The sequence below is a fragment of the Vibrio mediterranei genome (assembly GCF_900088415.1).
Lineage (GTDB): Bacteria > Pseudomonadota > Gammaproteobacteria > Enterobacterales > Vibrionaceae > Vibrio > Vibrio mediterranei.
Genome location: NZ_FLLQ01000006.1, coordinates 115,344 through 173,014, shown reverse-complemented (window position 1 = coordinate 173,014; position 57,671 = coordinate 115,344). Strand labels below are relative to the sequence as shown.

Here is a 57,671-nt window from a genome sequence, read left to right as displayed (position 1 = left end):
TATTTACTGTGTGAAATGAGCCGTTTTCTCTGCAAAAACAACAAAAGAGTACTTTGGGTTTTTGAGACAACCCAAAATTAAAAAGGCAGTGCTTTTACGCACTGCCTTAAACGGGATACTGTTTGTTGCTTACCCCACAACACCAACAGCAGCTTGCATGATGATGCCGCAGATGTAAGCTCCGTACGTCCCTAGCGCATAACCAAGTACTGCCATCAAAATACCTACTGGTGCTAGTGATGGGTGGAAAGCCGCGGCGACAACAGGCGCTGATGCTGCACCACCAACGTTGGCTTGGCTACCTACAGCCATGAAGAATAGCGGTGCACGAATCAGCTTAGCCACAAATATCATCAACAATGCGTGAATCGTCAGCCATGTGATACCGATAAAGAAGTAGCCCGGATTATCTAGAATCGCAGTCACGTCCATTTGCATACCGATAGTCGCCACTAGAATATAGATAAATGCTGAACCGATTTTAGAGGCTCCAGCATGTTCTAGTGTGCGCGCGGGTTTGAACATAGAAGCAATCAATGCAAATGTCGTAACAAGAACGATGAGCCAGAAGAATCCTGACGTCAGACTGTATTTCTCTAACCCTGGCGCATTGGTTGCGATCCAAGGAGCAATCAAATCAGAGCCAAAATGTGCAAGACCCGTTAAGCCAAAGGCGATCGCCACGACTTTCATCATATCTGTCGTTGTGATTGGACGAGAGTTTTCCTCTTCATATTTCGCAACAGTTTCTTTTAGTTCATCAATAGAAGAGGTGTCAGCTTTAAGCCATGCATCCATTTTCTTTTGACGACCAGCCATGATAAGCAAGATAGCCATCCAAATGTTGGCACAAATAACATCAACCGTAATCATCGCAGAAAATAGTTGGTCGCCTACACCGAACACTTCTTTCATCGCAGCTTGGTTAGCACCGCCACCAATCCACGAACCTGCAACTGTTGTTAGGCCACGCCATACATCACCAGAAACGAGGTCTGGATTGATAAAATCTAAAATTACTATTGCGGCTGGTCCACCAATGATGATGCCCAATGTACCCGTTAAGAACATAATTACCGCTTTCGAACCTAAGCCGAAGATCTTCTTCAAATCTGCAGAAACGATCAACAGAACCAAAGCGCCCGGCAGTAAGTATCGGCTAGCAACAAAATATAGTTTAGAGTCAGAACCGTCGATAATGCCCGTTGTATTAAGTAAAGACGGGAGGAAATAGCACAGCAACAGACCAGGGACAAAAGAGTAGAACTTTCTCCAGAAAGGGTTTTTACTACTCTCGGTGATAAATACTCCACCAAGAATGGCAGCGAGTAAGCCCATTATGACTGCGTCATTCGTGATCATTATTGTTAGTCTCCTTAACTTGCATCCATTGAAACATTTAGACACATTTGGTCAGTGGCCAGAGACTATACATACATCTCTTTATTGTCACAAATTTTAACAATTTTTACTCAATCGAAATGAATAAATAGAAATTCATCTTTGCCAAAAATCGATTAGCCTACACGTTTCTAGTCTGTCGATTGCGTATAGCCATTCACTAGAATTAAGTAAAAACACAATATTATCAGCAAGTTGTAATACGTATTTCATGTTGTTCAGCAATCATTTTGACAACAATTCCTTCACCATTAATCATCAATCTCGCAATACAACCAGGCGCATAAAAATTGTTAAATCGTACAAATATCAAACAAGCATCGATTGATTGTTATTTGATGTAAATCACATTTGAGAACATAAAAGTGTTGAGTTTTAACGGTGATTTTCACGAAACTTGCCACCATGTATCACATTTTCAACACTATTTACCGCAACTGAACCAAAAAAAGAGGAGCAAAGCTCCTCTTTCGGTTACTCGATAACATTGAGTATAGGTCACTCCATCGTCGGCATTGAGAAAGAGCTTGTATGCTGTTCTAATCGAACACTCGCAGGCCAACGACTAGTCACGGTTTTCATCTTGGTATAGAAACGTACGCCATCATTTCCATGAACGTTTAAAGGTCCAAAGATAGAACGCTTCCACCCTCCAAAGCTATGAAATGCCATTGGAACAGGAATTGGCACATTCACACCTACCATGCCAGCTTGAACATCCTCACTAAACTGACGTGCGGTTTCCCCATCACGAGTGAAAATAGCGGTCCCGTTACCATATTCATGTTGATTGATTAATGATAACGCCGTTTCGTAGTCACTAACACGAACCACGGCTAACACCGGTCCAAAAATCTCTTCCTTATACACTGTCATTTCTGGCGTGACGTTATCAATCAGAGTTGGGCCAACAAAGTACCCTGTTTCATTTCCCGTCACGGTAAAGTCGCGGCCATCAACAACAATTTCGGCACCTTGCTCTTCGCCGCTAGTGATATAGTCGCAGATGGTTTGTTTGTGAAGCGCAGATATCACCGGGCCCATATCGTTTTCAGTACCCTCCACAATACCTGGGCCTACTTTCATTTGTGAAATTTGCTGTGTGAGCTTCTCAATCAAACGGTTTGCGGTCTCATCGCCGACTGCCACTGCGACGGACAGTGCCATACAACGCTCACCTGCAGCACCATATGCCGCCCCCATAATGGCGTTGGTCGCCATATCCATATCGGCATCTGGCATCAAGATGCAGTGGTTCTTCGCCCCGCCAAGGGCTTGGCAGCGTTTCCCATGAGCAGAGGCTGTGGCATAAATGTATTCAGCGATTGGCGTAGAACCAACAAAACTAACCGCCTCTACTTTAGGTGACGTAAGCAAGGCGTCTACAACTTCTTTATCACCATTAACTACATTAAAGACACCATCAGGTAATCCCGCTTGTTTTAACAATTCAGCAAGAATCAAAGCCGTTGACGGATCTTTCTCAGACGGTTTCAACACAAAAGTATTACCCGTCGCTATGGCAACTGGAAACATCCACATTGGAACCATGGCTGGGAAATTAAACGGAGTAATACCAACACAAACACCGAGAGGTTGCATTAAAGAGTGACTGTCAACGCCAGTACCGACATTAGCTGAGTGCTCACCTTTCTGTAAGTGAGGGATACCACAGGCAAACTCCACCACTTCTAACCCACGAGTCACCTCCCCTATCGCATCGGAGTATACCTTGCCATGCTCATTTGAAATGGTGCGTGCTATCCGATCCATATTTGCTTCAAGTAACGCCTTGAATTGAAACATCACTCGCGCACGTTTGAGCGGTGACGTCTTAGACCAAGCTTTAAAGGCTGTACTCGCCGCTTCAACCGCTTGCTCAGCTTCATGAGCGTAACTCAATACCACTTGTTTTGTTTGTTCTCCGGTTGCAGGGTTATAGACCGCACCAAAGCGCTCACTTTCACTGTTAACAATCGCCCCTGCGACATAGTTTTGAATGGTTTCCATAGTATCTCCACAATTCTAATAAATACTCAGGCATCAAATATCACTGCGATGTACTCGGCCTGAGTGCATGTAGTTACATTCGATTTTTCCACGCTGAAACAAGCGTTAGATAGTTCGCCTTTATATTCGCTTTGAATGTGTCGTCATCTAATTGGTTAGCAAGCCACGCTTTCGAAGGCTCACCAAAGATAGTCCGCCCTACGGCAAACCCTTTAACAAGCTTACTGGCTTGAGCGTGTTTAAACCCTTCAGCCAGCGCTTCTTTCGAGGCATCTAATCCAAGTAAGACAACGCCATAGCAATGGCTGTCATTGCTTGACACTAGATCTTCAACCGCTCTCCAGCCTTCAGGTAATAGAGGAGGCAACTTCCACCAATCCGGTTTGATTCCTAACTGATAGAGTCGCTGTATCGTTTCGATATAATAGTTATCACCTTGAGGCATCGAGCTTGGCAGAATGACTTCAATCAGTAATTCATGCCCTGATTGGCAGCATGCAAGATAAACATCACTTAGTAGGCGCTCTTGTTGCTTTTTGAGTTCAAGAGCATCGTCAGGATGATAGAAGACTAAGCACTTCACAATGTGTTCTTTAGGCCAAGACACAAGTTGCGAACCAATATTCCCATGTTCAAGCTCCAAAGGACGAGAGCCTGGCAGCTCGATTGGTCTTCCAATCCACCAACCTTTACCTGTAGCTTCATTGAGTGCAGCTTGTCCATAAGTACTATCACATAACAAACCGGCTCCGCCTTGTAACCCCTGCTCACGCACTGTTTCTGAATACGCTTCTAGTATCAGCTTCTTGAGCTTGGGCAACTGACTCAATGACGCACCGACATCTTGAGCCATTTGCTCCAATTGAATTCGATGGTCAAAGGCAAGTATGCAAAGGTCGTCCCACTGTTTATCTCGAGTAGTCACACGATGTAAGTGATTCAATCTTGTATCTAAGTCTGGCCTTGGGACTTGCTCTGCACGTGATAAGTAATCGTCCAACTCCTCTTTCGAAGGCATCGCCGGAGCGCAACCGTGACGAGAGACAACTAGTGCTCCACAAGCATTCGCATAATCACACGCTTGTTGCCAGCTTTCATCATTGAGGTAGCCTCGCAATAGTCCAGACATAAAGGCATCGCCAGCGCCGAGCACATTAAGCACATCAACTCGTACACCCGTTGCGTTAATTGCACCATCAAGGTGGTCTGGAATTTGCGAATCGTAGACCGAGCAACCTAAAGCACCTCGTTTGCAAACCAATGTCGCATCAGTGACTTTGCGCACCCCATTAAGTGCTTGTAACGTCTCGGTTGAACCACCTGCAATATGGAACTCCTCTTCTGTCCCGACGATCAAATCGAACAGGCCGAGCACCTCTTGTAATTGTTCAGTGACAGCTCCTGATTCAATAAAGCGAGTCTCACCATCACCCAGTGAAGTTAGTCCCCAAAGCACCGGACGATAATCGATATCCAACGCCGTTCTTACGCCGTGCTTTCTTGCATAGCGAAGTGCAGTAAGCACGGCATCTCGGGTCTTAGGATTCGACAAATGCGTGCCCGTGATAGCGAGGCAGCGTGCTGACGCAATATAGTCTTCGTCTATATCGTCAGACGTAATGGCCATATCGGCACAGTTGTCACGGTAGAAGATCAGCGGGAAAGTATCTTCATCTTTGATACCCAATATGACTAAGGCAGTTAGACGTTCTTTATCAGTAATTAAGAAACTGGTGTCTACACCAAGTCTTTCAAGCTCTTCACGAAGAAATCGCCCCATATGTTCATCGCCCACACGAGCCAGCATTGACGACTTTAACCCTTGTCTCGCTGTGCCATACGCGACATTACCAGATGAGCCACCTAGGTATTTCGAAAAGCTGCTCATGTCTTCTAGCCGTGAACCAATTTGCTGACCATAAAAATCGACGGCCACCCTGCCCATGCAAATCACATCAAACTTCTTATCCTTCTGCCTCATTACCTCATCTCCTCCAAGACTAATGAAATGTTTATTTCATTTTATTATAAATTGGAATTATCGATAAAAACCGTGATCGGCCGCCAGTTTTTATGTCCAATCTAATCAACAAACCTAAAAAACGATCGAAATCGAAAATTATTTTTCATTTAACCGAGATCGTTTATCAAATCACCCTACCATGCCTCGATCCATTTATAACTTTTAAAAAACACACGTTACAGATTATTTATTCCGTTTTAAAACATACATTTAAAAAGAAAAACACCAATAAACAAGAAAATCAAGTGAGATCGAGATAACACTTTTAACAATTACGACACATTAACAGTGGTGATATTTTGAACATCACCTTATAGTTAAAAACCAACGGATAGTAGAAAATATTTTTCAATCAAGTTTGCTACCACCGTTAGTAAAAAGTCAGAGTGAATACTGAATAAATGCTCTACAGATTTCATCTAATAACGAAATGAAATATTCATATTTGTCGATAGATAAGTGTGATGGACACCAAGGAGGCATTTATGCCAACTAAGAAACAAGGGATTACTATGTTGCTGGACAGAATGTTAATACTCGCATCAAACACCAAAGCACTGCTTAAAGGGACGCTATTAGTTCTTGGACTTATTGTTCTTACCGCTTGTGGTCAGGAAGAGAAAAAAGACGATGTAACACGCATTGGAGTAGCGATACCAAACTTCGATGACACCTTCATGGTTTATATGAAAGATGCCATGGATAAATACGCTAAGCAGTTTGATGGCAAAGTCGAACTCACATTTGTGGATGCCAAAGAAGACGCAGCCAAGCAATTAGGCCAAGTAGAGAACTTCATCGTTCAGCAAATGGACGCCATTATTTTGGTTCCAGTTAACACCGATGCCACGCAACCTCTTACAGACCGAATCATCAAGGCAGGGATTCAGCTTGTTTATCTGAACCGTCGACCTGACTATCTGCCCGATAATGTGTTCTACGTTGGTTCTGAAGAGCTGAAATTTGGCGAAACACAAGCTCAATACATCACAGATTCAGTGGACGGCGGTAATGTTGCCATTCTTATGGGCATGCTGACTCATGAAGCCGCAATCATGCGCACTAAAGGTGTCGAAGACTACTTGTCTAAAAATCCAAACTTCCACGTTGTTAGAAAACAAACTGGTCTATGGCAGCGCTCACAAGGCATGACGGTTATGGAAAACTGGCTCAATTCAGGAGATAAGCTTGATGTCATCGTCGCAAACAATGACGACATGGCTCTAGGAGCAATTCAAGCATTGCGCGCAGCAGGCAAGCTTGATGACACCTTAGTTGTTGGCGTTGACGCAACACCTGATGGTTTGGTTGCGGTAAAAGATGGAGCCTTAAGCGCTACTGTATTCCAAGATGGCGCGGGCCAAGCACGAGGTGCTATCGATGCTGCGGTAGATGCTGTTAAAGGCAAACAACATCAACAGGTCACTTGGATCCCCGCTGAGCTTGTGACTCAAAGTAATTTAGCAGCATTCGAAGCGAAACAAAAAGGTTAACCACCCACGCTCCGTGTTCTCCCCCTCTTTAGAATACGGAGCTTTTTTCGGAGTAGTAATAGTATGAGCCAAGTCTTACTAGAAATGCGTGGAATCACCAAAACCTTTCCTGGTGTAAAAGCGCTCGATAATGTGCAGCTCACTTTGAAACAAGGCCGAGTTATGGCGTTGATGGGTGAAAATGGTGCGGGTAAATCAACCCTAATGAAAGTGATGTTTGGTATTTACCAAAGAGACAGCGGTACCATTCGCTACAAGGGAGAAAATGTTGAGTTTCAAGGCGCCAAAGAAGCGTTAGAAGCGGGTATTTCAATGATACACCAAGAGCTATCTCCTATCCTGCATCGAAGCATCGCAGAAAATATCTGGCTGGGTAGAGAACCGCTAAAAGGGCCACTACGTCTTGTAGACCACGCTAAGATGTACAGCGATACCACAGAGTTATTGAGTAAATTGGACTTAAAACTCGATCCCAAAACTCCAATGAGTGAACTGACCGTCGCAACTATGCAAATGGTGGAGATTGCGAAAGCTATCTCCTATCAATCAGAGATCATCATTATGGATGAACCAACTTCCGCACTCACAGATAAAGAAGTTGACCATCTATTCGAAATCATCGAAATGCTGAAGTCTCGTGGTTGTGCGATTGTTTACATCAGTCACAAGATGGATGAGATATTCAGGATCTGTGACGATATTACTGTCTTTCGTGACGGCTGTTTTGTTGGCGAGCGCGAAGCGAAGCTTACTAACAATGACGAATTGGTACAGATGATGGTAGGCCGAGATTTAGGAGAAGTATTCCCTCCCCCTACTGCCAAACCTGGTAAAACTCGCTTGGAGGTGGAAAACCTCACCGTTGAAGGCGCATTTAGCGATATCAACTTCAAATTACACGAAGGAGAAATCCTTGGTATCGCGGGTCTAGTCGGCGCAGGTAGAACTGAGTTAATTGAAACGCTTTTCGGCGTTAGGCAAAAAGACGCAGGCACCATTCGAATCAATGGTGATTACGTCGAAATTAACACACCACAAGATGCTATCCGACACAAAATGGCATTCCTAACCGAAGATCGACGACATTCAGGGCTTTATCTGATGCTCGATATTTTCGCCAATACCTCCATTGCTCATTTGGACGCCTACCGAAATAAAGTCGTCAATGTGCTCGATGTGAGAAAGATGAAGCAAGACAGCCAAACCCACTGTGAAAAGCTAAAAGTAAAAACGCCGGGAATGTACGAAATGATCGACAACCTGAGCGGCGGTAATCAACAAAAAGTCTTGTTGGCCCGCTGGATGCTGACCAAACCTGACATCTTATTCCTAGACGAACCCACCAGAGGAATCGACGTTGGAGCGAAGTCAGAAATCTACAAGCTAATGCGTCTGCTAACTGGCATGGGTAAAAGCTTGGTCATGATCTCATCAGAACTTCCAGAAGTCATGGGAATGAGCGACCGCATCTTAGTTATGCATGAAGGCAAACTCAAAGGTCTTATCGACGGCCCTGATGCAACGCAACAAAAAATCATGTCGATGGCACTCAATTAAACATTGAGACACCCCCAATTTAAAACACCGCGAGTCTTTCAAATTAGGACTTGAGGCCAGAGTAGTAACTCAAGGAATGCAGTTATGATTGCTAAACTGATTAAAGCGACCTCATCAGAAGGTCAAGCTCAAACCAATTTCAAACGATTGATATCCAAGTACGCGATATACGTCGTCTTCGTCTTTATGTGCGTAGTGATGTCCATCCTCTCACCCGTTTTCTTATCAGTCGCTAACTTATTGAATGTAATGACTCAAATGGCAAGTATTGGTCTTCTTGCTCTTGGCGTTACAATCATCATTATTACCCGAGGCATTGACTTATCTTCCGGTTCAGTGCTTGCGGTAGCGGCAGTGGTCTCAGCTAGTATGGCGCAAACCATCGACTGGTCAATGCGTATGTACCCTGCTATGCCAGAGCTACCTATCATCGTTCCTATTCTAGCGGCATTAGCTGTTGGCGCATTATGCGGTTATATCAATGGAGCACTCATTGCTTACACTGGTATTCCTCCATTCATTGCGACTCTAGGTATGATGATCGTTGCCCGTGGCGCTGCCCTGCTTTACTCAGATGGCCGCCCTGTAAGTAGCCTCATTGATTCTTATCAATGGATTGGCCAAGGCAGCATCGTGGGTATTCCTGTTCCTGTTATCATTTTCGCTGTGATGGCATTCGTCTCATATGTACTACTGAACTACACCCGATTTGGTAAATACGCTTATGCCATCGGTGGTAACGAAACCGCCGCGTACGTCTCTGGCATCAATGTAAAGCGCTATAAGATCTTGGTTTATACCTACGCTGGTTTGTTAGCGGGTATATCTGCGCTGATTTTGGCGGCTCGAATCAACTCTGGTCAACCGGGTCTGGGGATCATGTACGAGCTAGATGCAATCGCAGCAGCGACTGTCGGCGGCGTATCGCACGCTGGAGGCATTGGTACGATACAAGGAACTATTATCGGTACCATGATTATGGGTGTACTTCAAAATGGTCTCGACCTTCTCAACGTTTCGGCCTACTGGCAGCAAGTAGTAAAAGGCTTAGTCATTATCTTTGCCGTTATGTTTGATATGAAGCGCCATAAGAAGAGTAAATAGTGCAACTACAGAATAACTTTGAGTAGGGTACGAGGCGGCTCTTATCTAGGATACCTTGGATGCCTCGGTATAGTCGCTCTCGGTTTGGCTCATCGCGCCTTTTTACAAGGCGCGTTTTTCTTCCTCGTTACACACTCAATGAAACAAATATTTCAAACCACTATAAAATGAGGTATTTTGTACGTCTATCCTTTGATTTTGGCTTTCGGAGAACTCTATGATAGCGGCTGCTACATTAAGTGAACTACAAGAACAAATACGTTTAGAATATTCCGGCTTAAGTAAACGACTTCAACAAGTAGCAAAATATGTGCTTGATAACCCAAATGATATCGCACTGGAAACTGTTGCTATCATTGCGCAGAAAGCCGAAGTTCCACCTTCCACCTTAATTCGATTTGCCAGCGCCTTTGGTTTTAGTGGCTTCAATGAGATGAAACAGTTATTTCGTAACAAAATCGTTGAAGAGACCTCAAGCTATACCGATCGAGCAAGAATCCACAAGCAACTACACACTGAACCATTAGCACCTGAAAGCCCAAAACAGATACTTCAAGAGTTTGCCAACGCCAACTCACAAGCCATGAATTTCCTAGCAAACCAAACCTCAGAGCACGATCTTAATAGTGCTATCGATATTCTACAGAGCTGTGAAAACATCTATCTAATTGGCTTACGCCGCTCTTTTAGCGTGGCTTCCTACTTCACTTATGCACTACGTCATTTAAACAAACGTGCATTTCTGATTGATGGCCTCGGGGGAATGTATGAAGAACAACTGAGCATGATTGGTCCAAACGATGCCATTGTTGCCATCAGCTTTAGTCCTTATGCCAATGAAACCGTCGCCCTAAGTGAAGTGGCTTCCAAAGCAGGTGCGAAGCAGATAGTGATAACAGATAGTCAGGTAAGCCCCCTCGCTGCTTTTAGCGATGTCAGTTTCGTCATCAAAGAAGCCAAAGTGGACGCCTTTCGCTCTCAATCCGCTTCGTTATGTTTGGTTCAGAGTATTGCCGTTGCCATGGCGATTAATAATGAACACGAATAAAAACAGCGCCCTAAATTGGGCGCTGTTTTTATGACATCGTCAAGAGCTAGATAAAGACCGTTCGCTTGCTATTCATTGACTCAATTGCGGCGTCTGCTAAACGCAGTGCAAACTCGCCATCGATACCGGAACAATTAGGCTTACCACCATTAAGAATGTCTACGAAGTGTTGCCACTCCGCAATGTACGCATCTTTATATCTCTCTAAGAAGAAGTGTAGTGGTTTCGCACATTCTACTCCTTGATCAGAAGTCATACTTATCAGGTTCTCACGGACGTTTTCCGCTTGAAGCATGCCTTTCTCGCCGTGCAGTTCAATACGCTGATCGTAGCCGTAACCAGACTTACGACTATTCTGAATCGTAGCGATTGCACCAGACGCAAAGTTCAATACAATCACTCCGGTATCAATGTCACCTGCCTTTCCGATCTCAGGGTCTATTTTACAACTGCCATGAGCAGTGACCGAGACTGGATCTTCACCCAAAATGAATCTCGCCATATCAAGATCATGGATAGTCATATCACGGAACATGCCACCAGATACTTTACTGTATTCTGCAGGTGGCGGCTCTGGGTCGCGAGAGGTAATCGTCAATGTCGCAGGCTCACCTACTTCACCTTCTACCACACGTTGTTTCAGGTTCGAAAAGTGAGGGTCAAAACGGCGATTAAAACCGACAAGTAAAGGAACCTTATATTGTTCAACAACACCCAAGCAATCACGAACTCGGCTTGAATCGAGATCGATCGGCTTTTCGCAGAAGATCGTTTTACCAGCTTTCGCGCCCAGTTCAATCAAATCAGCGTGAGTATCGGTAGCGGAGCAAATACATACCGCATCAACACTTGTGTCGGCCATTGCGTCTTCAATAGATTGACGTTTAGCACCATATTGGTCGCATAAAAGATTGGCATTGACATCATAAGGGTCAATCACCGAATACAAGTTAGTTTCAGGGTGATTGGCAATGTTCACAGCATGAACTTGCCCAATGCGCCCAGCTCCAAACAGCGCGATATTATACATTCTGCACTCCTTCCTTTGCTTGTCGTTAGTCCAACTCGATGGTGAGTCAAACCAAAATAAGTTGCTCATGAGCGGCATGGTTTCGGGAGGTAGCCATATAACACTCATCGCGATTACATGTAGTCCTCAGAATTAATCCATGCATGAGGACCCTCCCAACTGAACAACCATTTGCGCTTAGGTCCGGCCATTACATTCAGGTAATAGCTGTCATAGCCTGCAATGGTAGCTACAGGGTGGTAACCTTTTGGCACCATGACCACGTCTTTGTCATACACCGCCATGCACTCATCTAATTCCCTATCATCGGTGTACACGCGCTGCATACAAAAGCCTTGAGACGGGTCTAAGCGATGATAATAAGTTTCTTCTAAATAGGTTTCTTGGCCGTCGATATCTTGGTCGTGTTTATGGCTAGGATAAGAACTCGTACAGCCCTCTTCAGTAAAGACCTCGACAACGAGTAGGCTGTCCGCGAGTTTGTTATCTGGGAGAATATTATGTACGTACCTTTGGTTCTGTCGCTTACCTCGGTGTTCAGCATCAACATCTTGAGGGGCGATATGACGAGTCGAAAAAGTACCTTCACTTGGCGCTTCGCAAACCGCCAGTTCCAAATCCGTTTCGGCCAGTACGTGGACACTTTGTTGGGGCGCGACATACACTGAGTGTGGCTTAATACGCTGTTGGTTTTTATCTTTTTCGAATGGCGACATACGTTCACCAATATTACTAAATACCTGATTATTGACCGTCACAGTTGCTCTTCCCGACACCAAGACTAAGCACTTCTCGGTAGCCGTTTGATCAAGTATTAACACTTCCCCTTTTGCGATCTCATAGACTGAAAAGCCAACGTATTGCCAATTTGCACTCTCGGGCGTAATCGATTGAACACGAGAATCAAGAGATGGTTGAGAATACTTAGAAAGTAGATAAGACATTGGGAGCGCTCCGTTGCCAATGATGCTTTATGAAATATTTAATTCAATTATATTTATATGGAATATTTATTTCGTGACATAGACAACAAAGTCCACTTAATACGGAGAATATTTAACCGTTAAGTGGACATATCATTTGCTTAGAACAGGGCTTTCATACCTTTAAGCATCTTAGTAGCGACATCGTAATAATCTTGCTCCCACATTTGATCATTTAGATATTCTCCCGAATAGAAGCCTTGGTAACCCGTAGACTGGATGGCATCAACCCACTCAGATAAAGGAATATCGCCTTGCCCAATAAAGTGACCACGCAACTCTCTTTCATCTGGCCAAGCTGCTCCTTCTTCAGGGCGAGTACCATCTGAAATATGGACGTTGTAGATAAGGGAGGGATCAATGTTGGCGATTTGCTTGAGACTTGCGCCTCGGCATGCCCAAAAATGCCAGGTATCGAGAACAAAACCAAAGTTGTCGCGCCCTACAGCATCTAACAAACGATAGTAATCGTCGAGCGAAGCAATAGGAGTCCATGCTGCACCCTCATATTGAAAGCGAATGCCATAATCTTGACCTATATCCGCAATCGAACGTACATTTTGAGCTGTCAGCTCAATATTTTGCTCTAAAGTGAGTCCGTTCAATGCTTCAAAGGCATTAAGTTGAATGGTAGGTGCACCTATTTGCTGAGCGAACTGACATAACACTTCCGCATCTTGAAACAATTGAGCTTTCGACGCTTTATCCGTCACTTCGATGGCGCCAATAATATCAATCGCTGTAGGCTCTATGTTGAAATGATCTAAACGCTGTTTAAATTGCTCTGCGGATAGGCCGGCTTTAATGTAGCGCCAGAGTTTTTCGGTGTGGATTTCTAACCCTTGATACCCAGTATCATGAGCTAAACGAATGTCTGAAATAACATTGCTGTGGAGTGAACACATTCCATGTAAAGCATAACGCATAGTGGATCTCCTTGAATTTTGGCAACAAGAAGCTAAGCCTTGATGCATTTGCTTTACAAGGCTTACTCTTTAATAGTCTGGATGTTCATTAATTGTGATTAATTTACTTCGCGGCACATTAAGCTAACCGCTAATGTCTGAGCTAGGTACATTGAACTACTCAACGAACGGAACCCCATTACCTCGCCTTCTTGCACTTCAAAACACACTTCCATCTTACTGCCTTGAGGTGTCATCTGATTGTCGGTGATGGCGATAATAGGCATGTTCTTTTTGTGTGCTTCGTCAATTAGATCACTGGTTTCTTGCGCGTAAGGGTTGAATGTCACCGTGAACAGCACATCGTTTTCGTTCATACGACGCGTCATGGGTGACAACATGCCACCGTGATCATCTAAGAGCACAACGTTGTTATCCGATTTCATTAACGCATACCAGAGGTAGAACGCCACAGGGTAAGCTCGGCGCATCCCTTGAATGTAGATGGTTTCCGCCCCTTCAAGCATGGCCACAGCACGTTCCAATTTCTGTGGCGACACCATAACTTGAAGTTGTTCAAGCGCCTCAATATTAGCATCACCAAAATCTTGAAAGATGGCCTGTGGCGAATCGTGTGGAACATCTTCCATCTCACGTGCTTTACGAACACGTTCTTTGTAGTCTCTAGGACGATTCAAATACTGATCTCTAAACAGTATCTGCATAGACGTGAAGCCATCAAAGCCCATCGCATTGGAGAATCGACTTAGTGTCGACAACGGTACATTGGCTTGTTGGGCGATGGTTGCCATGGTTTCTACGGCGACCAGCATTGGCTGTTCCATGACAAAGTCGGCTACCTGCTGCAGCCTGCTGCTCAGGCCGTCATAGCGTTTCACGATAAGTTCGCGTAACGAATCTAAATCAGCGGGTACTTTTACTTCTACATCCATAGTGATAACGCTCTCCTATTCGAACGCAATAAACAGTCAACCGGTCCCCTTCCCAAATTAGGTTGGGGACTCTATTTTATGATAATAATTCAAAGTTGCGAATCGCTTCTTGCTTAACATACGGCATTGCTTTCTGCATAAAGTAGATTCGATCAAATTTCTGCGGTTCATCATTCATATAACCGCGCAAGTTGTGACCAAGAGCTTGACGCAAACAGGTACCAATATTGAATTTTGATACGCGACTCTGTTTCAACTTAAGCATGTCTTCATCGCGAATACCGCTCGTTCCGTGAATGACTAAAGGTACCGTGACCTCATTGGCAATACGATCTAAGCGCCCAAAGTCGATAGTACAGGTTGGCTCGGTCAAACGATGAATATTACCTACCGAGATTGCTACACAGTCAACGCCACTTTCTTGGGCAAATCTAGCAGCATCCTCGGGCTCAGTATAGATAGATTTGATATGGTCACGTCCCTCTTCGTAAGGTACTGAGCCAATCTCACCTTCTACAGAAGCACCCAGTGCGTGAGCCACTTCGACTACTTTTTTTGTGCGAGCGATGTTTTCGTCCAGAGTCAGTTGAGAGCCATCAAACATAACCGAGCTGAAACCCGCTTTAAGCGCACGATAGACAATGTCTTCTTCATAAGTATGGTCCAAATGTAGGCAAACCGGTACGCTGCTCTTGTGAGCGAGGTTGAGGAACATCGCCGCAGCGGTTTCCACACCATAAAAATCAACAACGTCTTTATTACAAGCCAGAATGACAGGCTTACCAACTTCTTCCGCCGCTTCTACCACTGCTCTTGCGTCTTCGAAACCGAAAATATTAAAGCAAGGTACTGAATAATCAGAAGCCGCCGCATCAGGTAATAGGTCATTAAGATTCACTAACATGCTTTGTCTCCTATTTGAACTTCGCAATCATATCTTTGATACCTGGAATGGTATTCACTTGATATTCATGGTGAGGGTCAAAGTGTTGAACCAGAGACTTGTCAGTCTTCCCAACAATAATGGTGAAGTAATACATCTCATAGCCCGGCGCCGCCACACTTGGGTGGTAACCTTTGTCGATAGCGATTACTGAGCCGGTTTTAACGTGATAAACCGGACCATGGTCATCTTCATGTTCATACAAGAACTGAGCACCAAAGCCGAAATCAGGGTTAAAACGGAACTGATACACTTCTTCGTATAGTGTTTCTCGGCTGCCATCTTCTTTCACACGATCTTCATCATGCTTATGTGGAGGGAAACCTGACCAACCACCAGCGCCAACCGTAAACAATTCGCTCACTAACAAACGACCGCGTTTGTCAGCATTTGATTGACCTAGAACATGTTTGATTTTACGGTGCGTTTTAGTGTCGTCTGAGCCGTATTGAACGATATCGACATTCTCTTCACGAACGCAGAACGGTTCTAGTGACGCTTCAAACTTACCGCCAGCAATCATGATGTCGGCATTCTCGCTGACACACTCTATTTGCGCTGTGTAACCAAGTGCTACATAAACCGCTTCTGGATTGCCGTCCCACACTGACGCACGTTTACCAATGTTGTCGAACACTTGGGTGTCTTGCCCATTAGTCACTGAAACACTACAAGTGCCACCAGCTAACACGATAACAGACTCATACCCTTCAACCTCATGGTTGAATGTGCCGCCTTGAGTCAAACAAACTTGGTTGAAATAACACAAAGGTGTGACTTCATCATTAATACCTACAATGGGTTCATTTTTATTATCGTAGGGTGGTATGTGTTTACCCATATTCTTTCTCCTCACTGCTCTTTTCTTTGAGCGCAGTTTCAATTCCCTAAACTTGTTCATTAATAAAAAAACCGGGCCACGATGGTGTGTATTTTCGCGAGTATCTGAGGTCGAAATACCGGCCCGGGAGACTAAATACTGTCTTCAATCACATCAGTCGATGCCACTAAACACCTTGGTTTCTTGTCTCAATAAAATCAAAAAGCTGCTCTTTCGTTGGCATAGCTTCGGTACAGCTATCACCACTGACATTAATCGCAGCCGCAGCGGATCCATTTCGCACGCCTTCTTGCAGTGTGCCACCATTCACTAAGGTCCAAATCAAACCACCAGCAAAGGAGTCACCAGAGCCAAATGGCTTATTCACTTCAACTCGGAAGATGCCTTGTTGGAACTTAGAGCCATCACGGCAATACACTTTCGAACCAAACTCACCAGCCTTAATCACCACAATCTGGGTGTTGTCGCGCATAAAGCGCTCTGCCGTGGCATCGTCATCCTTATTGCCCGGTGCAATCACCGTTTCCATCATGTCGAACTCTTCACGATTACCGATCACGATATCGGACAGGCTAGAGGCAATCCCGTAGTAGATAGAAGCATCAGTATCGGTGCGCCATGAATAAGGACGGTAGTCCACATCCAAGACAACCAAAGTGTTACTGCGACGCGCATGTTGCATCGCGATCAGCGTAGCTTCACGACTTGGGCTCTCAGAAAGTGCCGTGCCTGTCACCACCAAAACCTTTGAACTTGCGATATATTCAGGGTCGATTTGCTCTGGCTTTATCGTCAGATCAGAAGCATTATTTCGATAGATAAGGACCGTACAGTCACTTGGTTTCATCTCAGTGAAAGCGACCGAAGTGCGAGAGCCAGAGTTGTCAGTCATCATGCCGTCTAGGTTGATCCCCTGTCCTGACATGTAACCTTTTACATAGCCACCAAACGCATCATCGGCAACACAACCAATGAAACCCACTTTCCCACCTAGTTTGCTCACAGCGACCGCAATATTGGCCGCTGAACCACCAACAAACTTGTTGAAGCCCGACAAATCCGCCATATCGGTTTTTGATTCGCGGGCGTATAGATCCACACCCGCGCGTCCTAAAACGATGGCATCCAACGGTCTGTCATGTTGAAATGCAATTTTCGTCATCGTCTTTCCTATTATTTGTAGCTAACCCAAGCCGCGCCTTGGTCTGCAGACTCAACGCACTTCTCACACAAACGAACCCCTTCAATGCCCGCATCAATACCAGGGAACCAAATACCCGCAAGGGCTTCTTGGTCATCTCGGTCAGCTGCATCAAATGCCATAGCGAAACGGTGATATAGGTTAGCCCAAGACTCAAAGTAACCTTCGGCATGACCTCCACCAACACGGTTAGAGGCAACACCTTCTGCGTCTTGATACAAGTACCCCATGCCACGCTCTAGTACGCGAGGTGCTTCACCTTGTACTTCGTAACGAAGTTGGTTTGGATACTCATCCCACCATTCGATCGATGCTTTAGAGCCGACAATACGGATCTTCTGTTGATGCATCGAACCAGAGTTCACAGCCGATGCCCAAAGCGTACCAACTGCGCCGCCTTTGAACTTGATCATCACATGTGCGTTATCTTCAAGTGGCGCACGAGATTCGATAAAGCTTTGGCGCATACATGCCAAGCTATCAACTTCTAGTCCGGTCATTACCTCGTTGAGATAAAACGCATGGGTACCAATGTCACCTAACACATAAGTTGGACCTGATACTTCAGGGCTCACACGCCATTTCAAACCTGGGTCATTTTTCTCGTATTCTTCATTATGGAAGCCGTGAGCGAACTGCATATTGATGACACGAACCTCACCAAGGTCACCACGTTGCACCATTTCACGCGCCTGCTGGACCATAGGGAAACCTGTATAACCATACATCACACCAATAACACGATTGTTTTGCGCCGCGATAGTTTTTAGCTCTTGCGCTTCTTCAGTCGTAAAGGTGATTGGCTTTTCGCACACCACATGAAGCTTGGCTTCTAGTGCCGCTTTACAGATTTCGTAGTGAGTAGAGTTTGGCGTTGCAATAGAGACAGCTTGAATGCCATCTTCACGCTGTGCTTCTTGAGCAAACAACTCTTTATAGCTTGAGTAACAACGCTCTGGATCTAGGCCAAGATTGACGCCAAAATCGCGGCAACGATCAGCATCTAGGTCAAACGCACCCGCAACCAACTTAAACAATCCATCACGCTGTGCTGCATTGCGGTGAGAGTAACCAATTTGGCTACCACGACCACCACCTACCATTGCCCAACGAATTGGCTGTTCAAAATGACGCTCTTCATTAAACATGCTTGACTCCTTGTGTGGCTCCTAGTGTCTAGGAGCCGAGATTAAGTGTTAGAAAATTAAATAGAAATCTGAACTAGACACCGCGGCGCTGTGTGGCGCGGCCTTCTTCCCAACTCACCACTTTCTCTGCGACGTGGTCGTTGCGTGTTACCTCTGGTAGACCGACTTCCCACCAGCAATCGCACTTAGACCATGCTGCTGGCGATACTGGGTCAATATCAACCACGATAACGTAAGTACGGTCGGCTTCTTTAGCGCGTTGGAATGCTGCATCGAACTCATCTACCGACGTCAGCTTCTCACTGATCGCCCCTTGCGCTTCAGCGTGTTTAGCGAAGTCGACACGAGCCACTTCACCATCAGGACGACGACAGTCTTCAAGTAGGTTGTTAAAAGAGTCGTTACCCGTGTTGTTCTGAAGCTTGTTGATAACAGCAAAGCCACCGTTATCGCACACTACGACTATCATCTTGTGACCAGTAAGGACGGATGAGTAAATGTCTGAGTTTTGAATCAGGTAGGAGCCGTCACCGACAAGCACAACCACATCGTTGTCTGGGTTCGCCACTTTAGCGCCCCAACCGCCGGCAATTTCATAGCCCATGCATGAGAAACCAAACTCGATATCAAACTTGCCGATTTGGTAGTTTTGCCAGTTCATTGCTAATTCAGCAGGCAGGCCACCTGCGGCTGTCAGCACGGTATCACCCGGCTGCATGGATTTGTTCAGCTTACCAATCACTTCTGCGTATGAAGACAGTCCAGGTAACAGGTCGCCCTCTTGAGGGTTGGTACGACGATGAACGACCGCTTTCCACTCATCGGCCTGCTCTTTCGCAGTTTGAGCCCAGGCATTATCACCCTGCCAATCACCAAGTAACTTCGATAACTCAACCAAGCCACGTTTGGCATCACATTTGACTGGCAGCGCGCGGTGTTTTATCGCATCAAAACGGCCAACGTTAATAGTGATAAGCTTCATGTCTGGGTTCTTGAATACACTCCACGAACCTGTAGTAAAGTCTTGCAAACGAGTACCAATTGCGACGACAACATCCGCATGCGCCGCCATGTAGTTGGCCGAATCAGAGCCTGTCACACCAATAGGTCCTGCATTGAGCGGGTTGTCTTGCAACATCGTGGCACGACCCGCGATAGTCTCTACAACCGGAATATTGTGCTGTTTTGCGAATGCCGCGAGCTCATCAGTTGCAAGTGAGTAATGCACGCCACCACCAGATACAATCAGTGGTTTTTCCGCTTTCATCAGTACTGCTTTTGCGTCCTCAAGGTCAGCAATTTCTGGCTCTGGTCGACGAATACGGTGAACTTTTTCTTCGAAGAACACTTCAGGGAAATCGTAAGCAACGCCTTGAATATCTTGAGGAAGGCCGATAAATGCAGGTCCACAGGTCTCTGGATCAAGCATGGTGTCTATCGCTTGAGGCAATGAGTGCATCAGCTGTGAAGGCGAGATAATACGATCCCAGTAACGAGTTAGTGGTTTGAAAGCATCGTTACAAGTAATAGATGGGTCGTAGAAATTCTCCGGCTGTTGTAATACTGGGTCAGGTAAACGGCTTACGTATGCGTCCCCTGAAATCAATAGCACAGGAAGTCGGTTAGTGTGAGCAATACCCGCTGCGGTCACCATATTGGTTGCACCCGGACCAATTGAACTGGTCGCGATACCAATACGTCTGCGTTGGTTTGCTTTTGCATAAGCAATCGCCGCCGTCGCCATCGACTGTTCATTTTGACCACGCCAAGTCGGAATTTTGTCTTCAATGTTCTTAAGTTGCTGTCCAAAGCACGTCACGTTGCCGTGACCGAATATGGCAAAAGCGGTGCCGAAAAGTTGCTCTTTTTTTCCATCTATTTCGATAATTTGAGCAGCTAAGTATTGTGCAAGCGCTTCTGCGACAGTTAGGCGTACAGTTTTCATTCTATTCCTCGGTAGTCTCAACTTTGTCCATTCCATGAGTAAGCTACGTTTTGCATCCCTAACCCCGTAGCTTTGTGATGGGGAGCGCGGCTCCCCATCATCCAGAGCTCAATTACAAGCCGTATTTCTTCGCGTAACCTGTGATGTTCTCGTAAGCAGTTTTTGCGTAAGTTAGTGGGTGAGCTTTTGCTGGGTCTTGTTCAGCTTCAACCAATAACCAACCTTGATAGTTACGAGCTTTAAGCGCAGCAAACACGTCGTCATAGTCCACATCGCCCGTACCAGGGACAGTGAATACACCGTCAAGAACAGCATTTAAGAAGGATTTATCAGCTTCGCGAGCCGCTTTCATGACATCAAGACGAAGGTCTTTGAAATGCATGTGACCGATGCGATGACCCCAACGCTCAATCATAGTCACTGGGTTACCGCCACCGTATGTGATGTGGCCAGTGTCCAATGTTAGGAATACAGACTCACCCGTGAATTCCATCATAAGGTTGATGTCATCTTCTGTTTCACAGATAGTGCCAACATGATGGTGGAAAGAGAGCTTAATATCGTGTTCATTTAGTAGATAGTCAGCGACTTTGGTCAACTTCTCGCAGTACATTTTCCACTCATCCATTGATAAGATGACGCGCTGTGAAAGTGGTGTGTTGATGTCGCCATGGACAGTGTTGCTCACTTCACCATATACCATTGCTTTACAGCCTGCTGCCTTAAGAAGCTTGATGTGGTCTTGCATCGCTGCAATCTCTTCATCAGCAGTCATCGTCATTAGGTTGCCGCTATACCAACCTGACGCGAGTACAAGGCCGTGTTCTTTAAGTAGTGGTACTAATACTTCTGGCTCACGTGGATACTTGGTGCCTAGCTCTGTGCCTGTGAATCCAGCTTCAGCCATTTCACTTAAACACGTTTCCAAAGGGATCTCGCCACCAAGCTCTGGCATATCATCGTTGGTCCAAGTCAGTGGGCTAATTCCATATTGCACGTTGCTCATTTTTATTCTCCGACAATGTTTTAAAGATTTTCCAAGTGATTCAAAGCGCTCATGTTGATTAATTCATCGCCTTAGCAAACTTTGAATATCTCCTGTTGTTTCACTGAGGACTACTTTAGCCAAAAAAAACACCAATGAAAAATATTTTTCATAGCATCCAGTGAGATTTTCAAAACAAGATGAAATTGGAAAAAACCTATATAGCACGCGGCTTACCACTGTTTTTGATCTAGATCTCACTTTTGTTAATGTGTTATTTTTCAAGTATTTATAATATTTGTAGGATTTGAAAAAGATTTTTCATAGTTTGATGAAGATAACATTTTTGGACAAAATGACAGTTTTGCGGTAGTCGAAACAGGAAAGAGTCAATATGATTAAAACACCAGCAAAATGAAAAATAATTTTCAAACCACACAACTATAACATCTGCTGGACTTATAGAATGCCAATACTCGTACCCTACAAACCGAAGTATTGGGCGTTACCCAACTGGAACTGGTTCGATGGTAAAGGGACAGCTTTGGGGAATCTCAATAAGGAAAATAAAATGGAAGCAACATCCAAGGCAGAAGCACGAAAACACAATATTGCCTATATTGTTCGAATCTGCTGTATTGCAGCACTAGGCGGGATACTACTAGGATATGATACCGCGGTAATTTCAGGCGCCATTGGCCCTATTAGAGAACACTTTGGTTTAACCCCAGCACAAACTGGCTGGGCCGTATCCAGTGTTGTACTAGGCAGTATTATCGGCGCAGTCAGTGCCGGTTGGGCTGCTCTTAAATATGGCCGTCGCAACACCCTATTCATCGCAGCCGTGCTCTTTATGATATCGGCCATTGGTTCAGCGTTAGCCGCCACATTTAGCTTCTATGTCATCTTAAGAATTGTCGGTGGTGTTGCCGTTGGTCTGGCATGTGTTGTTTCCCCAATGTATATGTCTGAAGTCGCTCCTAAAGACTTTCGAGGGCGCGCCGTCAGTATGTTCCAACAGTCTGCCGTTATTGGTCAAACAGGTGTTTTCTACGTCAATTATCTTATCGCTAAAGGTATGTCAGAAGCTTGGTTAGTGGATCTAGGTTGGCGATGGATGCTGGGCTCCGAAGTGATTCCGGCGGCACTGTTTGCAGCGTTACTGTTTATTATTCCAGAGTCCCCTCGTTGGTTGGTACTCAAAGGGAGAATCGATGAAGCAAAAACCACACTGTCTAAAATCTCTAACCCAAAACATGCAGAACAACTTATTCTAGAAATCCAAGACTCCCTTAAAGACAGTTTAAGCACTGCTAAGAACAAAGTGAGTTTACGCTCTCCTCTCTTATTCGCTATTCTTGTCATCGGTACCTTTGTTGCTGCGGCGCAACAGTTAACGGGTATCAACGTCATCATGTATTACACCCCTGAGATCCTGAAACCGATTACGGGCTCTACAGAAAACGCTCTATTCCAAACTACCTTCGTTGGCGTGGTATTCATTCTAGGTAATGCGCTTGGCATGTATCTTATCGACAAAGTCGGACGTCTACCGCTAATGAAATACGGTACCTTCGGCTGTGCACTTGGTATGTTTGTTGTGGGCTATGTTTTGTATCAACAAACGGAAGGTTATGCCGCCTTGTTCGCGCTATGTCTATACGTTGTTTCCTATGCCACTTCATGGGGCTGCGCATGTTGGACCATGATTTCTGAGATTTTCCCGAACAGCATCCGCTCTAGAGCGATGGCGATCGCCGTTGGTGCTCAATGGTTTACTGGCTTTATCGTCACTCAATCTTTCCCTATGCTCAACGAAAATGCCTATCTAAAAGAGAACTTTAATGGTGCATTTGCGTTCTGGTTATTTGCGATTCTTTCTATCATCTGTATGTACGTTGTTGTTAAGTATGTGCCTGAAACCAAAGGCGTCAGTCTGGAAAAAATGGAAGAAGCCATGGCGAAAAAATTGGGCAAAAAAGTGCCACAGTCCACATCTGAAGCACGTGCTTAATCAATAAGACTCCACAACAAAACGGGAACAGGCTAACTTAAGGTCTGTTCCTTTTTTGTTTTTAACCTGGCCAACACAATGAGGCGTTTATGCTCGATAAAATGGCGTTTTTTGTTTACGTGATTCGCTCTGGCTCCATTTCTTCTGCGGCACGACGATTCAATATTTCAGTTTCGGCTGGCAGCCGCTGGTTACAGGAACTTGAAAACCACTTTGGAACCACTTTGTGTCGTCGTTCAAATCGACTTTTGGAAGCCACTCAGGCCGGTCAAACTCTATTCGAAGAATTCTCCCCCCTAGTCGATAGCGCAGAACGCATCAGCAGAAAGCTAGAAGATTACCAGTCACAAGAAAAAGGCCATATCGACATCGTCTGCACGCCTGTCTATGCCAATCATTATTTGATGGATATGATTGCCCAATACTCCAAGGCTCACCCAGACGTGACATTTAATATCAACGTCACGCCTTGGGCGTTAGACCATGCAAGTACCTCTGACTTAATGATCAGCGCCAATGCCAGCTTCCAAGGTTATCGCGAAAAAGATTTACTGCTGGTGAAGCGAGAATTGATGCAATGTCCGTTTATTGTCGTCGCCTCTCCACAATATCTTGAATCGCACAACCTACCTTCTCACCCTAGTGACTTGGCTCAACACCCTTGTTTGATCGCCACCACGCTCACCGGAAGTAACGATTGGATCTTTCGTCAGCAAGCGGAAAATATCATTTTAAAAGTACCGAAAACCGTTGAGGTTAATGATAGTGATTTGTTGCTAAGAGGGGCTTTGAATGGAATTGGAATTGCGTACCTGCCAGAGTTTGTCGCGAGAAGTTACATTGATAATGGTAAGCTAATCGCACTACTGCCCGACTATCAAACCAGTATTTGGAGTTTAAATCTGTATTATCATTCGCCGCAGACCGCCTCTCCCACGGCGACAAAATTTAAGGATTTTTTGCTTGTCAGCAAAGAAGAAGGGCATAGCTGACTTATACCATCACGAAGCTTTGTATCGCGTCGTAACATAGCTTCGCACCAGATAAAAATAAGAACGCGTAGCAAAGCTGATAGATTCGCTCCTGACTAACTTTATGAAGTAGCATTACACCAAGTTTCACTCCCACGGGAGCGAACGGAATAAGTAACAATGCAGTGAATAAATTAGTTTCATCAAACTCCCCCAGCGCCACATATGGGACTACTTTTACCACATTGATAATGGCAAACAGCACCGCCATAGTTGCGATAAGTGTGACTTTCTCTAAGCGCAGTGGCAGCAAGTAAATACTTGCTGGGCCACCGCCTGCATGAATAGCCGTACTGGAAAACCCGCCCAATGCACTCCAAAACCACGCGCTCAATTTGCCTGGAGCCGATGACGACTGTTTACCGCCAAACCAGTGCTGAAAACAAAAAGCCAAAGACAGCAAACCTATGGTGAGTTTTAGGCCAATTTCAGGTGTCACACTTAAGAATAACCCCGCGAGCACCACACCTAGAATCGAGCCGGGAAGCATTTGCTTTAAGATCTGATAATCAGCGTTCTTGTAATGATGACGAACGGCGAACGCATCCATAACAATAAGAATGGGCAGTAAAATAGCCGCTGCCTGAGTAGGAGAGATGATGAGTGCCATTAACGGAACCGCGATGATCCCCAATGCCCCTCCTAGCCCACCTTTACCTATGCCATAAATCAACACAGCAGGTATTGCCATTATGTAAAACCAAGGATCGCTGACTATCGGCATGGTTAGACTCCTAACGAAGCGAGGTAGTTGCGGCTGCGCTGAAGGTCAACTTTTACCTGTTGCGACTGTTTAACGTTGTGCTCGTGTTCCACAACTAACCACCCTTGATAGTCAATTGATTTTAAACTAGCAATGACTTGATTGAGTTTGATATCGCCGTCTCCAAGTGGAGTAACAAGCCCGTCAGAATAGGCATCAAACCACGGCTGTTTGTCTCTAATTGCTACACGTAACTTGTCGATAGATACATCTTTCAAATGAACATGCTCGATTCTATCCGCATACTGTCTGATTAGGCTCAAAGGGTCCATTCCATCTAAAAACGTATGACCAATATCGAGACATAATCCAAGTTCGGAATCGGAAAATTGATGCAATACAAACTCTATCTCATCTTTAAACCCGATATACCCACCAACACCGGGATGCAGTAAACAACGCAATCCATGCTTCTGAGCTAGGCTAATGATTTGTCTCATGTTGTTGATGAGGTGATGTTTCTGTTCTGAGGTTAATCGCGGTGCTGTCGCACTTTGACCAAGACTACCAAAGCGCTCAGGATGATTGCCTTCCATAAGCAGTAACGTACCCACTCCTAGCGCCTTTAAACGAGCGCACGTTTTCTCAGTTTGGTTGAGAATTGCTGGCATTTTTTCGCTGTCACTAAAGGGTTGTTGCAGCTTACCAGCACATATTTCTAGTCCTCGCGTTCGGCACGCACTTTTGGTCAGCATCGACTCCTCTGGAAAGTAGCCGTCTGGCCCCAGTTCAATACCACGATATCCGCAGTCACTTGCCTCCATTAGCACTTTACCCCAACTTGGGTTTAGCCCATTGTCTGGCTCTTCGATACCCCAACAGCAAGGGGCGCAAGCTATTCGATTATGCATAACGTTTTCTCCAATTATCCTGATACCAAGATAAAAGTGTTAATAATGAAAAGACGTGATCAACCACCAATTTGGTATTTGCATTTATGCAAAGCCGCTTTGAATTCTTGTCTATAACACTTTGCCGCCTCTCCCTTTTAGACTGAAACAAAGCGCTCAAACAGACGCATTATTTAAGGTATTGGGAGACAGAGATGGAACGAATTTTTATTGTCGCAGCAAAACGCACCCCTATAGGGAGCTTCAATGGTTCACTTAGCTCATTATCCGCAGTTGAGCTTGGTGCACACGCGATTCAAGCCACAATCGAGCAGGCTGATATTGCGCCAGACCTGATCGATGAAGTGATCGTAGGCAATGTGTTAACCGGAGGTTCTGGTATGGGTCCTGCCCGCCAAGCGGCTATTAAAGCGGGGATCCCAGATTCCGTTCCTGCCTACACCCTTAACATGATCTGTGGCAGTGGAATGAAAGTCGTAATGGATGGCGCAAGCCACATTCGAGCAGGCGATGCCGACATCGTCATGGCTTGTGGAATGGAAAGTATGTCCAACGCGCCCTTTATCGCCAACGGTCAAATCCGACGCGGATATAAAATGGGCCATCAAAACCTTGAAGACAGCATCATTAAGGATGGGCTGACTGATGCGTTCCACCAATACCATATGGGTATCACGGCAGAAAACATCGCCAAGAAATTTGAACTAACACGTGAAGAGCAAGATGCTTTTGCACTGGCGAGTCAAAAGAAAGCTGTCCACGCCTTAGAAAGCGGTGATTTCACCAACGAAGTTGCCCCACTCACTATTATAAGCCGCCGGCGTCAAACTGAAGTAAAAAGTGACGAATACCCAAAACCCGATTGCACCTACGAAGCTTTACAAAAACTCAGACCTGCATTCACCGCCGAAGGGACGGTTACCGCAGGTAATGCATCTGGCATCAATGACGGTGGTTCAGCCATTCTATTGGCCTCTGAATCCGCAGTACAACGTCATGGTTTAATACCACTTGCAGAGCTTATTGAATACGGACAAGGGGCTATCGCGCCCGAGGTTATGGGACTTGGTCCAGTTCCCGCGATTGCCAACGCACTAAATAAAGCCAATTTGTCGATAACTGATATTGATGTGTTCGAGCTTAACGAAGCCTTCGCAGCCCAAGCTCTTGGCGTTGCTCATTCATTAGCGGAACAACACAACATTGATGTGCCATGGCTATTAGAGCGAACCAATTTAAGTGGTGGAGCGATCGCACTCGGCCACCCTATCGGAGCGTCAGGTAACCGGATTCTTACCACTCTTGTCTATCAATTGCATCGAACTCAGAGTGATTTGGGTTTGGCTTCATTGTGTATCGGTGGCGGCATGGGCACAGCCGTCATTATCAAACGTTGTTAAAGAGGAAACGACCATGAAAAAAGCAGCATCACCTCAACAACTCAAAGACATTCTTCATGACGGCATGACCATCATGGTAGGCGGTTTTATGGCAACCGGTGCGCCAGAAAAACTTATCGACCTACTAATCGAATTCGACATCAAAGACATCACACTCATTACTACCGATACGGCATCACCCGGTAGAGGTACGAGTCGACTGATTGCTGAAAAGCGAGTCAAAAAGCTTTATGCATCACACATCGGCCTTAACCCAGAAACAGGGGCACAAATGAACGAGGGAATCTTGGATGTCGAACTCGTCCCTCAAGGCACTCTTGCCGAACGAATTCGCAGCGGAGGAGCCGGACTCGGTGGTGTTTTGACGCCTACTGGCCTGGGCACTATTGTCGCCGAAGGCAAACAAGTTATTAATGTTCAAGGAAAAGACTACTTGCTAGAAACCCCTTTGAGGGCAGACATCGCACTTATTCGCGGCTCCATCGTTGACCGTCGTGGCAATGTGTTTTACAGCAAAACCACACAAAACTTTAACCCCTTGATGGCAACCGCTGCTGACACAGTAATTGTTGAAGCGGAGTCTCTGGTAGACATAGGCAACATTCAACCTGAAGCCGTGCACACCCCTAGCCTATATGTGGACTATATCTTAACGGAGGACGCGTAATGAGCACTCAACTAGACAAACATACTATTCGCCGTCGCATCGCCTGGCGTGTCGCTCAAGAAATGCGTGACGGAGATATCGTCAATCTAGGCATTGGTCTACCTACTCTAGTGGCTAACGAAGTCGACAAAGATGTCGAAATCCTTCTTCAAGCAGAGAATGGACTGCTTGGTATTGATAATTTAGCTGAAGAACATGAAATAGACGCTGACTTGGTTAACGCAGGCGCACAACCAATTACCGCAATCGAAGGAAGTTGCTATTTCAATAGCGCGGATTCGTTCGCCATTATTCGCGGCGGCCATGTCGATTCCACCGTGTTGGGCGCATTGCAAGTGGATGAAAAAGGTAATCTCGCGAACTGGATTATTCCAGGAAAAATGGTGCCCGGCATGGGTGGCGCGATGGATCTCGTGGTTGGAGCAAAGAAGGTGATCGTTGCGATGGAGCACACAGTCAAAGGCAAAGCGAAGCTATTACGCGACTGTACTTTGCCACTCACGGCTGTAAATCAAGTGGATTTGATTGTCACGGAAATGGGCGTCATAGAACTGACTGAACAAGGGATGCTGCTCACTGAATTAGCTCCGGAGTTTTCTGTTGGAGACGTTCAGCAAGCAACAGAAGCTGAACTTCGTATTTCCCCTGCATTAAAACCAATGCCCATCCCTACCTAATTCTGGTCTTAGAACTCTGAACATAAACCAGACGCCTAGTTGAGTTTAACCACTCACCTAGGCGTTATTTTTACCCTCAACACAAAACACTGGATATTCATACAGCACAGGTCTATACTGGTTGTACATACAGCAATTCATGAGGTGTAGTTATGTTGCAAGAAAAACTAGAACGCATCAATGAGCTTCGCAAACAAGCGATGTCTGATCCTGAATTCATGAAGTCTGCGCAAGCACACGCTGATGCGATTAAACACGAATATCATCCCACTCCAAGCAAACGTAGCAAGAAACCCAAAACATTGTCCGATATCTACCAAGGCTACGATTTTGGAATTTAACTCATAGACAAATACAAAAAAGGAGAGCATAAGCTCTCCTTTTTGATGGTTCGAATAGCCTTAGAACACTGTAAACAGTCTTTAAATAAAAGACCCAAACTAAGCTATCGTCCCCACTCTAAACGGACGAATTTTTCTGATAGTCATTGGATTTTGACCACCTTGCGCAGACGACCTTTTGGCTTGAGTGCGTTTTAATTGAATGTGACAAAGTTCCAATATCAAACCAAACGCCATCGCAAAGTATACGTAACCTTTGTTGATATGAATTGCGAAGCCTTCTGCCATCAACAAGCCACCTAACAACACCAAGAACAATAACGCTAGGGTTTTGAAGCCTGGGTATTGGGTGACAAGGTTATTGATTTTCTCTGCCGTCAACACCATGACCACCGCCGACGCTAATATCGCAGCAACCATAATTGGCACTTCACTTGTTAAACCAACCGCCGTAATGACAGAGTCCATAGAGAAGACCGCATCCACCGCAACAATCTGTAATAACACCACCGCCAAGCCTGCGCTTACTCGTGTAGAATGCGCACTTTCATCGTGAGTCAGCCAGCTCCAAAGCTCTTTCAAACTCTTGGCCAGCAAAAACGCACCACCCAAGATCATAATGACATCTCGTCCAGTGAAGGCGAATTTAGCGATTTCGAATAAAGGTTGCGTCAATGACATGACCCAAGTGATCGAAAAAACTAACACGATACGCGCCATAACGGCCAAGCCAATACCTAGGTTTCGGGCCAACTTGCGTTGATGTAGTGGAAGGCGCTCACAAAGTACGGAGATAAACACGACGTTATCAACACCGAGTACGATCTCTAAGGCAAATAGTGTGGCAAAAATAGCCCATGCTTCAGGCTGAAGGAAAAGTTCTAACATGGTTGCGGCTCCTGGAAAGTGGAACCAATAGAATTGTAAAGTCGACTATAGGGGTCGTCCATTTAGGGTTAATACCTCTGTTACTTAGGGATCGCAAGTAAATCACCAAACCCTCTAACGAGCAATATGGCAGAATGTAACTAAACATGTCGTTGATTCATAAATTGATACATGCAACCCCAAACAGTGAATACGCGCCAATATTGCTTAGTTCGTCACAATTCCATCTTTGTATAGCCACTTGTATACAAACTGAAGTATTATTGTTTTATTAGGGACATAAATCATGAGAGTGCTGTAATCAGATGGGAAGCCTGAAAAACTCTGTAAGTAAAAGCGTAAAGACCAAAGTTGCTGGTCAGACGCAAGATGACGTCGTTTATTGTCATATTTTTGATGCCATATTAGAACAACGCCTTCCTCCCGCAACCAAACTAAATGAAGAAGCTTTAGCGGAAATTTTTGGTGTGAGTCGCACCATTATTCGTCGTGCACTGCTTCGATTATCGCTTGAAAAAGTCGTCGATATTCGACCGAATCGTGGCGCTATTGTTTCCGCGCCTTCGGTTGAAGAAGCACAACAGATTTTCAAAGCTAGAGAAGTGCTTGAGCTCGCCATTACTGAACTCGCGGTTGTAAGCGCAACCAAGGCGCAAATTGCTGAGTGCCGTAAATTAGTCGAAGAGGAAAACGCCGCCTTTGCCAAAGACGATTACGGCAGTGGCCTGCGTTTATCTGGTGAGTTTCATATCAAGCTCGCCGAAATGGCAGACAACGCACCTTTGCTAGCCTTCCAACGCAGTATTGTCTCGCAGTCGTCACTGCTCATTGCTATGTACGAAACGGGCAACCACTCCAACTGTTCTCAAGATGAACACACCATGTTGCTTGATGCCATTGAGAACGGCGATGAAGAAGTCGCACTTGAGCTCATGAAAGAACACTTAGAACACATTCGTTCTAAATTGAATCTCGATGGAAACAACGCCTCCAACGATCTTCATGTGGTGTTCTCGGACGTGCTTAAGAATAAAGCGAGCTAAGTTGAATAACACGTTATAAGCCAACCAAATACGGTTGGCTTTTTTGATCCTGCTTGTTCCCTCGAAATTTCCGCAGCTTATCGTTTTAAACAACGAAATAATCATGACTGATTTTTTGTAACACAGAATCGACGCCTGAACCCTGATTTTATTAAATAAAATCAGATACATAAACTACTCACTTCATTCTAAAATCGATTAAAAGCCTTAGTTTTGTTGCTATTTTGTAAAATTTTAGTTGACCTCTTGGTCAAATTATCCAATTATTGACCCAAAGGTCAGAAAATTATAAAAACGAACTATCACGGAACAAGGAGGTCTCTTGATTACTTTTCTACTCAATCAAGAAATCAAGCAGGAAGTAAATGTCTCCCCCAACATGACTGTGCTGAACTATCTACGCACTCATGTAAAGAAAACTGGAACAAAGGAAGGTTGTGGTTCTGGTGACTGTGGGGCATGTACTGTCGTATTAGGTGAGCTCGTCGACGGGCAGCTGAAGTACCGCAGCGTCAACTCGTGTCTAACGTTTATTTCTGCTCTACACGGAAAACAGCTCATTACGGTGGAAGACTTGCAAGAAAAAGGTCAATCACTCCACCCGGTACAAGAGGCAATAGTCGAGTTTCACGGCTCACAATGTGGTTATTGTACACCTGGTTTTATCATGTCGATGTTTGCATTGACCAAAAATAAACCTAACGCAAGCAAGCCCGATGTTATGGAATCTCTTGCGGGTAACCTATGCCGCTGTACGGGTTATCGTCCTATCGTCGACTCGGCTTTGTCACTTTGCTCAGAAGAACGTATTGTTGACCAATTCTCTGAATTAGAGCGTGCAACCATTCAGAAGCTTGAGAGTATTCAAGATGAAGATGCAAGCTTACGCCTTGGTCATCTCACTGCTTTTTCACCAAAAACTACTGACGAATTGGCCAAGCTTTACAAAGCACATCCCCAAGCCAAATTGGTCGCTGGCGGCACCGATTTAGCTCTTGAAGTAACTCAATTCCATCGTGAAATCGAAACCTTAATCAGTGTGAATCTGGTTGAAGAAATGAAAGTGTGTGAAGAGACGGACCAAACGTTAGAAATTGGTGCCAATCTGCCTATTTCCGATGCGTACCAACTGCTGACTAAGCACTACCCTGATTTCGGAGAACTTCTACATCGCTTCGCCTCACTGCAAGTGCGTAACCAAGGCACGATTGGCGGCAACATTGCCAATGCTTCCCCTATCGGTGACACCCCGCCGCTACTGATAGCGCTTGATGCTAGCATTCAGCTTCGTTGTGGTGATGAAACGCGTGTGATTCCGGTGGAAGAATATTTCATTAGCTACAAAGTAACAGCGCAGCAAGAGAGTGAATTCATCGAAAAGATCATCATTCCAAAACCAAGTAACGACAGCTTCCGAGCGTATAAATTGTCAAAACGTTTAGATGATGACATTTCAGCAGTATGCGGCGCTTTCGCCATTACTGTGGAAGATAACGTCGTGACAGACGCACGAGTCGCTTTCGGCGGCATGGCAGCAACACCGAAGCGCGCCACACTTTGCGAACAAGCGCTTATCGGTCAAGCATGGAATGAAGAGACCATTGCCACCGCGATGGAAGCGGTGAAAAACGATTTCGAGCCGCTTTCCGATTTCCGAGCAAGCCAAGAGTACCGCACTATTTCAGCTGCCAATATGCTTAAGCGCTATTACATTGAAACCAATAACACCAGTAATCTGATCGAAACGAGGGTAACGTCTTATGTCTAACGTGAATCATCAGCAACTGACTCACGAAGAGATGGTTGCCATTGTCAAACAAGATTTGAAAACCGGCGTGGGTAAGAGCGTTAAGCACGACAGTGCACCTAAACAGGTAACTGGTGAAGCGGTCTACATTGACGATCGTCTTGAGTTTCCAAATCAGCTGCATGTGTATGCTCTTTTAAGCACACAAGCGCACGCGAAAATCACCAAATTGGACGTATCGCCTTGTTATGAATTCGATGGCGTTGCCATCGCAATTACGTCCAAAGATGTGCCCGGTCAATTAGATATCGGCGCGATTCTACCTGGAGACCCTCTGTTAGCCGATGGCGTTGTGGAGTATTACGGCCAGCCTGTTATCGCTGTAGCCGCAAACGACCTAGAAACGGCCCGTAAAGCCGCTCATGCAGCCATCGTCGAATATGAAGCACTACCTGCTATCCTTGATGTCAAAGAAGCCCTTGCCAAAGAGCACTTTGTTACTGAAAGCCACCAGCAAAAGCGTGGTGACTCTCAAAAAGCACTCGCAAAGGCCAAACACATCATTGAAGGCGAGCTTGAGATCGGCGGGCAAGAGCACTTCTATCTAGAAACCCAAGTCAGTAGTGTTATGCCAACCGAAGATGGTGGCATGATTGTCTATACCTCAACCCAAAACCCGACTGAGGTTCAGAAGCTTGTCTCGGAAGTGCTCGGCGTTGCCATGCACAAGGTCGTTATCGACATGCGCCGCATGGGTGGTGGCTTTGGTGGTAAAGAGACTCAAGCGGCTGGACCTGCCTGTATGGCAGCGGTTATTGCACACCTAACAGGTCGTCCAACCAAAATGCGCTTGCTGCGTAATGAAGATATGACCATGACGGGTAAACGTCACCCGTTCTACAACCAATACAAGATCGGTTTCAACGATGATGGTGTGATTGAGGGAGCTGAAATCATTGTCGCTGGTAACTGTGGTTACTCCCCTGACCTATCAAGCTCTATTGTCGACCGCGCCATGTTCCACTCGGACAACGCCTACTATTTAGGCGATGCAACCGTAACAGGCCATCGTTGTAAAACCAACACGGCATCTAATACTGCATACCGTGGGTTTGGTGGTCCACAAGGCATGATGACTATCGAACACATCATGGACGAGATCGCTCGTTACCTGAAAAAAGATCCGCTCGAAGTGCGCAAAGCCAACTACTACGGTGAAGAAGGTCGTGATGTTACCCACTACTATCAAACTGTAGAAGATAACTTCTTGCCGGAAATTACTGAGCAACTCGAACAAAGCAGTGATTACCACGCGCGACGTAAAGAAATTGCCGAGTTCAACCGCAACAGCCCGATTTTGAAAAAAGGCTTATCCATTACTCCAGTGAAATTCGGGATCTCATTTACCGCGACTTTCCTAAACCAAGCTGGGGCACTGATTCACATATACACCGATGGCAGTATTCATTTGAATCACGGTGGTACTGAAATGGGCCAAGGCTTGAATATCAAGGTGGCTCAAATCGTAGCAGAGGAGTTTCAAGTAGATGTTGACCGTATCCAAATCACTGCAACTAACACCGACAAGGTGCCGAACACCTCGCCCACTGCGGCCTCATCGGGCGCCGACCTCAACGGTAAAGCCGCGCAAAACGCTGCAATAACCATCAAACAGCGCCTCATAGAATTTGCATCGTCACACTTTAAAGTCACGCCAGAGGAAGTGATTTTTAAGAATGGTATGGTACAGATTCGTGAAGAAATTATGACGTTTGCGGACTTTGCTCAGCTGGCATGGATGAACCAAATTTCATTGTCGAGCACCGGATTTTACCGCACGCCAAAAATCTATTATGACCATGAGAAAGCGCGCGGTCGCCCTTTCTACTACTTCGCTTACGGAGCATCGTGCTCAGAAGTAATCATTGATACGCTGACAGGTGAGTACAAAATCCTGCGCGTCGACATTTTGCACGATGTTGGCGCATCACTAAACCCTGCGATCGATATTGGTCAGGTTGAAGGCGGATTTGTACAGGGTGTGGGCTGGCTAACAACCGAAGAGCTGGTTTGGAATGAACAGGGTCGCCTAATGACTAACGGACCTGCAAGTTACAAGATCCCAGCGATTGCGGATATGCCTATCGACTTTAGAACCCACCTTCTGGAGAACCGCAGCAACCCAGAGGACACGGTGTTTAATTCAAAAGCCGTTGGTGAACCACCATTTATGCTAGGTATGTCAGTGTGGAGTGCGCTCAAAGATGCGATCTCGTATGTCGCCGTGGACGGTGCAATTCCAAAACTCGACACACCAGCAACACCTGAGCGTGTATTAATGGCGGTACAAGCCGTCACACAAGGGCAGAAAAATACAACCACTACCACAACGGAAGCAAACTAATAAGAGAGGTCACTATGTTTAAGGACAATTGGATTCATGAACTCGCGAAGCTTGAAGAAAACCACGAGCCTTGTGTCATGGTGACCGTTTTGGAAGACCGAGGCTCTGTGCCGCGTGACGCGGGCACAAAGATGCTGGTAACACGAGACAAAATTATCGCCACCATCGGTGGTGGTCATCTCGAACACGTAGCATCAAAAATGGCACGTGAGATGCTTATTTCAGGAGAGAGCGCACTAAAAGTAGAGCGCTTTAATCTTGGAGCGCGCCTCGGTCAATGCTGTGGCGGAATGGCGACGTTAAGCTTCGAACCTATTGGAACAGCGCAGAAACACTTGGTGTTATTCGGCGCTGGTCATGTCGCAAAAGCACTACTGCACATAGTGTCGACATTACCATTTAGAGTGACCTGGATAGATGAACGAGAGGCAGAGTTCCCAGAAGTGCTCCCAGATGGCGTGAAGAAATTGGTGTCAGATGACCCTGTTGGTGAAGTAAAACACATGCCACCGAATAGCTACTATTTGGTCATGACTCATAATCATCAACTCGACTTCGACCTGTCAAAAGCCATCATTGATCGTAATGACAGTGCGTACTTTGGAATGATCGGTTCATTGACCAAACGTAAGAAGTTCGACTTTAGGTTATCTCAGCGCGGCTATACACAAGAGCAGATCAACACCATGACCTGCCCTATCGGTATAGGCGCAATTACCGGCAAACACCCTGCAGAAATCGCTGTATCTGTCGCAGGGGAACTGATCTCACTCTATCAAGGCAATCCAGTAGAGCAAAAACGTCCGGATCCGTCGCAGGCACTGCATGAAGTAAGTTAAATGCTTACTTAAAGGACTCAGAATTTGACGGCCAATTTGTGAGGAGTTGGCTAAAAGGAAGTACCATGACATCACAGCGTAAGGCCTACAGAGCCAGTATTTTACATAGCATTGCTGACCCGAAAGACGTCGGGTTAGAGAACTCGTATGAGTTTTTTGAAGACGGCATGATTGTCGTTGAACACGGTCATATCATCGATATTGGCTCAGCTACAGACGTACTAGCAAGACACCCAAAGCCACTAAAAGTCACCACCTATAAAGACAAGCTAATTACGTCAGGTTTTATTGATACTCATATCCACTATCCACAAACAGGCATGATTGCCTCTTACGGCGAACAGCTATTGGATTGGTTGGAAAACTATACCTTCCCAGAAGAAAGACGATTCAAAAACCCGGTTTACGCACACAAAGTCGCGAAACTGTTTTTGGATGAACTGGCGAGTAACGGAACCACTACAGCCCTAGTGTTCGGTACTGTACACAAAGAATCGGTCGATGTTTTCTTTGAAGAGGCAGAGAAACGTAAGCTTCGTATGATAGCAGGTAAAGTGCTCATGGACCGCAATGCACCAGACTATCTAACCGACACGCCAGAATCAGGATACCAAGCGTCTAAAGAGCTAATCGAAAAGTGGCATAATCACGGCCGTTTACTCTATGCCGTCACGCCGAGATTTGCGCCAACCAGCACGCCAGAGCAACTTGCAACCGTAGGCAAGCTGCTTGAAGAATACCCAGACGTTTACATGCATACGCATTTATCGGAAAACAAGAAAGAGATTGAGTGGGTACTTGACCTCTTTCCAGAACGTGAAAGCTATCTTGATGTATACGATCATTACGGACTGCTTCACAAGCGTTCGGTGTTCGCTCATGGCATTCACTTATCTGATTGCGAATGTCAAAGGTTGGCGGATACAGAATCTGCTATAGCTTTCTGCCCTACTTCCAACTTGTTCCTTGGTTCAGGCCTATTTAAGTTGAATAAGCTTGAGGAACATGGCGTGCGTGTTGGTATGGGCACCGATGTGGGTGCGGGAACCAGCTTTTCGATTCTACAAACAATGAGTGAAGCGTACAAAATCATGCAGCTCCAACAAGAAAAGCTGCACCCATTGAAATCGCTCTACTTAGCAACACTAGGCGGCGCTAAGTCTCTTCATTTGGAAGACAAGATTGGTAACTTAGCCGTTGGCAAAGAAGCCGATTTCGTAGTGTTAGACCTTCACGCGACTCAATTGATGCGCTTTAGAATGAAGCAAGCCACTACTCTAGAAGAGAAACTGTTTGTATTGATGAGCCTTGGTGACGATAGAACGGTCTGCGAGACGTATATCTTTGGCGACAAAGCTTATGACGTTCAAGGCGAGCGTGATAAGCGCTTAGTCAGTTAACAAAACATAGCAATAAATCGAAGGCCCTTAGTGGGCCTTTTGTTTTATCTAGATAAACAATTTCGAGAAATAATTTAAAAAAAAGCGCATTTTTTTGTTAGATGAACGAATTCTGAATATTAACTTCAAATCTCGTTAAGATTGACTCAGGCATAGTAGCACCATCAAATGAACACAACGCCTACTTTGAGGTTTTTATGAAAAAAGTAATCATCACTACAGCACTTATTCTTACTTCTGGTTTTGCAGCTGCGAAATCTATGCCTGCAACTGGTGGTTTCAACGGGCCTAATGACGGTGCTCAAACAACTGTGACCCAGGCACTTAATGCGAAAGACGATACCATGGTGCAAATCACAGGTAACATCACACACTCTTTGGGCGATGAAAAGTATCAATTCACCGATGGTAGCAACACCATCGTTATTGAAATCGACAACGAAGATTGGCGTGGTGTTAACGTAACTCCGAACGACCGCGTGATAATAACTGGCAGTATCGATAAAGACATGATGCAAGACGCAACGATCGACGTAGACCGCGTCAATATCGCAAGCTAAACACAATGAACTTGTCTAAGAATAACTACTAGCCACCTATTCCCCTAAAAGAACCCTGCTCTTAAAAGTAGGGTTCTTTTTTATTTCCCAAACGCATTCATAGAATATTGATACAATCTTTTTTCAGTTTTTTTCTAGATGAACGAATTCTGAATATTAACTTCAATTCTCGTTAAGATTGACTCAGGCATAGTAGCACCATCAAATGAACACAACGCCTACTTTGAGGTTTTTATGAAAAAAGTAATCATCACTACAGCACTTATCCTTACTTCTGGTTTTGCAGCTGCGAAATCTATGCCTGAGCAAGGTGGTTTTAACGGCCCTATCAAAGGCGCACAAACAACAGTCGCTCAAGCGCTAAGTGCCAATGATGACGCTCCGGTCCAAATCACAGGTAACATCACGCACTCTTTGGGTGACGAGAAATACCAATTTACTGACGGTGCGAACACCATTGTGATTGAAATCGATCGTGAAGATTGGCGCGGTGTGGACGTTACACCAAATGACCGTGTAACAATTACTGGTAGTGTGGACAAAGACACGTTGGAAGATGCAACAGTTGACGTTAAACGCGTTGTCATCGCGGGTTAATAGCCAAAAATACTCATCCAAGTTTCAAAAGCGGCTGTCATTCAGCCGCTTTTGTTTGGTTGATAGGTTACCAACATCACACCCAATATAATTAATAACGCCCCGCCAATTCGTTGTGGCGTCATTTCAATTGTCGGATATCCCAATAATCCATACTGATCATAAAAAATCGACGCGATAACCTGACCACAGACGATAGAAATCGCCAACGCCAACGCCCCAAGTTGCGGTGCTAAATAGATCGACATAGCGATATTAAAGGCCCCTAAAAGGCCCCCTATCCATGCCCACCAAGGTAGCGATGAGATAGAACCTTGAGGAAACCAAGGTTTGCCTTCAATCACGACCAGCATGCCTAGCACAGCTGTTCCAACCACAAACGAAACAAACGCCGCTTGTAACGATGAACTCATACCAACTTTCAATTGCGCGTTGACGCCAGCTTGAGACACTAAACCAACCCCAACAACAACGCTGAGTATCACCAGTACGACACTTGTTACGTTCACATCAGTCTCCCGTCAAAACACACTCTTACAAGCGTAGCACTTCATTCATAATAAAATTCATGTACATTAGTACGATAACAACATTGATTTAGGGATATGACATGAGCAAAAAGGTATTCGCAGTTATTGGCACAGGCGCTATTGGAGGTTATTACGGAGCAAGACTCCATCACGGCGGCAATGATGTGCACTTTCTCTTCAACAGCGATTATCAACATGTCATCAAAAACGGCTTAAAAGTCGACTCCCATTATGGTGATTATTCGATTTCAGCTGAAAGCTTAAATGCTTACAATGCAACGTGTGACATGCCCAAAGCCGATGTCGTTCTTGTCGCACTAAAAACCACTCAAAACCACCTTCTCGAAGCACTGCTTCGCCCTTTATTAAAACCCAACACACTTGTTATGTTGCTTCAAAATGGCATTGGTGCAGAGCGAGAGGTAGCTGAACAATTTAACCTTCCTTTTGTCGGAGGCGGATTGTGTTTTATTTGCTCAAATAAAGTGGCGCCTGGACATATTGACCATATTGATTACGGCCGTATCACTATCGGCACTTATGGCGATTCTGGCATTGAAGCACTCGAAGACTTTGCCAATCACCTGACTCAAAGCGGTGTAGAAGTCGATGTCGATCAACGTATCATAGACGCAAGATGGAAAAAGCTACTGTGGAATGTCCCTTTCAATGGACTGTCAACCGTACTCAACGCCGATACTGCTGAAATGATGAGCTGCGAGGAGCTGGTTAATCTCTCAAAAGAAATCATGATTGAAGTTCAACATGCCGCAAAAACCACGGACACTGACATTTCAGACACCTTGATTGATACCATGCTATCAAACACCGCTAAGATGAAGCCTTACCTCACTAGCATGTTACTCGACAGGCGCAACCATCGAGAACTTGAGATTCAATACATGTATAAAAACGCGATTGATTTAGCAAAAGATCAAGATGTCGCGATGCCTAAAACTCAGGCGCTTTATGAACAGCTATGTTTTATCAATAACCAGATAAAAAGCGTGAAATAATCATGGCCAATCCTGAATTTAAAGAAGACTTAGATGCACTGGATAAGCTCAGTGTCTGTCTGTATCGGTTGGGTATATCACTATTTTCCATCGGCTGTTTGCTGGCAGCCGCATTAAGCTACGAAGGTATCACGCTCGCCAGTGTGACATCTCCATTTGATCAATGGATATTCTGGATGCTGCTTACATCCACGGTTTTAGCCGCCGCCAACATCCACGTCTACGACAAAACGGTAAGAACGGTGATAATGTGGAGTGGCTGGTTAGCACTACTATTCGTGGTCACAGACCTTCCAACGTGGGTATCACTTGGCTTTTGCTTTGTGGTGTTTTCCGGCATTGCACTCAAAGAATCATTCTGCTTCAGAGTACCCGGACTCAAACTGATACCTGTTCTTCTCGTTATCGCAGTACTTTGCACTGCCCTGAACAAACTACCAGTTTTAGTTGCGCTCTACATCGCTGTCGGCGGAATTATGGGTTTCTTGTCATTTAAGAAATGGCAAATGCCGCTTCACTTCGATATTGGCATTAAAGCAAATTATCAGATTTAGTAATTAAATCTCTGCTACAACCACCCCTGATTAGTGATAATATCTCCGCAACAGAATTACCGAGATACACTATGTTTATCCATCACGTTAACGGCATCGACTGGCTGGTGATTACAGCCTTTGAAGAACTAAAAACCATGTTTATCGAAGATGCCGGAGCGATCCCCTCTTGCTTCTCTAACACCAGCGAATTAAGCCTGATTGACCAAGCCAAACGTACTCATGGATATTTGCCTTCACTCGACGGCGAAATCACCGATACCGGCACCTTTCAACGCCAAAATAACGACGAAGATTTGAACCCACAGCTTGCCTGCCTAGTTGAAGGACGTGGTCGGGTGTTTATCTATCACGGCGGCTTCGTGGCTTTTGTGGATGATGAGCAAACCTTTATTACCCAGATGATGGGCTAGACTCTATTCGGTAAGTTAACATCCGCGAAATGACATCACTAATAATATAATGAACTTCAATAGCATACCTATTTTAGCCAAGCGTTAGTTATCAAGTATACACTCTGTTTTTTTGATGATTCCACCCCAGGAACTTAAAAGCGAACCTAAGTGGTTAGCGTTCTTTTTGAGGGGTAAACAAAAAGCTCTAGATAGGCAAAAATACTTAGAATATTACAGATCATCTATGGCACTAATGACAAGAATGTACAATTTTTCGTCATTCCGCATTTGATGCGGAATCTACTCACGCGCACACTAAAAGTCGAAAAGTATGCTGCCAGTGATTGCTGGGATGGTAAGTAAATGGACAAAAATAGTCTACGTCTGTTCGTATTCTCCGTACCCCAACTGGCCGTCATCCTCACGAAAGTGAGGATCTCCTACCGCGTGTAGGCAACTGAAAACCTTCGACTAAGTCACGTAAATCAGCTTCGCGACGCGCTGAATGAGATCCCCTTTTTCAAGGGGATGACTGTAATTCTTGGGGATGCTGTGAACACGACAAGGGGCAAAAATAAGCTAGCTTCGTCAGCCAGTTTGTGGAGTGGACCATATGATTCAGTGGGCGTTGTCAGTAGATCCCTGCCTTCGCAGGAATGACAGGACCTGAGTTTGGGCATTTTTCCGGTTAGTAGCTCAACTCTTAAAGGGGCAAATTCGTGTTACTAATGGCGTCAGCCGTGACCTTGATCGAATGACCAGAATAGAGGCACCTAACTGGCTTAAGGTTTTAGCTTGGGTTTATCTTAGTTGGGTTATAGGGGCGGTGTATGTCTTGATTCTAAAAGCTGACCAGATTTCAGCGTGGTATGATAGGTATCTACTGAAGAAAGACAAAGAGTAGACGTGATTGTGAAGCTCTAGTATCGGTCCTTAACATGATAAAAGCGAGTAGCCAAAATGAAATGGTTCTCGCTTTTTGAATCAATTACCACGTTCGATTCGAGATAAAAATTACCCAGTAAACTCTTCAGAATCGGGACGATTGGTAAACTGCACACCATTTAAGAAGTCGCACAGCAGTTGGTCTTCACACTGTTTGTAGTTTTTGTTGTTTGGCTTGCGGAAATACGCACCAATTTCGTATTTACTTAAACTAATGCCAACCACCTCTAATACGTCCAGCACATCTTCTGCTTTCATGTCTAGCGCAATGCGCAGCTTCATGAGAATCATGTTGTTGGTCAATGCGACTTCTGGCTTAGGTTGCTCGCCGTCTTTTTTGCCTCGCTTGAGGTTAATAAAGCCATTTAAGAATACCGCTAACTCTTGATCCTTCATCTTAACGCAAGATTTGTCGCTTTCATCTTTTAACCAGTTTGCCACTTTATCGTGAGCCACAGTAACTTCGGCCTGCCCGAAAACTTTCATTATCTGTGCGTTTTTAAGGTTTAACGCGTGTTGGATACGACGTAAAATTTCGTTGTTAGTCACTAGGGATTCCTAAAATGAGTTCTAAGGGTGAATAAAGATCCATCAATTACATGCGATCTGTGGGTGTCTTTATTCAATAGCGTAGTTGACGGTGACTCTAACAGAGAACACGTTTCTTCGGTAGGTAAAAAAGTGGAAATAAGACGGCCTATTCGAACTAGTTGGCTAAGTTGGTAACACCCCACTTTCATAGACACTATGCTGATTAGAAGAAGTAGATCAAACCACCTTACTGTGATTTGTGAGATTGAGCGTTACTGGCAAGGAATGGGGCAAAGCCTAGCTAGGAGGCAGTTTGATAAAAAAGTGCCGTATGTAAACTTCCGCCACATGAAGCCTCTGGACAAAAGTGCGTCAGTGAAATTACTAAATTAGCAACTCACGGGTAACTTTATCTATCTTAAATAGCAGGACCGTGCCGTTTCAGAGTGTGTTGTTCGGTCGTTAAACACTATCCAAACTATCTGTCTCTCTGCTTTTTACTACGGTGATTATTGGTATGTCTCAATTCGACTACCATCAATGACATACGCTGTATCTGCTAGCTCCGAGCTGCTGCTTTCTGTTCTGAGCATACCGACTACGTAAACCACATCCCAGATTTCAGATATTGCCACACCCTCTTTAAATCTCACTCGAATAATTTGGTTCGGTGGCGGTGGTGGAATATGAATACAGGCTCCAAAATAAGGCACCAGCAAGAAATCTGTCACCAGCTCATCATCCCCCTCAAGCGGTATGACGAATCCGGCTATTTTGACCTCAGTTCCATCGAGCTCTTGGCGCACAGTGTGTGCTTGAGATTGTAGTGCCGCTCCACCAGTGTGCTCGGTAATTAAATTCTTGGTCGGAATATTTCTTTCTTGCTCTGGTATCAAATCTATCCAATGCAGTCTTTGTACATCTGTTTCAATGTCAGCAAGCGCAGTTTGTGGAGGTAAGATGGTTAACATCAAAAATATTAGACTTAAGAGTGTTTTTAACTGTTTCATATCGTTCACTATTCTTGTTAACGTCAACACTCCGTTGTCAATTTCCATCCCTCTGTCGAATATATTTTTAAACTAAATCATCGCTCAAAATATAATTCAGCATTGTAGTCAATCACTTACTCAAGTTGTTTACCTGCCAATATTCGAATAAAGACAAATCAACAAGCAAACAAGCAAACAAGCAAACAAGCAAACAAGCAAACAACTCAGGTAAAATTAAAATCAGTTGTGTTGTAGCTAATACTTTGAAAGTGAGTTTTTATATATTTTCCCATCTTTCATAATTAGCACAAAGTTCTTATCTGCATTGGCAACCAATTTAATATCCTCTAAAGGGTTACCATCAACCAAAACAAGGTCGGCTAACGCACCTTCTTTTATTACACCTAACTCACCAGGATAGGGATCACGAGGTCCACTGAGTTTGAGAAGCTGAGCGTTATCATGCGTCGCCATTTTTAAGATTTCCCAAGGTTCAAACCAAGGTGTTAGCTTAGTTAAGAATTTACCTTGTTTGTTGGCGAGTGATGGGTCGAACAGCATGTCGGTACCAAATGCAATCGGCACCCCGTATTTTTTAGCAAGCTCGATACCTCGTGCTGTACCTTTGGTCACTAACTTAAACTTCGCTTCTTGAAAAGAACCAGGAGGAAAAGGGATTGCATCTTCATCATCGAAGATTGGCTGCATACTCAACCAAGCGCCCTTTTCTGCCATCATCTTAAAAGTTTCTTCTGAGAGAAGGTTGCCGTGTTCGATACTCTTAACACCTGCTCTTAATGCGGTTTGTGCTCCTTTGTTAGTGAACACATGCACCATGACATAAGTATTCCAACTTTCTGCTACGTCAACCGCAGCCTTGAATTCTTCGTAAGTGTATTCAGCAACATCAATCGGGTCATAGCTTGAAGATACCCCGCCACCAGCAGCCAGTTTTATTTGGGTAGCACCAAGCCTCAACTGCTCTCGTACTCTCTTCGTCACTTCAGGCACGCCGTCGGCGACGATAGCAAGACTGTTGCGCTCTAAATAGTTTAATGGGTCAGTGCTATTGGCTGGCACATCATAACGTCCACGATAATCAAAGTGTCCTGCGGTCTGACTGATTGGGCCACCTGATGGATAAACTCTCGGTCCATTGATTAAACCTTTATCACTCGCTTGTTTGATAGCAAAAGGGTTTCCTCCTGCATCCCTAATTGTTGTAAACCCTCTCATTAAAGTCTTATTTGCACCATCAGAAGCAATGAGGGTCAAGTATCCAAAATCCGAGTTCATGAGCTCACTCATAGAAGCATTGGCGAACATCGTATGCCAATGGGCATCAATTAGACCCGGTATTAGTGTTTTACCCTTAGCATCAATGATAGTTGCATCTTCAGGGACAGATACCGTTTTACCAATCGATGTAATTTTATTTTCTTCCACTAATACGCTAACGCCTTTTTGGAGTTTTTTGTTTTCACCATCAAATACGTTTGCATTTGTTATTACTGTCGATGCAGCTTCTACTCCTATAGATACCGCAAGTAAAGATAAGCTAAAGCAGAATTTAGCCATTTTAGTTCTTTTTGAATTTATCATAATACGATTCTCTATCGAAAAAAATAATGTCCAATAAGGTAATTTGGTGTCGTTACTAAATTAAGTCAGTAGAAGTAGCTCTATAACTAAACTATAAATCCGATCTATAAACCATTTATTATTACCCGCTTTCAATGGTATTCATTATAGTTAAGACACTTAACATAAAAAGGTCACTTTGCGCCAAAGTGACTTATAATGAATACTGAATGACAATAAATTTTCCTAGTGATTCCGTTGAGTACTTTGATAAACGTTAAGTTCACAAAATGGTAGAGAGATACGAAAATGGAAAATATTAAAATTGCTCGCAACGCGATTTTTCATCATGTTTATCAAGCACTTCACGATTTCAATGTAAACGTTTCAGCAAAGTTGAGTTACTCTCGAGTAAACCAAGATACTTCTAGTGATGATGATTCTTGGGTACTTATCGACGAATTGGTCGCGATTTTACAAGAGCTCCCCCATGAGAAACGTCTCGACATCCTTATTCAAGCGAGCAAAGCTTTTGATGTTTCCTTAATTACCGATGAGCTGAGCGAAGAGAACAGACCCAGCACACTTGGACAAGCCTTAAACGTATTGCTTCCCAAAATCCCTTACATAACGTCTCTAGCGAAGACTTGGTTAAGCTATGGGGACGATCACAAGTGGTATCTTTGCCACGACAGTGGTTACTCCGACAAGAGTATTGGTAAAGCGGATTTTGATATCTATAGAAACCTGCAACTTATCTCTTTTTGCAAACTCTATTTAGGTGCGGACTGGGAGCCTGATTTTATATTGGTCACGGGTAAAATTACGCCTTCGCTCATCCAATCGAGATTGAAGATTCAAGTTATCGATGGGCATTCTTTTTCTGGTTTCTCTATCCCACTCTCTGAAGAGATAGAGCCAACTAACGACGAAACCGATTGGTGTCTAAGCAAATCAATTTCACTGGTTCTCGAAAACTATCTGCTCGTAGAAAATATGTCTATACATTCTTTCTCGCGGCTTATCGGCATGAGTTCGAGAACTTTGCAAAGACGATTGCATTCCGAAAAGGTCTCTTTCAGGGATCTTTTGTTAGACTCTCGACTCAATCATGCCATAAAGCTTTACAACACAACCCCTAAATTAAACAACGAAGACATCGCCTTTCGTTGCGGGTATACCGATGCATCAAACTTTAGAAGAGCGTTTAAAAAACGCTTTGGAGTATCATTTAAGCACTATATCAACGACAAAAGTTAACTTTTAGATTTCTAAGCTAAGCACTGTCTGTAATGCCGTCTCCCTATTAACCTTTGATAGCAGCCAATACTTCCGAAATGTTAAGTATGAGCTTTTACACTACCCAGAATTTCGACAACAGCTAATTAGACAAACACTGCCCCATAATGGCAAAAGAACAAGCTATCGCGATTGATATTCCCCTGCTTCCATAGACATTCGATTGGTGTTACGAAAAGTAAGTCAAATGATGCTTCGCTAAAGCCTGTTTTCAATACGTTGAAACAAAGAGTGGGGCAAAGGTGAGTCAGCATAGTGCTCACAAAGAGAGAATAAAGATTGCATTGGTTGATCTGCCACATGTATGTTAGTGAAGTTCTCGACTGCTACAGGACCTCGATAGCCATCACGACCATAGTAATCATATGTGTCATCCGCCATTTCCGAAAAGTAAGCTTCTCCAACAAACTCCTCTGTTGACTGTTCGTCATTTAAGCCCAAAGGGGCCACATAGTCAGCTTTGCCAGTTTCAAACATTTTCTGTTTAGAATCGTTTGAAGCTGCAATCATTTGATGAACGGTTGCTTTCGCTGTCCACTGGAATGTATCCGCTGCCATCTGCCTAAAACAAGCACGATCTGAATATCGAGCAGAGAACATTCGTCATTAATCGGAATTTTGGATGACGAATGTCCTAAGGTAGATACGAAACACGAAAAGGGACATAAACTCGTTAATCTTTCACAAAACCACGATAGGTGATTGGCTGATATAGCTTCAAAGCACTAAGAATTCTTTATTGTTTCCATCTATTATCAACAAAATCTATAAAGTATTTCCTTAACAAGGTGACTTGTCGAAGAGTCCGGCTAACATTACAGTGACCAAATCGATTGGGCAGTTTGTTGTTATGTGCCAGTCCATGACAAGAATTTATCTGTTGTTATTCAGATAAAAATCTATTGAATAACTAGGAGCTTAGAATGAGCAAAGTGATCTTAATTACTGGAGCAACCGATGGTATTGGGTTAGCAACTGCCAAGGATTTAATAAAACTAAATCATACAGTTATCATTCACGGTCGAACGCCAGCCAAAGTTTCAGACGTCGTTGATCAGTTTCTGAAATTGAATTCAGATGCGAAAGTAGAAACGATCATTGCTGACTTATCTGATCTCAACCAAATAAACAAAATGGCTGATGAGGTTTCTCAGCGATTCTCTCAAATCGATGTCCTCATTAATAATGCCGGCGTATTTACAGCTCCAGCAACTAAGACTGAAGATAATCTCGACATTCGTTTTGTCGTCAATACTATTGCCCCTTATCGTCTTACACAGGCTTTAATTCCATTGCTTGCTGCTAACGGACGTGTGGTTAACTTATCTTCGGCAGCACAAGCCACTGTCAACTTGGATGCATTGCGAGGAAACAAGCCACTCGGTGATTCAGATGCATACGCGCAAAGTAAACTCGCTCTTACTATGTGGTCTCGCGCGTTGGGATTACACTATGAGCAAACAGGACCAATGATTGTGTCTGTTAATCCGAAGTCATTTTTGGGAAGTAAAATGGTGAAAGATGCATATGGTATTGCAGGAAATGACTTAGCTCTCGGTGCTGATATTCTAGTTCGAGCATCGCTGTCCGATGAATTCGCGCATGCACATGGCAAGTATTTTGATAATGATTTAGAAAGCTTTGCCGCACCGCATCCTGATGCATTAAATGAAACGAAAACTGAACAAGTATTATCCGTTATTGAAATGTTATCTGCTAGATAGACTCATGTAGGAATAAAAAGGTTAACCTTTTCTATTATTAATATTCAGGATAGGCAGCAACTATAAAAATAGAGTAATAGACCTAGCCATTATCGCAATTCTTGACAAAACCATGACAAAACCTCGACTGTGGTAACCAACTTATTCCTATAACCTTCCCGCTCCGTTCAAACCCAAAATAAAAACTATGATTATATTTACCGTTGATTCTTTTAAAGAGGTTTTCCATATTCATACCTCAATGAAGATTAACCAGTTTAGTACTCAATATTTCAACGACGGCCATAAGCTTCATAAGTTGAAAAGAGTAAGTGTTAAAAAAGACGTTTTTGATGTCTCGGGGATGTACCATGAAGTCATTACTGGCTGCACATTTGAGTTTTACAGTCGATCTGACATCAAAGTTAAAATCGTCGAAGGTGAGTTTCACGTCGAAGACATAGAGCTTTCACGACAAACTACGACAGATTATGGTGTCTGTACCTCAGCATCTGAGTTCTGCTTTTAGCTAAACCATAAAAAAACTGACTAGCACGTGCTAGTCAGTTTAAACGTATTAAAGATGACTTCATCAGTTATTGAATCTGAGCACCTTGTTCTACCCATTCTCCAATTAACATACGTTCCTCATCTGTCATCTGAGTTAGATTACCTAACGGCATTACCTTCGTCGTCACGGTTTGAGCGACAATGCGTGGTACATTCACTTTGATCTCTTCAGGCGTATCCAGAATCACGCCAGCCGGAGCGGTTTGGAATGCAGCATGTGTTGGCGTTGCAGAGTGACATACCGAACAGCGCTCTTGAATGACATCATTAATTTGTGCAAAGGCAATTGTGCCATCATCTGCTTGAGCCGCAATATCGGCTGAGGCTTGCATGTCTGCATGATGATCACCAGCTTCAACCACAGGTGCTTTTGCGACAGGGGCAGCTGGTTTGTTGGCATAAGGCGATGTAACAAAGGCTAGCGTTACCATACCCAAAGCAGCAGCAGGTATTGTCCATGCGAACTTCTGGCTACCATGACGTGTATTAAAGTAGTGACGGACCAAGATACTAAATACTGATAGCGCAGCCAAAATTGCCCAGTTGTATTCAGAACCATATGTGCTTGGGAAATGGTTGCTGATCATGATGAACAACACTGGCAAAGTCAGATAGTTATTGTGTCGTGAACGTAACAGGCCTTTTGCTGGCAATGTAGGGTCCGGCTCTTGATTGTTTTCAATCGCTTTCACTAAAGCACGTTGCGCAGGCATGATGACGAAGAACACGTTACCAACCATGATGGTACCAATGATAGCGCCTACGTGGATGTAAGCACCACGTCCACTGAACACCTGCGACAAACCATAGGCTGCACCTACCAACCCTAGGAACAACACGATACCTAACAGTACCGGCGTTTTGCCCAAAGGCGAGTTACACAGTAGGTTGTAGATTACCCAACCAGAGATAAGCGCAGCAATACCGATCATAATCGCTGTTGTTGAGTCGATGCCCGAACCTGGAGCTACTAGATAGATTTCAGCATTGAGGTAATACACTACGCCCAATAGCAGTACACCCGTAATCCAAGTAAAGTAAGCTTCCCACTTAAACCAGTGAAGGTTTTCTGGCATTTTTGGTGGTGCCAGTTTGTATTTCTCAAGATGGTAAATACCACCGCCGTGAATCGCCCATAAATCGCCAGATAGGCCGTCTCTAGGGTTAGTACGGTTGAGATTATTCTCAAGCCAAACGAAGTAGAAAGACGCTCCAATCCATGCGATACCTACAATCATATGGGCCCAACGAATCATCAGGTTGAGCCATTCTGTCATGTGCGGATCCATAACACACTCCTCAAAAGCAGCTTAGACAGTCGCTTGCTGCTTGTCCTTATCTTGTTTCGTCTTATCGATGTCTTGCGGTAAACCCTTCAAGTCCAACTGTACAAGGTTCTCTTCAAAGAACACTTCATCACAGTTATGCCCTTCCCCAGCTCTATCGACGATCAAAAATTTATCTTGGTCGGTCAGAGCCAGAACAGGATGGTGCCAAATGCCTTTGTAATAGTTGACCCCTTGACGACCGTTACTATAGAAAGCTCGGCAGTCAGTCAAAGAAGGATTGTCGCCTTTTGGTGCGACAACGATAAGATACGGTTGACCAAGCAATGGTATAAACGCCTGTGAACCCAGAGGGTGTCGCTCTAACATTGAAATAGTGAGCGGATACTGAAGCGGGGTCGCTTGGAAGATACTCATGATCGCACGCCCCCCCAGCTCTTCAACATCGGCTTCAGCTAACTTATGGTAGCGACGAGTCGAACCATTATTGATCATAAAATAGTCACTATTTTCAACTTCAATCACATCACCAAACTGCTCAAATGCGGCTTTAGTGAGTGGCTCAATAGTTAGATGGCGAATACCATTACTCATAAAAATTCCCTCTATTAAGTTTAGTCTGCTTTTGTACCAAATAGGCGTAAGCGACTAATACCACCATCAGGGAAGATGTTTAGTCTTACATGGGTAACTGGACCAATCTCGTTAACCTCAGCTACAAACTCATGAATATCGTGTGCGTTCAGTTTTTGAGAAGGAAGTAGCTCCTTCCAAAACAAACTCTGAGTGGCGACTTGATCATCTGTTCCACCTTTCACGTAAGCGGCTTGGATTGAGCAGCTATCTGGGTAGTTACCTTTGAAGTGCGCTGTATCAACAACAACACGGCCAACATTACCCGCATGTCCAAGTGCCACAATCACCCAGTCGTTACCCGGCGTTCTGCGTCGAGCGGTCTCCCAACCATCACCCATGTTTTCACCACGACCAGGGCCAAGGATATTTGACTTGTTACCATAGTGCTCATCACTACAAGCCAACGCACGACCACCATTTTCTACGGCCGCCAAGTCAACTTGTTGCAACTCGTCGATAGCATTCCAATCTACACTTGGGCTACCGTAGACACGAAGACGCGCTACACCACCGTCTGGATAAATGTTAAGACGAACATGGGTATATACTTTGTCGCTGTCAATTTCGTTTAAGTGGTGCTTGTCACCTTCTAGACTTTGTGACGGTAGAATTTCTTCCCAGCCTTCCGCATGAGTTGGATCAGCATCTGGGCTATAAATGGCGTCAACAGAGGCTGACGGAGGGAAGTTACCTGTGAAAAATGAGGTATCTATATCAAGGCCTGCAATCGTTCCCGCTAAACCGAGCTTAACCACACAGAAGTCATAACCTTCGCCACGTTTACGGCGGCTTTCCCAACCGTCCATCCATTTGCCATTATCGTCATAAAGGTCGTCTTTCCACTCAGGTGCTTCACGACGAAGTAAACGACTCTTGTCTGCAAAGAAGTCATCGGTAGCGTATAGCGCTTCTGCGCCTAGTTTGTCATCTGCAAGGTTGATGTATTGTTCAATATTCAAAGACATTTCCTGTCATCCAGTTCAATTAATCCAATTAATAATAAAATGAGTACCTGCTTGCTCGTCGCCATTATCGGCCTCTGCCGATGCGCTCATTGCTTAGATTTTCCAGCTTAGGCTTTCGAGCTTAGGTTAATAAAAGAGATAGTCGCCTTTCCTTTGACTTACATATCTCTCAAGCGAAATAACGCTATCTTGTTGATTTCGTTAAGCGCAGTAGCAAACTCAGTTTCACTATCATTGCCTAATCGCATCTCGAACGATTCAAGAATTTGGTAACGATTGGCCCCTTTAACCGCCATGATAAAGGGAAAGTTGAAGCGATTTTTGTAGCTGTTGTTGTAAGTAGTAAACTTGGCAAATTCCTCTTCGGAGCACTGGTCAATACCAGCACCAGCCTGCTCGGCTGTAGATGCCGCGGTAAGTTCTCCATTGACCGCTGCTCTACCCGCTAAATCTGGGTGAGCGTTGATCAAGTCGAGTTGTTTTTGCTCAGACGCATTAAGCAGCGTCATCGACATTTTCAAATGTAAACTTTCTATATGGTTGTCATCTGCATCCAGTCCAGCGTCAAAAACGGACTCAGCCACCCAAGGACTGTGCTCATAAATGTCAGCAAAGCTTGAGACAAACTCATCACGTACCATAGTTGTCGGTGTGCATGATTTGAATTGTGTCATTATTGAGCTCCTTGCTGTTCATCGGGTTGATATGGGTGGTGTTCATGCCAGTGTTTGGCAATATCGATGCGGCGACATAGCCACACACCTTCATGTTGACTGACGTAATCTAAAAAGCGTTTTAGCGAGGCGATACGTCCCGGACGTCCAATTAATCGGCAATGTAAGCCTACAGACATCATTTTTGGCGCAGTTTCACCTTCTTCATACAGGGTATCGAAGGTATCTTTTAGGTATTGGAAGAACTGCTCACCGGAGTTGAATCCTTGGGCGGTAGCAAATCTCATATCATTGACGTCAAGCGTATACGGTATAACTAACTGGGGTCTCCCTGCCTCTGTGTGCCAATAAGGAAGATCATCATCATAGGCATCAGAGTCGTAAAGAAATCCGCCTTCTTCTGCCACAATGCGTCGTGTATTCGGGCCGGTTCTTCCGGTATACCAACCAAGCGGACGTTCACCCGTCACCTGCTTAATGATTTCTATCGCCTTGATCATATGATCGCGCTCTTGCGATTCATCGGTATATTGGTAGTCGATCCAACGATAGCCGTGACTGCATATCTCATGGCCCGCTTCTTTCATCGCCATAGCGACTTCAGGATAGCGCTCAACCGCCATCGCAACCGCAAAAATGGTTAGTGGAATATCGTATTGCTCGAATAACCTGAGCACACGCCATACACCTGCGCGGCTTCCGTATTCGTAAATAGATTCCATACTGATGTGGCGCTCACCTTTTATTGGCATAGCACCTGGAATTTCCGATAGAAACGATTCCGATTCATCATCACCGTGCAGTAAGCAACGCTCACCGCCTTCTTCATAATTCAATACAAAGGAAACCGCGATTCGTGCGTTATTTGGCCACTTAGGGTGAGGGGGATTCGCTCCGTAGCCGATGAGATTGCGCGAATAATCCTTATTCATCCACAGACTCCTTCTTGGTTCTTTTCTGCACTCTCTTTGGAGTGCGCTTTCACTCTTTGGTTTACTTAATTGTATACAATAATTTATCTCAATGTAAAGATTTTGTTTATCAAATTACATTTTAGAAACATAGTACTATTTTTCAACAAGTTATATTTGAATGATTTTTAACCATCACTATTTTGGTGCATGTTCCACCCATATTCAGCACCGTTTTGATGCAACATTTTCATAACATAAACCTTTACTAATGGCGTAAATTGTGTACATATTAATATCAATAGAATTAAACAGACCTGATTTTTGTATACAGAATTACAAGATGACATTAAAGGAGCGTGTGTAAGCACGAAGCAATTATGGGACGACTAACAACGCATGTACTAGACACCGCAAATGGTGTACCTGGGTCAGAGATCCAAGTGGATCTTTTCCGTATTGAAGGTGAAGAAAGTCAGTTTATTAAGAGCGTAATGACAAACTTCGATGGCCGAACTGATTCTCCTATTCTTGAAGGCGATGACTTTGTCGCTGGAAAATACCAACTCATTTTTCATGTCGCTCCTTACTTTGAGCGTAAAGGTGTCGAGCTAGACCAAGTTCCTTTCCTTGACGATATCGTGATTCGCTTTGGATTGAATGACGAGGATGCGCATTATCATGTACCTCTGCTCGCCTCCCCTTACAGTTTTTCAACCTACAGAGGCAGTTGATCGCTGTAGCAACCTTCTCGTAGCAAGTGCAAGACAACAACAGGCAGCCTTGCACTTCTAAGAGCTCGCTCTTTTGCGAAAGAGCAATAAGTAAATTGGAATGAACCTACTCTCTTTGGAGAATGGCACCAGTGCTGGAGTAACTCTGCAGCAAGGTGTCATGGGTACTGCTGTTTTCAATTTAAGGAAAAGCAACAAACTTTATACCCAATTTCTACATTAAGGGTATTGTGTAAAGGACTTACTCAAATGAATGAAAGCAAAGCAGAAGTGCTCAACGAATCGGCTGGAAATGGCGTGCTTGAACGCTTTTTCAAGATAAAGCAACACGGTTCGAGCGTTAAAAATGAGCTCGTCGGAGGTGTAACGACCTTTGCTACTATGGCGTACATTATTTTCGTCAACCCAAGCATTATGGCGGCCTCTGGAATGGATCAGGGAGCGGTCTTCGTCGCCACCTGTATTGGTGCAGCCATTGGCTGTTTACTCATGGGGCTGTTTGCGAACTGGCCCGTTGGACTCGCGCCCGGTATGGGGCTTAACGCTTTCTTCTCTTTCACTGTCGTCAGTGAAATGGGATATAGCTGGGAAGTGGCACTCGGAGCGGTATTTATCTCCGGTATTCTCTTTGTCGGTATGAGCTTCTATAAGATACGACAGTGGATCATTGAGAGTATTCCTGAAAGTTTACGTTACTCGATGACGGCAGGTGTCGGTCTCTTCTTGGGTCTTATCGGCCTGAAAACCGCAGGTATTGTTGTTGAAAACCCAGCCACGTTGGTCTCTCTAGGTGACTTCACTAAACCAGATGCGCTTTTGGCTGCTATTGCCTTCTTGATCATTGCGGTGCTCAGTGAGCGTCGCGTGTTCGGTGCGGTATTAATCGGTATTCTGAGCGTCACTATTGTTGGCATGATGTTGGGTCTTGTTCATTACAACGGCTTCTTTTCTGCACCCCCAAGCATTGCTCCAACCTTTATGGCGATGGACATTTCAGGTGCACTTAACGTTTCTATGGTCAGTGTGATTCTTGCTTTCCTTTTTGTGAACATGTTCGACACAGCAGGTACGCTCATGGGTGTCGCTGAGCGAGCTCACCTAATCAACAAAGAAACAGGCAAGATTGAAGGACTAAGCAAAGCACTTAAAGCCGATAGTATTTCTAGTGTTGCTGGTGCATGTGTGGGTTGTCCACCAGTAACCAGTTATGTAGAAAGTGCCGCGGGTGTAGCTGCTGGTGCCAGAACTGGTCTATCTGCGATTGTCGTCGCTGCTCTTTTCCTAGCGGCAATCTTCCTTTCTCCATTAGCCGGTATGATTCCTTCTTATGCTACAGCTGGCGCTCTTATTTACGTCGCGTTCGTCATGATGAGTAGTATGCAGCATGTTGATTGGAAAGACTTTACCAATGGTGCTCCAGCAGCCATTACAGCGCTAATGATGCCACTTACTTTCTCTATCGCTAATGGTATCGCTCTTGGTTTTATCACTTACACCGTTCTTAAAGTAGCAACGGGCAAAACCAAAGATGTCTCTATTTCAATGTACCTATTAAGCGCCATTTTCGTTGCCAAACTGGTATTCATTGGCTAACCCAAAATCAAGCGGTAATCGTGCCTTAACGGTTACCGCTTGTTCTTAACCCTGCCGTTTAGGTCAGCACAAAGGACGAGCAGGATTACTATCACTACGCAGTTTGTAGAAGTCACCATGTCACCACCAAGGAAGAGTCGATTCATCGCTCTCTAAAGGAATAAGTATGAAACTTCTGTACACCCTGAACCAAAAACCGCCTCACGGCATGACCTTTTTACTGGCCGTCCAACATATGCTGGCCTCTATCGGTGGTATCGTCGCTGTACCATTAATTGTTGGCGCTTCCATTGGCCTACCTAACGACGAAATTGTCTCCCTCATTAACGCCGCCTTACTGGCATCTGGTATCGTCACCATCGCACAATGTGTCGGTTTCGGCCCTATCGGAATTAAGCTACCTGTTGTTATGGGTTCAAGCTTTGCCTTTCTTGGTGTTGCCATCTCCATAGGTAAAGATTCTGGCGTATCCGGCATTATGGGTGCAGCGTTGGTTGGCTCGTTTGTCGTCATATTAGCTAGCTTCTATATGGACAAAGTTCGTAAGCTCTTCCCAACTGTTGTAAGTGGAGTCGTGGTCACCTTAATCGGGCTCACCATACTCCCCGTTGCCATGAACTGGGTCGGAGACGCCCCCGCCGTTAGCAGTGAATTTGCTACCTTGCCTAAGCTGTTTCTTGCCGCTGTGTCACTTGGTATTGTGATTGCGGTATCGGTTTATTGTAAAGGTGCGGTTGCGGCTTCAGCTATTGTTATCGGCCTTGCCGGTGGTTACATCGTAGCGCTATCCATGGGAATGGTTGATCTCGACCAAATAAGCACCGCTGAATGGGTAGGTGGTCCAGAACCATTTAAATATGGTCTTACGTTCTCAGCCAGCGCCATTGTTAGTATGAGTTTGGTTTATATAGTTGTCATCGCCGAAGCGACTGGTGACTTTATGGCACTCGCAAACAACTGTCACACCAAGATTGATGGTAAAGACCTTAAGCGCGGATTGCTTGGCGATGGTCTGGGCAGCACACTTGCATCATGCTTAACGGCTATGCCATTGGCATCATTCAGTCAAAACGTAGGTATTGTTGGCATTACAGGTGTTGCGAGCCGTTACGTTGTTGCGGCAACGGGTGGATTGCTCATCTTGGGTGGTTTGTTCCCGAAACTGGCAGCGATTGCAGTAACGATTCCAAAACCGGTGTTAGGCGGTGTGGGTTTTGTCATGTTTGGCATGATAGCTTACGCGGGCATTCGCATGCTTATTAAAGCAGCTGACACTAAACGGAATGCTCTTGTCATCTGCGTTGGTTTAGCATCAGGATTGGCAGTCACGTTTGAGCCACGCTTACTTCAACATTTTCCTCATGAACTTTCAAACTTCCTTCACTCAGGGATTACAACTGGCACGATCGTCACGGTACTTTTGCATCAGTTCTTGCCAAAATCAAGCAAGCGCGAAGAGCAAGAAGCACACGAAGAAAGCCGTGCTATGGTTAAGCAAGAGATTCATGAACTTCAGCAACAAGAAGAAAACCAAGAAATATCACAGACAGAGTTGTCTACAAAAGGTAATAATTAAAATCAGCTGACAACACAGTGGCTATAACTGTCGTGCTCTAGGACATGGCTTAATCAATGACATAGAGCACCTTACATCAACTAAAAACTTAAAAAAGACCCTCTTCCCTGAAAAGGCTGAGATGGCTAAGGATTACTATGAATGGAAACCGTATGGATTAAGAATCCACTTGCTATTTACACTGGCACTACACAAGACGCTGGCGGCGGTATCGTTGTACAAGGCAGTCGAATTGTCGAGCTAATAGCAAGCAACCAAGAACCCACCACAACCATAACGGCGGTTATCGACGCATCACAACATGTCATCACTCCAGGGCTTGTGAATGCCCACCATCATTTCTATCAAACGCTAACTAGAGCTTACCCCGATGCGCTCAACAAAGAGC

General features: G+C 44.7%; 53 protein-coding genes (1 of these 53 only partly in view). 27 read left to right on the top strand and 26 right to left on the bottom strand.

Features of this window, described 5'->3' with window-relative positions:
* Positions 1 to 129 precede the first annotated feature (129 nt).
* From VME0621_RS17745 to VME0621_RS17735, 3 genes are all read right to left on the bottom strand, one after another.
* A complete protein-coding gene (locus VME0621_RS17745) occupies positions 130 to 1,362 on the bottom strand; it encodes a DUF819 family protein (protein WP_038228439.1) in 1,233 nt (410 codons plus the stop codon).
* A gap of 537 nt (positions 1,363 to 1,899) precedes the next feature.
* A complete protein-coding gene (locus tag VME0621_RS17740) occupies positions 1,900 to 3,411 on the bottom strand; it encodes a CoA-acylating methylmalonate-semialdehyde dehydrogenase (protein WP_062460181.1) in 1,512 nt (503 codons plus the stop codon).
* A gap of 73 nt (positions 3,412 to 3,484) precedes the next feature.
* Positions 3,485 to 5,392 (bottom strand): bifunctional 5-dehydro-2-deoxygluconokinase/5-dehydro-2-deoxyphosphogluconate aldolase, encoded by a 1,908-nt coding sequence (locus tag VME0621_RS17735; RefSeq protein WP_062460179.1) that lies wholly within the window; start codon positions 5,390 to 5,392, stop codon positions 3,485 to 3,487.
* 527 nt (positions 5,393 to 5,919) lie between these two features.
* On the opposite strand from VME0621_RS17735, the gene VME0621_RS17730 reads away from it, so the two are divergent.
* From VME0621_RS17730 to VME0621_RS17715, 4 genes are all read left to right on the top strand, one after another.
* Positions 5,920 to 6,927 carry a sugar ABC transporter substrate-binding protein gene (locus VME0621_RS17730; RefSeq protein WP_062460178.1) on the top strand — a complete coding sequence of 336 codons (1,008 nt, stop codon included), beginning with the start codon at positions 5,920 to 5,922 and terminating at the stop codon, positions 6,925 to 6,927.
* Positions 6,928 to 6,990: 63 nt separating this feature from the next.
* Entirely contained in the window at positions 6,991 to 8,484 is a 1,494-nt protein-coding gene (locus VME0621_RS17725) for a sugar ABC transporter ATP-binding protein (RefSeq protein ID WP_006070656.1), read from the top strand.
* 84 nt (positions 8,485 to 8,568) lie between these two features.
* Positions 8,569 to 9,588, top strand: coding sequence for an ABC transporter permease (locus tag VME0621_RS17720; protein ID WP_062460176.1), 1,020 nt, complete (start codon positions 8,569 to 8,571; stop codon positions 9,586 to 9,588).
* Between the two features lie 217 nt (positions 9,589 to 9,805).
* Positions 9,806 to 10,636, top strand: a complete 831-nt coding sequence (locus tag VME0621_RS17715; protein ID WP_006070654.1) for a MurR/RpiR family transcriptional regulator — start codon at positions 9,806 to 9,808, stop codon at positions 10,634 to 10,636.
* 46 nt (positions 10,637 to 10,682) lie between these two features.
* On the opposite strand, the gene iolG is transcribed toward VME0621_RS17715, so the two are convergent.
* The 10 genes from iolG to iolE all read right to left on the bottom strand — a co-directional run bounded on the left by iolG (position 10,683) and on the right by iolE (position 21,591).
* On the bottom strand, positions 10,683 to 11,666 hold the full coding sequence (gene iolG / locus VME0621_RS17710; RefSeq protein ID WP_062460174.1) for an inositol 2-dehydrogenase: 984 nt from the start codon (positions 11,664 to 11,666) through the stop codon (positions 10,683 to 10,685).
* Between the two features lie 113 nt (positions 11,667 to 11,779).
* The gene (iolB, locus tag VME0621_RS17705) at positions 11,780 to 12,610 is read right to left on the bottom strand and encodes a 5-deoxy-glucuronate isomerase (RefSeq protein ID WP_062460172.1); all 831 of its coding nucleotides are present in this window, start codon (positions 12,608 to 12,610) and stop codon (positions 11,780 to 11,782) included.
* A 140-nt stretch (positions 12,611 to 12,750) separates the two neighbouring features.
* Positions 12,751 to 13,575: a sugar phosphate isomerase/epimerase family protein gene (locus VME0621_RS17700; protein ID WP_062460170.1), complete on the bottom strand. Its 825-nt coding sequence runs from the start codon at positions 13,573 to 13,575 to the stop codon at positions 12,751 to 12,753.
* 98 nt (positions 13,576 to 13,673) lie between these two features.
* On the bottom strand, positions 13,674 to 14,507 hold the full coding sequence (locus VME0621_RS17695; RefSeq protein WP_062460168.1) for a MurR/RpiR family transcriptional regulator: 834 nt from the start codon (positions 14,505 to 14,507) through the stop codon (positions 13,674 to 13,676).
* Between the two features lie 76 nt (positions 14,508 to 14,583).
* A complete protein-coding gene (locus VME0621_RS17690; RefSeq protein ID WP_006070649.1) occupies positions 14,584 to 15,411 on the bottom strand; it encodes a class II fructose-bisphosphate aldolase in 828 nt (275 codons plus the stop codon).
* 10 nt (positions 15,412 to 15,421) lie between these two features.
* Positions 15,422 to 16,291 carry a 5-deoxy-glucuronate isomerase gene (locus VME0621_RS17685; protein ID WP_062460166.1) on the bottom strand — a complete coding sequence of 290 codons (870 nt, stop codon included), beginning with the start codon at positions 16,289 to 16,291 and terminating at the stop codon, positions 15,422 to 15,424.
* 166 nt (positions 16,292 to 16,457) lie between these two features.
* Positions 16,458 to 17,453: a 5-dehydro-2-deoxygluconokinase gene (gene iolC / locus VME0621_RS17680; protein ID WP_006070647.1), complete on the bottom strand. Its 996-nt coding sequence runs from the start codon at positions 17,451 to 17,453 to the stop codon at positions 16,458 to 16,460.
* 11 nt (positions 17,454 to 17,464) lie between these two features.
* A complete protein-coding gene (locus tag VME0621_RS17675) occupies positions 17,465 to 18,640 on the bottom strand; it encodes a Gfo/Idh/MocA family protein (RefSeq protein ID WP_062460164.1) in 1,176 nt (391 codons plus the stop codon).
* A 73-nt stretch (positions 18,641 to 18,713) separates the two neighbouring features.
* Positions 18,714 to 20,585: a 3D-(3,5/4)-trihydroxycyclohexane-1,2-dione acylhydrolase (decyclizing) gene (iolD, locus tag VME0621_RS17670; protein ID WP_062460161.1), complete on the bottom strand. Its 1,872-nt coding sequence runs from the start codon at positions 20,583 to 20,585 to the stop codon at positions 18,714 to 18,716.
* A 112-nt stretch (positions 20,586 to 20,697) separates the two neighbouring features.
* Complete coding sequence (gene iolE / locus VME0621_RS17665) at positions 20,698 to 21,591, bottom strand: myo-inosose-2 dehydratase (RefSeq protein ID WP_006070644.1); 894 nt, start codon at positions 21,589 to 21,591, stop codon at positions 20,698 to 20,700.
* A gap of 550 nt (positions 21,592 to 22,141) precedes the next feature.
* Between iolE and VME0621_RS17660 the strand changes: the two genes are divergently transcribed.
* The gene (locus VME0621_RS17660) at positions 22,142 to 23,584 is read left to right on the top strand and encodes a sugar porter family MFS transporter (RefSeq protein WP_062460159.1); all 1,443 of its coding nucleotides are present in this window, start codon (positions 22,142 to 22,144) and stop codon (positions 23,582 to 23,584) included.
* A gap of 89 nt (positions 23,585 to 23,673) precedes the next feature.
* Positions 23,674 to 24,576 (top strand): LysR family transcriptional regulator, encoded by a 903-nt coding sequence (locus VME0621_RS17655; protein WP_062460157.1) that lies wholly within the window; start codon positions 23,674 to 23,676, stop codon positions 24,574 to 24,576.
* Between the two features lies 1 nt (position 24,577).
* On the opposite strand, the gene VME0621_RS17650 is transcribed toward VME0621_RS17655, so the two are convergent.
* Together VME0621_RS17650 and VME0621_RS17645 are read right to left on the bottom strand one after the other, a co-directional pair.
* Positions 24,578 to 25,339: a sulfite exporter TauE/SafE family protein gene (locus VME0621_RS17650; RefSeq protein WP_082795530.1), complete on the bottom strand. Its 762-nt coding sequence runs from the start codon at positions 25,337 to 25,339 to the stop codon at positions 24,578 to 24,580.
* Between the two features lie 2 nt (positions 25,340 to 25,341).
* Positions 25,342 to 26,229 carry a sugar phosphate isomerase/epimerase family protein gene (locus VME0621_RS17645; RefSeq protein ID WP_062460155.1) on the bottom strand — a complete coding sequence of 296 codons (888 nt, stop codon included), beginning with the start codon at positions 26,227 to 26,229 and terminating at the stop codon, positions 25,342 to 25,344.
* A 194-nt stretch (positions 26,230 to 26,423) separates the two neighbouring features.
* On the opposite strand from VME0621_RS17645, the gene VME0621_RS17640 reads away from it, so the two are divergent.
* From VME0621_RS17640 to VME0621_RS17625, 4 genes are all read left to right on the top strand, one after another.
* A complete protein-coding gene (locus tag VME0621_RS17640) occupies positions 26,424 to 27,629 on the top strand; it encodes an acetyl-CoA C-acetyltransferase (protein ID WP_062460153.1) in 1,206 nt (401 codons plus the stop codon).
* Positions 27,630 to 27,642: 13 nt separating this feature from the next.
* Positions 27,643 to 28,296: a CoA transferase subunit A gene (locus VME0621_RS17635; RefSeq protein WP_006070638.1), complete on the top strand. Its 654-nt coding sequence runs from the start codon at positions 27,643 to 27,645 to the stop codon at positions 28,294 to 28,296.
* Positions 28,296 to 28,973, top strand: a complete 678-nt coding sequence (locus VME0621_RS17630) for a 3-oxoacid CoA-transferase subunit B (RefSeq protein ID WP_062460151.1) — start codon at positions 28,296 to 28,298, stop codon at positions 28,971 to 28,973. Before VME0621_RS17635 ends, VME0621_RS17630 begins: the two co-directional genes overlap by 1 nt.
* Positions 28,974 to 29,125: 152 nt before the next feature.
* Positions 29,126 to 29,314: a hypothetical protein gene (locus VME0621_RS17625; RefSeq protein ID WP_006070636.1), complete on the top strand. Its 189-nt coding sequence runs from the start codon at positions 29,126 to 29,128 to the stop codon at positions 29,312 to 29,314.
* Positions 29,315 to 29,413: 99 nt separating this feature from the next.
* On the opposite strand, the gene VME0621_RS17620 is transcribed toward VME0621_RS17625, so the two are convergent.
* Positions 29,414 to 30,202 carry a TerC family protein gene (locus VME0621_RS17620; RefSeq protein ID WP_062460149.1) on the bottom strand — a complete coding sequence of 263 codons (789 nt, stop codon included), beginning with the start codon at positions 30,200 to 30,202 and terminating at the stop codon, positions 29,414 to 29,416.
* A gap of 305 nt (positions 30,203 to 30,507) precedes the next feature.
* Here VME0621_RS17620 and VME0621_RS17615 point away from each other — a divergent pair, with 305 nt between their 5' ends.
* From VME0621_RS17615 to VME0621_RS17585, 7 genes are all read left to right on the top strand, one after another.
* Positions 30,508 to 31,245, top strand: a complete 738-nt coding sequence (locus tag VME0621_RS17615) for a GntR family transcriptional regulator (protein ID WP_006070634.1) — start codon at positions 30,508 to 30,510, stop codon at positions 31,243 to 31,245.
* Positions 31,246 to 31,567: 322 nt separating this feature from the next.
* Entirely contained in the window at positions 31,568 to 33,013 is a 1,446-nt protein-coding gene (gene xdhA / locus VME0621_RS17610) for a xanthine dehydrogenase small subunit (RefSeq protein WP_006070633.1), read from the top strand.
* Positions 33,006 to 35,396, top strand: coding sequence for a xanthine dehydrogenase molybdopterin binding subunit (xdhB, locus tag VME0621_RS17605; RefSeq protein ID WP_006070632.1), 2,391 nt, complete (start codon positions 33,006 to 33,008; stop codon positions 35,394 to 35,396). The genes xdhA and xdhB overlap by 8 nt, the downstream gene beginning before the upstream one ends.
* 14 nt (positions 35,397 to 35,410) lie before the next feature.
* Positions 35,411 to 36,235, top strand: coding sequence for a xanthine dehydrogenase accessory protein XdhC (xdhC, locus tag VME0621_RS17600; RefSeq protein ID WP_006070631.1), 825 nt, complete (start codon positions 35,411 to 35,413; stop codon positions 36,233 to 36,235).
* 65 nt (positions 36,236 to 36,300) lie between these two features.
* Positions 36,301 to 37,635: a guanine deaminase gene (gene guaD, locus VME0621_RS17595; RefSeq protein WP_062460148.1), complete on the top strand. Its 1,335-nt coding sequence runs from the start codon at positions 36,301 to 36,303 to the stop codon at positions 37,633 to 37,635.
* A 197-nt stretch (positions 37,636 to 37,832) separates the two neighbouring features.
* Positions 37,833 to 38,195, top strand: a complete 363-nt coding sequence (locus tag VME0621_RS17590; protein WP_038228411.1) for a YgiW/YdeI family stress tolerance OB fold protein — start codon at positions 37,833 to 37,835, stop codon at positions 38,193 to 38,195.
* Positions 38,196 to 38,429: 234 nt separating this feature from the next.
* Positions 38,430 to 38,792, top strand: a complete 363-nt coding sequence (locus tag VME0621_RS17585; RefSeq protein WP_006070629.1) for a YgiW/YdeI family stress tolerance OB fold protein — start codon at positions 38,430 to 38,432, stop codon at positions 38,790 to 38,792.
* Between the two features lie 41 nt (positions 38,793 to 38,833).
* On the opposite strand, the gene VME0621_RS17580 is transcribed toward VME0621_RS17585, so the two are convergent.
* Positions 38,834 to 39,301 (bottom strand): DMT family transporter, encoded by a 468-nt coding sequence (locus VME0621_RS17580; protein ID WP_062460146.1) that lies wholly within the window; start codon positions 39,299 to 39,301, stop codon positions 38,834 to 38,836.
* Between the two features lie 101 nt (positions 39,302 to 39,402).
* Between VME0621_RS17580 and VME0621_RS17575 the strand changes: the two genes are divergently transcribed.
* From VME0621_RS17575 to VME0621_RS17565, 3 genes are all read left to right on the top strand, one after another.
* Positions 39,403 to 40,338 (top strand): 2-dehydropantoate 2-reductase, encoded by a 936-nt coding sequence (locus VME0621_RS17575; protein WP_062460144.1) that lies wholly within the window; start codon positions 39,403 to 39,405, stop codon positions 40,336 to 40,338.
* A gap of 2 nt (positions 40,339 to 40,340) precedes the next feature.
* Positions 40,341 to 40,892 (top strand): DUF2301 domain-containing membrane protein, encoded by a 552-nt coding sequence (locus VME0621_RS17570; RefSeq protein WP_062460142.1) that lies wholly within the window; start codon positions 40,341 to 40,343, stop codon positions 40,890 to 40,892.
* Between the two features lie 71 nt (positions 40,893 to 40,963).
* Positions 40,964 to 41,305 (top strand): hypothetical protein, encoded by a 342-nt coding sequence (locus tag VME0621_RS17565; protein ID WP_062460140.1) that lies wholly within the window; start codon positions 40,964 to 40,966, stop codon positions 41,303 to 41,305.
* Between the two features lie 996 nt (positions 41,306 to 42,301).
* Here VME0621_RS17565 and VME0621_RS17560 read toward each other — a convergent pair.
* The 3 genes from VME0621_RS17560 to VME0621_RS17550 form a co-directional block, all read right to left on the bottom strand.
* Positions 42,302 to 42,781 (bottom strand): YehS family protein, encoded by a 480-nt coding sequence (locus VME0621_RS17560; protein ID WP_062460138.1) that lies wholly within the window; start codon positions 42,779 to 42,781, stop codon positions 42,302 to 42,304.
* A gap of 491 nt (positions 42,782 to 43,272) precedes the next feature.
* The gene (locus VME0621_RS17555) at positions 43,273 to 43,773 is read right to left on the bottom strand and encodes a DUF3299 domain-containing protein (RefSeq protein WP_062460136.1); all 501 of its coding nucleotides are present in this window, start codon (positions 43,771 to 43,773) and stop codon (positions 43,273 to 43,275) included.
* A 237-nt stretch (positions 43,774 to 44,010) separates the two neighbouring features.
* The gene (locus tag VME0621_RS17550; RefSeq protein WP_231892966.1) at positions 44,011 to 45,333 is read right to left on the bottom strand and encodes a metal-dependent hydrolase family protein; all 1,323 of its coding nucleotides are present in this window, start codon (positions 45,331 to 45,333) and stop codon (positions 44,011 to 44,013) included.
* Positions 45,334 to 45,645: 312 nt separating this feature from the next.
* On the opposite strand from VME0621_RS17550, the gene VME0621_RS17545 reads away from it, so the two are divergent.
* Entirely contained in the window at positions 45,646 to 46,596 is a 951-nt protein-coding gene (locus tag VME0621_RS17545; protein WP_062460132.1) for an AraC family transcriptional regulator, read from the top strand.
* 237 nt (positions 46,597 to 46,833) lie between these two features.
* Here VME0621_RS17545 and VME0621_RS17540 read toward each other — a convergent pair whose 3' ends face one another.
* The gene (locus tag VME0621_RS17540; RefSeq protein WP_174522831.1) at positions 46,834 to 47,235 is read right to left on the bottom strand and encodes a hypothetical protein; all 402 of its coding nucleotides are present in this window, start codon (positions 47,233 to 47,235) and stop codon (positions 46,834 to 46,836) included.
* 323 nt (positions 47,236 to 47,558) lie between these two features.
* Between VME0621_RS17540 and VME0621_RS17535 the strand changes: the two genes are divergently transcribed.
* Both VME0621_RS17535 and VME0621_RS17530 read left to right on the top strand, forming a co-directional pair.
* Positions 47,559 to 48,359, top strand: a complete 801-nt coding sequence (locus VME0621_RS17535; protein WP_062460130.1) for an SDR family NAD(P)-dependent oxidoreductase — start codon at positions 47,559 to 47,561, stop codon at positions 48,357 to 48,359.
* Positions 48,360 to 48,546: 187 nt separating this feature from the next.
* Positions 48,547 to 48,867, top strand: coding sequence for a hypothetical protein (locus VME0621_RS17530; protein WP_146159010.1), 321 nt, complete (start codon positions 48,547 to 48,549; stop codon positions 48,865 to 48,867).
* Between the two features lie 67 nt (positions 48,868 to 48,934).
* On the opposite strand, the gene VME0621_RS17525 is transcribed toward VME0621_RS17530, so the two are convergent.
* The 5 genes from VME0621_RS17525 to puuE all read right to left on the bottom strand — a co-directional run bounded on the left by VME0621_RS17525 (position 48,935) and on the right by puuE (position 53,401).
* Positions 48,935 to 50,197, bottom strand: coding sequence for a urate hydroxylase PuuD (locus tag VME0621_RS17525; protein ID WP_062460126.1), 1,263 nt, complete (start codon positions 50,195 to 50,197; stop codon positions 48,935 to 48,937).
* A gap of 21 nt (positions 50,198 to 50,218) precedes the next feature.
* Entirely contained in the window at positions 50,219 to 50,788 is a 570-nt protein-coding gene (locus tag VME0621_RS17520; protein WP_062460124.1) for an ureidoglycolate lyase, read from the bottom strand.
* 20 nt (positions 50,789 to 50,808) lie between these two features.
* Positions 50,809 to 51,795 (bottom strand): allantoicase, encoded by a 987-nt coding sequence (alc, locus tag VME0621_RS17515; protein WP_062460123.1) that lies wholly within the window; start codon positions 51,793 to 51,795, stop codon positions 50,809 to 50,811.
* Between the two features lie 158 nt (positions 51,796 to 51,953).
* Positions 51,954 to 52,469, bottom strand: coding sequence for a 2-oxo-4-hydroxy-4-carboxy-5-ureidoimidazoline decarboxylase (uraD, locus tag VME0621_RS17510; RefSeq protein ID WP_006070608.1), 516 nt, complete (start codon positions 52,467 to 52,469; stop codon positions 51,954 to 51,956).
* Positions 52,469 to 53,401: an allantoinase PuuE gene (gene puuE / locus VME0621_RS17505; protein WP_062460121.1), complete on the bottom strand. Its 933-nt coding sequence runs from the start codon at positions 53,399 to 53,401 to the stop codon at positions 52,469 to 52,471. Before puuE ends, uraD begins: the two co-directional genes overlap by 1 nt.
* Before the next feature lie 359 nt (positions 53,402 to 53,760).
* On the opposite strand from puuE, the gene uraH reads away from it, so the two are divergent.
* The 4 genes from uraH to VME0621_RS17485 form a co-directional block, all read left to right on the top strand.
* Positions 53,761 to 54,114, top strand: coding sequence for a hydroxyisourate hydrolase (gene uraH / locus VME0621_RS17500; RefSeq protein WP_006070606.1), 354 nt, complete (start codon positions 53,761 to 53,763; stop codon positions 54,112 to 54,114).
* 249 nt (positions 54,115 to 54,363) lie between these two features.
* On the top strand, positions 54,364 to 55,707 hold the full coding sequence (locus VME0621_RS17495; RefSeq protein WP_038228384.1) for an NCS2 family permease: 1,344 nt from the start codon (positions 54,364 to 54,366) through the stop codon (positions 55,705 to 55,707).
* Positions 55,708 to 55,873: 166 nt separating this feature from the next.
* Positions 55,874 to 57,283 (top strand): nucleobase:cation symporter-2 family protein, encoded by a 1,410-nt coding sequence (locus VME0621_RS17490; RefSeq protein ID WP_062460120.1) that lies wholly within the window; start codon positions 55,874 to 55,876, stop codon positions 57,281 to 57,283.
* 141 nt (positions 57,284 to 57,424) lie between these two features.
* On the top strand, positions 57,425 to 57,671 hold the 5' end (the start) of the coding sequence (locus VME0621_RS17485; protein WP_062460119.1) for an 8-oxoguanine deaminase. 1,115 nt of this gene lie beyond the right edge of the window; 247 of the gene's 1,362 nt are visible here — the first part of the coding sequence; it begins with the start codon at positions 57,425 to 57,427; its stop codon lies beyond the right edge, outside the window.

Excerpts from the sequence above, each read along its gene's own strand:
- VME0621_RS17745 (WP_038228439.1), bottom strand. The coding sequence starts at position 1,362 with ATGATCACGAATGACGCAGTCATAATGGGCTTACTCGCTGCCATTCTT.
- VME0621_RS17740 (WP_062460181.1), bottom strand. The coding sequence starts at position 3,411 with ATGGAAACCATTCAAAACTATGTCGCAGGGGCGATTGTTAACAGTGAA.
- VME0621_RS17735 (WP_062460179.1), bottom strand. The coding sequence starts at position 5,392 with ATGAGGCAGAAGGATAAGAAGTTTGATGTGATTTGCATGGGCAGGGTG.
- VME0621_RS17730 (WP_062460178.1), top strand. The coding sequence starts at position 5,920 with ATGCCAACTAAGAAACAAGGGATTACTATGTTGCTGGACAGAATGTTA.
- VME0621_RS17725 (WP_006070656.1), top strand. The coding sequence starts at position 6,991 with ATGAGCCAAGTCTTACTAGAAATGCGTGGAATCACCAAAACCTTTCCT.
- VME0621_RS17720 (WP_062460176.1), top strand. The coding sequence starts at position 8,569 with ATGATTGCTAAACTGATTAAAGCGACCTCATCAGAAGGTCAAGCTCAA.
- VME0621_RS17715 (WP_006070654.1), top strand. The coding sequence starts at position 9,806 with ATGATAGCGGCTGCTACATTAAGTGAACTACAAGAACAAATACGTTTA.
- iolG (WP_062460174.1), bottom strand. The coding sequence starts at position 11,666 with ATGTATAATATCGCGCTGTTTGGAGCTGGGCGCATTGGGCAAGTTCAT.
- iolB (WP_062460172.1), bottom strand. The coding sequence starts at position 12,610 with ATGTCTTATCTACTTTCTAAGTATTCTCAACCATCTCTTGATTCTCGT.
- VME0621_RS17700 (WP_062460170.1), bottom strand. The coding sequence starts at position 13,575 with ATGCGTTATGCTTTACATGGAATGTGTTCACTCCACAGCAATGTTATT.
- VME0621_RS17695 (WP_062460168.1), bottom strand. The coding sequence starts at position 14,507 with ATGGATGTAGAAGTAAAAGTACCCGCTGATTTAGATTCGTTACGCGAA.
- VME0621_RS17690 (WP_006070649.1), bottom strand. The coding sequence starts at position 15,411 with ATGTTAGTGAATCTTAATGACCTATTACCTGATGCGGCGGCTTCTGAT.
- VME0621_RS17685 (WP_062460166.1), bottom strand. The coding sequence starts at position 16,291 with ATGGGTAAACACATACCACCCTACGATAATAAAAATGAACCCATTGTA.
- iolC (WP_006070647.1), bottom strand. The coding sequence starts at position 17,453 with ATGACGAAAATTGCATTTCAACATGACAGACCGTTGGATGCCATCGTT.
- VME0621_RS17675 (WP_062460164.1), bottom strand. The coding sequence starts at position 18,640 with ATGTTTAATGAAGAGCGTCATTTTGAACAGCCAATTCGTTGGGCAATG.
- iolD (WP_062460161.1), bottom strand. The coding sequence starts at position 20,585 with ATGAAAACTGTACGCCTAACTGTCGCAGAAGCGCTTGCACAATACTTA.
- iolE (WP_006070644.1), bottom strand. The coding sequence starts at position 21,591 with ATGAGCAACGTGCAATATGGAATTAGCCCACTGACTTGGACCAACGAT.
- VME0621_RS17660 (WP_062460159.1), top strand. The coding sequence starts at position 22,142 with ATGGAAGCAACATCCAAGGCAGAAGCACGAAAACACAATATTGCCTAT.
- VME0621_RS17655 (WP_062460157.1), top strand. The coding sequence starts at position 23,674 with ATGCTCGATAAAATGGCGTTTTTTGTTTACGTGATTCGCTCTGGCTCC.
- VME0621_RS17650 (WP_082795530.1), bottom strand. The coding sequence starts at position 25,339 with ATGCCGATAGTCAGCGATCCTTGGTTTTACATAATGGCAATACCTGCT.
- VME0621_RS17645 (WP_062460155.1), bottom strand. The coding sequence starts at position 26,229 with ATGCATAATCGAATAGCTTGCGCCCCTTGCTGTTGGGGTATCGAAGAG.
- VME0621_RS17640 (WP_062460153.1), top strand. The coding sequence starts at position 26,424 with ATGGAACGAATTTTTATTGTCGCAGCAAAACGCACCCCTATAGGGAGC.
- VME0621_RS17635 (WP_006070638.1), top strand. The coding sequence starts at position 27,643 with ATGAAAAAAGCAGCATCACCTCAACAACTCAAAGACATTCTTCATGAC.
- VME0621_RS17630 (WP_062460151.1), top strand. The coding sequence starts at position 28,296 with ATGAGCACTCAACTAGACAAACATACTATTCGCCGTCGCATCGCCTGG.
- VME0621_RS17625 (WP_006070636.1), top strand. The coding sequence starts at position 29,126 with ATGTTGCAAGAAAAACTAGAACGCATCAATGAGCTTCGCAAACAAGCG.
- VME0621_RS17620 (WP_062460149.1), bottom strand. The coding sequence starts at position 30,202 with ATGTTAGAACTTTTCCTTCAGCCTGAAGCATGGGCTATTTTTGCCACA.
- VME0621_RS17615 (WP_006070634.1), top strand. The coding sequence starts at position 30,508 with ATGGGAAGCCTGAAAAACTCTGTAAGTAAAAGCGTAAAGACCAAAGTT.
- xdhB (WP_006070632.1), top strand. The coding sequence starts at position 33,006 with ATGTCTAACGTGAATCATCAGCAACTGACTCACGAAGAGATGGTTGCC.
- xdhC (WP_006070631.1), top strand. The coding sequence starts at position 35,411 with ATGTTTAAGGACAATTGGATTCATGAACTCGCGAAGCTTGAAGAAAAC.
- guaD (WP_062460148.1), top strand. The coding sequence starts at position 36,301 with ATGACATCACAGCGTAAGGCCTACAGAGCCAGTATTTTACATAGCATT.
- VME0621_RS17590 (WP_038228411.1), top strand. The coding sequence starts at position 37,833 with ATGAAAAAAGTAATCATCACTACAGCACTTATTCTTACTTCTGGTTTT.
- VME0621_RS17585 (WP_006070629.1), top strand. The coding sequence starts at position 38,430 with ATGAAAAAAGTAATCATCACTACAGCACTTATCCTTACTTCTGGTTTT.
- VME0621_RS17575 (WP_062460144.1), top strand. The coding sequence starts at position 39,403 with ATGAGCAAAAAGGTATTCGCAGTTATTGGCACAGGCGCTATTGGAGGT.
- VME0621_RS17570 (WP_062460142.1), top strand. The coding sequence starts at position 40,341 with ATGGCCAATCCTGAATTTAAAGAAGACTTAGATGCACTGGATAAGCTC.
- VME0621_RS17565 (WP_062460140.1), top strand. The coding sequence starts at position 40,964 with ATGTTTATCCATCACGTTAACGGCATCGACTGGCTGGTGATTACAGCC.
- VME0621_RS17555 (WP_062460136.1), bottom strand. The coding sequence starts at position 43,773 with ATGAAACAGTTAAAAACACTCTTAAGTCTAATATTTTTGATGTTAACC.
- VME0621_RS17550 (WP_231892966.1), bottom strand. The coding sequence starts at position 45,333 with ATGGCTAAATTCTGCTTTAGCTTATCTTTACTTGCGGTATCTATAGGA.
- VME0621_RS17545 (WP_062460132.1), top strand. The coding sequence starts at position 45,646 with ATGGAAAATATTAAAATTGCTCGCAACGCGATTTTTCATCATGTTTAT.
- VME0621_RS17540 (WP_174522831.1), bottom strand. The coding sequence starts at position 47,235 with ATGTTCTCTGCTCGATATTCAGATCGTGCTTGTTTTAGGCAGATGGCA.
- VME0621_RS17535 (WP_062460130.1), top strand. The coding sequence starts at position 47,559 with ATGAGCAAAGTGATCTTAATTACTGGAGCAACCGATGGTATTGGGTTA.
- VME0621_RS17530 (WP_146159010.1), top strand. The coding sequence starts at position 48,547 with ATGATTATATTTACCGTTGATTCTTTTAAAGAGGTTTTCCATATTCAT.
- VME0621_RS17525 (WP_062460126.1), bottom strand. The coding sequence starts at position 50,197 with ATGGATCCGCACATGACAGAATGGCTCAACCTGATGATTCGTTGGGCC.
- VME0621_RS17520 (WP_062460124.1), bottom strand. The coding sequence starts at position 50,788 with ATGAGTAATGGTATTCGCCATCTAACTATTGAGCCACTCACTAAAGCC.
- alc (WP_062460123.1), bottom strand. The coding sequence starts at position 51,795 with ATGTCTTTGAATATTGAACAATACATCAACCTTGCAGATGACAAACTA.
- uraD (WP_006070608.1), bottom strand. The coding sequence starts at position 52,469 with ATGACACAATTCAAATCATGCACACCGACAACTATGGTACGTGATGAG.
- puuE (WP_062460121.1), bottom strand. The coding sequence starts at position 53,401 with ATGAATAAGGATTATTCGCGCAATCTCATCGGCTACGGAGCGAATCCC.
- uraH (WP_006070606.1), top strand. The coding sequence starts at position 53,761 with ATGGGACGACTAACAACGCATGTACTAGACACCGCAAATGGTGTACCT.
- VME0621_RS17495 (WP_038228384.1), top strand. The coding sequence starts at position 54,364 with ATGAATGAAAGCAAAGCAGAAGTGCTCAACGAATCGGCTGGAAATGGC.
- VME0621_RS17490 (WP_062460120.1), top strand. The coding sequence starts at position 55,874 with ATGAAACTTCTGTACACCCTGAACCAAAAACCGCCTCACGGCATGACC.